Source organism: Stutzerimonas sp., from assembly GCF_982611455.1.
Map to the genome: position 1 here is coordinate 1 of NZ_CEXBBO010000025.1, position 56,548 is coordinate 56,548.

Consider the following 56,548-nt stretch of genomic DNA (forward strand, 5'->3'; position numbering starts at 1 on the left):
CTGGGTCAAATTTCAATCGGCAAGGTGGGTCAATTTTCCATCAGCGCCAACAATCGCTAGTATCAGTTTTCGTTGAGTCGGTGCTCATCTCGATTCTCCTTATGGGGGTAGTAGCCTTTCTGGGAGAGGTCGAATCAATCAAGAAGTTCATAATCACATACGTATCTATGTACGCAGATAGTTGCTTGAGCTGCTGCCGAATCAGGCCGAAGCCCGAATTATATTGAAGCTATTAAGCTAAACGAGTGGTGCTTGCGGCCTGTTGTAACGACACGATGAGCGGACAGCTGATACTGTTATTTTGCTGATGGCAGCGGCTCGTAAATTCACACAGGATAATTTTCATTCGTTCTAGGTCCTCCAGACGAGAGCGTATATCGGATATTTTACGCTCTGCGATTTCCGCCGCCTCAGCGCAATGTGTCCCGTCTTCGAGCTTAAGCAGCTGTGCTACTTCAACTAGTGAAAAGCCAAGACGCTGTGAGAACTTAATGAACTTGACGCGCGCTATATCCGAATCTCCATAGCGGCGAATGCTTCCGTAGGGCTTTTCCGGTTCGGGTAGCAAGCCCTTACGCTGATAGTACCGAATGGTCTCTACGTTTACGCCGGCTGCCTTGGCGAAGACGCCGATGGTGAGGTGGTCGAGTGTTTTTTTCATAACGCTTGACTCCGTAGCTGGATACGGAACCAAGATTATGTCATTCACACATTGATCGAAAGGAGGGTTCCATGTCGGAACCGCGAAGTGGTCGTGCTGCACTTGTCACGGGAGGGCTTGCCGCAGTCGTCGCCTCGGCTTGCTGCCTGGGGCCTCTGATTCTAGTAACCCTGGGAATCAGCGGTGCCTGGATCAGCAACCTGGCAGTTTTGGAGCCTTATCGGCCGATCTTCATCGGCGCGGCACTGATAGCGATGTTCTTTGCGTACCGGGGGATCTTCCGTCCGGCACAAGCCTGCAAGCCGGGTGATGTCTGTGCGGTGGGGCGGGTCAAAACCTCGTACAAAGTGCTCTTCTGGGTCGTGGCCACGCTGGTTCTGGTTGCGCTTGGGTTCCCTTATGTCCTGCCACTGTTTTATTGAAACCGGAAGGAAAATGTCATGAAAAAAATCTTAACAGCAATCGTCCTGGCCGCTGGGTTCAGCTCATCCGTTTGGGCCGCTTCGCAAACCGTCACGCTTTTGGTACCCGGCATGACGTGTTCGTCTTGCCCCATCACGGTCAAACACGCGCTGAACAAGGTCGAGGGGGTCAGCGAGGCGCAGGTTAGCTTTGCAACCAAACAGGCTACCGTGACTTTCGACGATACGCTGACTGACGTCGAGGCGCTGACCAAGGCGACTACAGACGCCGGTTATCCATCTGAGCTGAAAGAATAGTCTAAGCCGGCAGCACGCTTGACTAGGCTCGCCATGTATCCAGGCGGCGCCAATTCTGCTCGCGGCGTCTCCACTCGCTTATCGGCGCAGTGGAGGCCATCGCAAACGTGCTAGCCGAGCATGTCTACCGGTCAGATGAATCGTCAGTAGTTACCGCGCCGGACCAATGCCGAAAGGCTGTCGGCCCCCAGTGCGAAAAAAGGAAATTACATATGAGCAAAACAGATCAAGTCACCCTTCAGGTGACGGGCATGACCTGCCCAAGCTGCACGCAACACGTCGAGGCAGCGCTACTGAAGGTATCTGGCGTATCGCATGCCGTTATCGAATACTCGGAGGGCCTTGCTCGTGTTACGGGCACCAGGCCGGACCTGTCAGCCTTGACCGCTGCTGTCCAGGCGTTGGGTTATCAGGCCGCCCCTGTGGAGGGCGGCTCGCGCAGCGAGGAATCGGCAGGTACGCCCGGCTGGCAGACTGGCGAAACCGCCACGCGGAGCACTGGCGGTCGGTTGCATATTGCGGTCATCGGTAGTGGCGGAGGCGCGATGGCGGCCGCTCTCAAGGCTGCCGAGAATGGTGCGAACGTCACCCTGATCGAGCGCGGCACCATTGGCGGAACCTGCGTCAACACCGGCTGTGTACCGTCGAAAATCATGATCCGCGCCGCGCACATCGCGCATCTGCGCGGCGAGAGTCCATTTGATGGGGGGCTTTCGGCAGCAGCTCCAACCGTGTTACGCGACCGGCTGTTAAAACAACAGCAAGACCGCGTCGAGGAACTGCGCCACGCCAAGTACGAAAGCATTTTGGACAGTAGCGATGCTGTGAGCGTGATCCGTGGTACGGCGCGTTTCAAGGATGGCCACACCCTGACCGTGGCATTGGCCGAAGGCGGTGAGCGCGAGGTGACCTTCGACCGCTGCCTTGTCGCAACAGGCGCGAGCGCGACCATTCCACCGATCCCCGGTCTCGACGGCACCCCGTATTGGACATCCACAGAGGCATTGGTGAGCGAGACCATTCCGGAACGGCTTGCCGTGATTGGCTCGTCTGTCGTCGCACTGGAACTGGCGCAGGCATTCGCCCGCTTGGGCAGTCAGGTCACCGTTATTGCCCGCCGCACGCTGTTTTCCAGCGAAGACCCGGCCATAGGCGAGGCAGTGACAACCGCTTTCCGGGCCGAAGGCATCGAAGTTTGGACACACACGCAGGCAAGCGCCGTGTCTTATGCCAGCGGCGAGTTCGTACTGACGACTGACAAGGGCGAGTTGCGGGCCGACAACCTGTTCATAGCCACCGGACGCTCACCCAACACCGAGGGCCTGCATCTGGAACGCGCTGGAGTGGAACAGGACCAGCGTGGTGGCATCCTGATCGATCAGGGCATGCGCACCAGTGCACCGAATATCTATGCAGCGGGCGATTGCACCGACCAGCCGCAGTTCGTTTACGTCGCAGCCGCCGCAGGCACGCGTGCGGCAATCAACATGACCGGCGGCGATGCGAAGCTGGATTTGGATGCCATGCCAGCGGTGGTGTTCACCGATCCGCAGGTCGCCACCGTTGGCTACAGCGAAGCAGAAGCTGAGCGCGCCGGATTTGCAACCGATAGCCGTACGCTGTCGCTCGACAACGTGCCGCGCGCGCTCGCCAACTTCGATACGCGCGGTTTCATCAAGCTTGTCGCCGAGGCTGGCTCGGGCCGCCTGCTTGGCGTGCAGGCAGTGGCACCGGAAGCGGGCGAAATAATCCAAACCGCGGTGATCGCCATCCGTGCCCGCATGACGGTACAGGATCTGGCCAACCAGCTTTTTCCCTACCTGACGATGGTCGAGGGCTTGAAGCTGGCTGCGCAGACCTTCACGAAGGACGTCAAACAGCTGTCCTGCTGCGCGGGATGAAATCAAGGAGGTTGTTATGTCTTGTAAAAAACTCGCGGGACGCTTTCCTCGGTCTTCACTGAGAAGCCTGTTGCTCGGTGTTGCAGCATTGAGTTTGTCAAACGCGGTTCTTGCCTATGACTTTTCAAAGCTGGAGACGGCATTTGAAACCTTGTCGCCGGAGACCATTAACAGCTGGGAGCAAAAAGCGCACGCCGATAATGCCCTCGCGCAAAATGTCGTAGGCGTGGCTTACAAGTGTGGCATCGGTGTAAAGCAGGACCATGCAGCGTCGGTCAAATGGTTCCGTATGGCAGCTGAGCAGGGTGAAGCTGATGCTCAGTTCAACCTGGCGCGCCTCTATGGAAGTGAGGTCAACGGGGTTTACAAGAAAGCTCGCGCAGTCCCTGCAAACGATAAAGAAGCGCTCAAGTGGTATCAGCGCTCGGCAGAGCAAGGACATACACAGGCCCAGGTAAAACTGGCGGAGATGTACGCAGATGGAGCGGACAAAGGCCTGCACGTTCAGGGCTTTGTCCTGGCTTATAAATGGCTGAGCCTGGCTGCAGCTGCAGGGGAACCAACGGCGAAAGAACTTATCCAGGTCTATTCGACACGGATGGAGCCCGAGCAGGTGGCTGAGGCCGAGTCGCTGGCGCAAGAATGGTTGAACCAAAAACGCGCTAGTTAAGCGTTGTATTCACGCCGATAGGCAAACAGGAGCGGGCGCATCTTGGTTTTTCCTGTTCTGTAACATCGCCGATACGTCCCGTATCCTGCTTGCCGCCCTAGTAGCCAAGAGGGCCCTTGGTACCAGATATAGCCGGAGCGTTGCCCACACCCAGGCCAACGCCCAGTGGCCGGACAGCAGGCGATCATCGCTCACTGTTACGCATACGATGCTGACTTTAATCACATCGTCAGAGCGCGGCAGGCAGGTCCGTTTCCTATTGATGCGCCCATCTTTGTTCAAAAAAAACTTGATCCCGTAGCCTGGTACGGAGACAGCATCCTCTTTTCTGTCTTCAGCGGCTAGAGACCGCCGCTAGGTAAAAATATCCGAACGCGGGATTTGCATGTACACACAAGGAAAGCGCTGTATTACACCTAGGCACAGTAACCAGAAGTACCTGTCTGGAAGCTTTGAGCGGCTACCTCCCGAGGGGGACTCGCGGCTTCCGATCAAGCTCACGAAGGGGTACGCCGTTTACCAGCATAAAGGAGCCCAAGCGGTAAACCTTGTGCAGAAGCTCCAGCCGGCGCGAGATTTCCGCTTACTGTTGGCCCACGACGAAAGCGTTAGCTCTTCGTGACGGAATACACTTGTAAACAGTCTAGAAAAAGATACGACGTTTTATGATCAACCATCAAATTCCTTAGACGAAGCGTATCAGCGTGTTCTCTTTCTAAAGCAGATGATTGAGAACAATGATGGCTACAGGTTTTTCTATGTAAAAGGAAACCCAATAAAACGAGAGCAAGACCTTCAGCTCCTATTCAAGCTTACATGGTTTGCCAGTAAATATGATGTAAATGCAGAAGTTAATAATGGTCGAGGGCCCGTTGATTTCAAAATATCAAACGGGAGTAAAGATAAATCTCTCGTTGAGTTTAAGCTGGCTTCAAACAAAAAACTAAAACAAAATCTAAAACATCAAGTTGAGATTTATGAGGCTGCAAACTACACCCATCAGTCAATTAAAGTCATTCTCTTTTTCAGCGATTCCGAGCTTGAATCCGTCAGCAAGGTTATGAGGGAGTTAAAACTAAAAGAGGACAAAGGCTTTGTATTAATTGATGCACGCCCGAACAAAGTATCAGCTTCAAATGTAAGAGACTTGTTTGAAGATGACTAATCCAACGCGCTTTGAATTCCACTACGGCGATCATCTTATCCCGTTCGAACGAGTAACGAGAAGATCAGTCTCAAATAGAATACTAATCAAAGTTCATCCAGATTGCAGGGTAATCGTGTCGAGTCCCGAAGATGCCAACAACGATGCGGTTCTTTCTGCTGTTAAGAAGCGTGGGCGTTGGATATACGAGCAGCTTCGGGATTTCCGTAAACAGCTTGAATTCACCACCCCTCGGCAATACATCAGTGGTGAGAGCCATTACTACCTGGGAAAACAGTACCTGCTGAAAGTGATTGAAGCGCCTGAGCAGGTTCAAGGTGTGAAACTACTACGTGGAAAGTTGGAGGTTTCAGTAAGAACAAAGTCCGATGACAAGATTAAAGAGCTACTAACAGATTGGTACAAAGCGCGGGCTAAGGAAACATTCGCCAAGCGCCTCGATGCCATGCTGGAGCAAGCCCTTTGGGTAGAAGAACGACCACCGCTGCGCATACTGACCATGCAAACTCAATGGGGCAGCTGCTCACCCAATGGCCGAATCACCCTGAACCCTCACCTTGTTAAAGCACCTCGTGAATGCATTGATTATGTTATTTTGCATGAGCTTTGCCACATAGCTGAACATAACCACAGCGATCGGTTCTATCGTTTGATGAATCAGGTAATGCCAGGCTGGGAAAAGACCAAGGAGCGGCTTGATGGGTTAGCCCAATTAATCATTGAGGCCTGATTCAAATGAATTATTCTGGATGCAAACCATATCTTATATTTTCAATTTCCCATTCCTTTTCTGACTCCGGGGTCCTTACAAAAACCTCATCACCTACGCTTTTTCCGAGACATGCTTTAACGATAGGTGCGTTAACTGAGACATAATCTTTCTTATTATAAATTTCATCTGGCCCTACGATTCTAAAGCGTAGTGTTTTATCGTCTACATCTATTAGCGTAACCCAAGCACCAAAATAAACCTTCCCTTCTTGGACAGGACTATACTCAACTACACGCAGCTTATCCAATCGGTTTCTTAAGAATCTAACTCGACGGTCTATCTCCCGTAACTTTTTCTTGTTGTATTGGTAGTCAGCATTCTCAGAACGGTCACCAAGACTAGCAGCCCATTGAACCATTTTAGTAACTTCCGGGCGCTCTTTTCGCCACAGATGGTCTAGCTCCCCTTTCAATTCTGCAAAGCCTTCAGGTGTTATGACGTTTGTATCCATAATGTCCTATAATTGAGCGAGTGCTTTTTTGATAGCATCAGCCGTAGCTGCACGCAGAACAACAGCACCATTACTATCTACTATTTCACCATACTCCGATATTGCAAAACCCCATTTTTCAAGAAACTCATCAGACACAATATACTCCAGAGCTCGTCTTTCAATACCAGATAACTTTTCGTCGTCATCTAGTCTTTCATTCTGATAATCGCGAACCTCAATGCGAGTGCCTGGCGGAACAAAATCTCTAAGTTTTTTATTTGCTGCAGTCAACTCAGAAGCCTGGATGCGAGCAAGTAATTTATGCTTTGGATTCTGAATTTCTTCAATCCAGCCATCTTCTGACTGAGATATTGTGCCACCTTTTTTATCACGGTGATACTCTTCGAATGCTCGCAGCAGCGCTCTGTAGCTTTCCCCTGTCTTATTACGAAGACTCTGAGCTTTGGGTACCCCTCGTTTATAGCCTAAACGAGCAATGGTAGACACAGAGAAATCATAAACACCTCTTTTCTCCTGCTCCAAACATATTTCATAAATAGCATCCAATGTTTTAATGGCTTTAGGTGATACAGTTTCTTTAAGTTTATCGAGCAGTATTTTAGGTTTCATGGCTTCTTCCTTATTGCAGCGCAGGCACCGAGCAGCTGCTGATCAGCTCAATTTCAGAAGGCTCGATCTTTTCAGGCCCTACTAAATCACTTAATTTCACTTGACCGTCAATCAGTTTATTAATTTTTTGCCATGACTTAAGCCTTGCCTTGAACAAGGCCACGAGCTGATTACCAACAGCGAGTTGCTCATCTTTTGAAAGCATAAATAATCTTGGAGCAAGATTATTGAAACTAGCCATACGATCTAATAGCTGAGATCTAGGAATTATAGCTCTTGATGGATTGCAACTCTCATATATAGTTGAGTTTTCACAGATTTCATGCAATTGCTGGAAGTGAGAAGCATCCTCGATTTCAATTGTCACTTCTGATCCTGGCATTTTTATAAGTGCCACACGTGATTCATCCGTTCCATTCTGGCCATTAGCAATTGATTGTGACAACTGAACCAGCTTATATGCTGATTGAAGGTCACATAAAAGCATATCCATTTTCTTTGCAGAGCCTTCATATTCTGACTCCAGCTTTCTTATTTTAAACTCAAGTGATTTTCTATGGCTCGAATCAAATGACTCTTTTTTAAGGCTGGCCAAATATTCCTGCCGATCGATTTCATTTAATTTTTCGTTGATAACGCTGATTTTATTTTGTAAACTTTGACAGACATCAGACTGATCATTCGCTTCCAGGAGAATTTCGTTAGTAATTGAAAGAAGTCCACCCATGAATACGGGTCCCGTAATAAAATGACGACACCGCAGACAATTCTGGAACCCCAAGTAGCCAGATGGTACAGGGCTACGGACTTTTGTGGCTCCAACTTCCTCTCCTCCATCATCACAGCGAGAAGCTGCAAAAGGGCATATCCCATAGTCCCTGAACACATAATTCCCCGCAGGAACATCATTTGTAAGTGACTGCAGCAAATCCTGATTTGAGCCGACAAGCTGATTCTTTACAGATTCGATGTTGTTCTGCTCAATGGCTGCTTGGGTTGCCTCCGCCTGTGATTTCAAAGCCTTCTTTTCAGCCTCCTCAAATCGCTGCCGAATGTCGCGCTGAGTAACTTTGCAGTAGTAAATCGACATGACGATGGATGAATGGCCAACTACCTTCATCACGACTTCTACCGGCATCCCCATTTCCATTATGTAGGCGGTGATCAAGCTAACCCGCATGGAGTGAGGGGTATATTTCGATTTATAGTTTGAAAGACGGTAAGCGCTGCCGGTTAGCTCCGCCAATTTAAGACTTGAAGGCTGAATATGGTTAAGCGTTGCAGCCAGCCGCATGGTTAGCGCACCACCTGGATTTTTGGGCTCTACATCACCGAAAGCCCTGAAGAGAAAGCAGTTAACCCCTTTTGCCTTGAGTTGCAATTCGTTGAGATTAGTACGAACACAGCGGGTCCAGGGCGTCGCCTCCGTAATGGGATTGTATTTTTGTTGCCACTTGCGAAGCCTTATCAGCCAATAAGCCAAGTCTTCAGGTATCCACGGGATCGAGTACCCTGCACCGTTGTTACTGGTTTTGTTCGTAGTGACATACATGCCCATGTTGCCATCTGGCAGCTTCTTGATGAATGACTGAGACTTTGTGACTCCTGCCAGCGGTCCAACGTTCCTGGACCAGGTTACAGCGCCATTCTGATCCAGATCGGCGATTTCTCTGTCCCCCTCTCCCGAATCGTTGTAAGCGATCTGACGACCTCTCAGGGGCACTTTCGTTAATGCGTAGGTGTGAATCCAGTCTGTTGGACACCACAGGAAATATTGCCGTCCGTGCTTCCTGACAACACAATCAGGATCATTATGATCAATCAAATGGTGCGGGACTTTTACCCAGTCAGTATCGAACTTTTGCAGATGTACCAAGTCCCAAAAAGTTTTGGCCCCTTCAGGTATAATCCATTCTTGCGCCCTCCGAACAAAATAGTACTGTAAACAGGGCTTGGTGGATTCACTTCTGGTAGGCGCGGTAACGCTTTTATCATCAGACAATAACTGAAACGGGTTTCGAGCATTCATTACACGAACGACTTCACCGGTCTCTTCATCCTCATCAGTCAGATCATTGCTAATAATAAAATCTAAAAATTCATTAACCGCAATGATGATGTTTCTACGGTAATTGTCTGTGGGCAGTCGTTTTAGCTCTTCACGAAACGGGCGAATATTAACTTTTTCTTTTGTTAGCAGCTCTTGCGGCGAATGACTTTTATCATGTTTCTCAACATACATTCTTACGAACCGGCATAGATGGCTCACTTTGGAGCCTCCGCCAAGCGCTTGCTTCATAAACTCCTGAATCTTTTCTCCCCATAATTTGAATGGTTCAGATATATATTCTGGTTTGTACGGCTTTTCCTTTGCACAGAAGCCATACCAGTTTTCCCATTCCTCTTTGTAGGCCTCTTCTGGAGATCGTGGATAACTAGAGTCCTTGAGAGATTTCACCCAAGAAAGATATTCTTTTTTTGATTTGATTTTCTGCGCCTGCACCTCCTTCTTTAGCTCTCTATAAGGCTTTAGCTCGGGAATATCAAAGAACTCAGTGTAACTGTTCCATTCAGCACTAAAAACTCTTTCCGGATGAGCGGGGAGTCCAGGAATTTCTTTATATCTTTTCTTATAATCGCTTGAATTTTTTATACCATATGCTTTGCATATGGCTTTAATATCAGCCAAACTAGATGCTGTGAGCGGAGCCGAATCAAAGCCAAACTTGTTTTTGTTACTCATTCTCTGACTCTCTCATTTCGGCTCTTATGTCATCACTCGTTGGTTTTATGTAGATCAAACAGGAATTTGGACTTTTATGGTGCATCGCTTTCTGTAGCTCAACCTGACTTAATCCCAGCTTTCGGCCTCTATAACCATAGGCATGTCGATGACCATGCTCAGTAGTCCCTAACTCTTTCTTGTACTCCAAGCCAATCCGCTCAACGGCACGCTTATGGCGTCGTTGAAAATTTTTCAAGGTTTCAGGCTCTCCCCGATCATTTGTAAACGCAAAGGGATGGAATTGCTTCGGTTCAATTCGTTGAAACTTTAAGTATTTAGCCCAGATTGAAAGAAACTCTTTAGCCTTATATGTCGGGTTAAATATAACTTCTAAATAGCCGTCTTTACTTGTCAGAAGAGGATTCTTCCACCCTGCATAAAGTCGCTCAGTTAAGCGATAATTACCTCTTGACTTATAAGCAGTTTCATTGATCAAGTATTCATATCTATTTTTATATTTTGGATCGGGAGACCGACCATATACCGGATGATAAACTCTGACCAACGCTTCGTCTGTGTGATTTGGATGTATCGTAATATCCGAAACGAATATATGAAAAACCTCGCTCTTCCTTAAGCCGCCGTAATTCAATAACATTGTTATTGCTTGGGATCGATAATCAGGCTTTTCTCTAACAGTGAAGCCATCATTTATCAGGCACTCAATTTTATCTTCCGGAAATCGTTCAGCTTTATCATTGCTGATCATCAGCTGGGCCGGTGTGTAAATAAGCCTTTTTCTTGCAGCCGCCTGCTTAGCTTCAGAATATGAAGACAAGTGATTCAAGAAAACGTTGGCTTGCTTATGGTAATAAGCACACCAGTTCATACGCTCTTCCCAAGTGTTTGCCTCTCTAAAGGGGTTTATACGACTGTGCTCATATCCCTCTTGTCGTGCCAAAAAATCCGTATAGTGGGTGATATGGAAAAGTATACTATTTGCATCTGTGAGATCTCTTGGCTTCCAGAATAGCCCCAAGGGATCATCACTAACTTCGTAGTCGATCGTTCCGGTTACCAAAGCCTCGGTAAAACTCTTCAGGAGGGCTGTGGTCTTCTTGAAACTGGTAGCCGCCTCTACAAAGTCAATCAACAGGCGCACCGCAAAAACGGACTTTTCTCTCCACGAAGCACTCTTTTCCGAATACCAAGCAAGATACCTCAGATGGGAAACCAACAGGCCTTTCTGAGTGTAAACGGCTGGCAGATGATGCTTAATCCCGCTCGCAGTGTCCGTATAGCTGACTGCCAGCTTCAAGGTACTCTTCATAAAAGTTACACATAGTATAGGGTTACTTCTAACCCTACTCGCTCATTGGAACGGGGTAAAGAGCATTATGATCCCTTTAAATAGTATGTTTCGGAGTGGGGTTCTAATACACCTACGGCAAGAAAATGCTGAGGGAAATCGATAGCCGCGTACGCTTCCTCACCAAGCGGCTGGAAAAGCTCAAGGTCGTCAGCGACAAGCCAAGCGACCCGGGCAAAGTTTATTTTGGCGCCTGGGTGACGGTTGAAGACGAGGATGGCGAACAGGCGCGTTATCGCATCGTTGGTCCCGACGAGCTGGAGCTGCGTCAGGGACTGATTAGCATCGACTCGCCTTTGGCCAGAGCATTGGTGGGAAAGTCGTTGGATGCTGAAGTCGAGGTACAGACGCCTACCGGCCCGAAGTTCTGGTACGTCGTCGCCATTGATTACCCGTGACCAGACGGTTCCAATATGACTATTTAGTCGCTAAATACGGCGAACATGCCGCTAAGATTGGCAAATAGAAACCGATCCTCGATAAACATCACTTTCCTACTCAACACAACGTTCCGTCTGGTAACAGGCAAAGCGGCTCACCGCCAGCAGCCTTTTGCTATCACTCATCTGCGTGTGCCGTGCCAGAGCGGATAGTTGCCGTTGGCCAAATTATTGGCACGATTGCTGCGCTTGCAGCGGCTGCAGTACGCGCAACGCGCGGTGAATGGCGATGGATTGCCCAATGCCCGATTCACCAACTGATTGAGTGCATACATGAATAATAAGAAAACTTTGATTGCTCTCTGCCTCGGTACCGCCATGGCGCTTTCAGGCCAGGTACACGCCGGCCTGTTCAGCTCCAGCGGCTATACCCAGACGCGTTACCCGATCGTTCTCACTCACGGCATGCTCGGCTTCGACAGCATGCTCGGTATCGACTACTGGTACGGCATCCCGCATGCGCTTCGGCGTGACGGCGCCCAAGTCTACGTGACCGAAGTCAGCCAGCTGAACACCTCAGAACTCCGCGGGGAAGAGCTGCTTGACCAAGTCGAGGAGATCGTCGCGATCAGCGGAAAACCCAAAGTCAACCTGATCGGCCACAGTCACGGCGGACCGACCGTGCGCTACGTCGCTGCCGTGCGGCCCGATCTGATTGCGTCCGTCACCAGTGTCGGCGCTCCTCACAAGGGCTCGGACGTTGCCGACCTGATTCGCAAGATACCCGAGGGATCAGGCGGCGAAGCCATCGTTGCCGGGCTGGTCAACGGCATGGGCGCGCTGATCCATTTCCTCTCCGGCAGTTCCAGCACCGAACCACAGAACGCGCTTGGAACACTCGAATCGCTCAACAGCGAGGGCGCCGCGCGCTTCAACGCCAAATACCCACAGGGGATTCCGACCAGCGAATGCGGCGAGGGCGCTTACAAAGTCAACGGCGTGCGCTACTACTCCTGGGGAGGCACCAGTCCATTGACCAACCCGTTGGACATCAGTGATGCGATGCTCGGCGCCGGCTCACTTGCCTTCGACGAGGCGAATGATGGCTTGGTCGGGCGCTGCAGCTCGCACTTGGGCATGGTCATTCGCGATAACTATCGGATGAATCACCTGGACGAGGTCAACCAGGTGCTTGGGCTGACCAGCCTGTTCGAGACCGACCCGCTGACCGTCTACCGCCAGCACGCTAACCGCCTGAAGAACGCAGGTCTCTGAGCCTCGCCGGGGCCCCCCGGCCCCGGTACCCCCACACAAGGCATGTCGATGAAAAAACTCGCACTGCTGTTCTTGCTGGTCGTCACCATCGGTGTCTCGGCACCCTGGCATGAGCCGACCGAACCAACGCCGGCTCAGGCAAAGGCGGTCGCTGACCCAGCTATAGCCCGCTCAACAGCCCCGCAAAAAACGATGGTTCGTTCGCTCGGTCCGCAGCAGCGGCCGACCGCAACGGTAAATCGTCTGCCTGGCTCGTTTGCCGGAACGCAGATTGACGGTCGGCTCCAGACTGACCTGTCCGGCAATCTGATCATCGATGGTAATGTCCGGCGCGTCTTCGACTACTTTCTGGCAGCCATTGGCGAAGAGTCGGTTGAGGCCAGCGTCACCCGTCTGGGCCGTTACATCGAAGAGCAACTTCCCCAACCCGCGGAAGGCCAGGCATTGCAGGTACTAAGTCAGTACCTGGATTACAAGCGACAGTTGCTGGCGCTCGAGAAGTCCCATGCTCAGCGCGCTGATATTGATGCCATGCGTGAACGGCTGCGCGCGGTTCACCAATTACGCGCCGGAATCTTCAGCGAACAGGTGCATCAAGCGTTCTTTGCCCTGGACGAGGCGGCCGATAGCTTCACCCTTGAAAGGCTGGCGATTCGCCGCGACCCGACTCTCGATGCCACAGCCAAGGGCGCTGCCATCGACAAATTACAAGGCAGCCTGCCAGCCGAATTGCTGGATACCCTGGCGCCGCAGCTGCAAACCGAATTGCACGAGCAGACCCAGACGCTACAGGCCAATGGCGCAACGCCGAGCGAAATTCGCCAGTTGCGCCAACAGCTGGCCGGCAACGTCGCAACCGCTCGCCTAGAAAACCTCGACCGTAAACGCAGGGATTGGCAGCGGCGAATAGAGAACTATCGAGAAGAAAAGGTGCGCATTCAGAACAGCCGGGGCCTTGGCGAAATCGACAAACGCGCGGCGATTGCGCGTATGGCAGCCGAACGCTTCGACGAGAACGAGCGCTTGCGTCTTGAGGCAGCCGAACAGCTGTTCGCCGCGAAGAACGACTAGCGAGCTCAGTTGGAAGCGCTTTGCGGCCCACCTTCGAGCAAGTAACGCTCCCGCGTGTAGGCCAGGTAGTACTTATTCACCGCATTGACGTAGCTGACCACGCCCATACCCATGGTTTCCATGGCGATGCGCTCGACCTGAAAGAACCATTGATCAGGGTTCAGACCGCGGCGCCTGGCCTCGGCACGCATACTTTGCACCCGCTGCGGCCCCATGTTGTAGGCAGCCAGTATGAACGCCATGCGCTCGCGCTCATTGAGCCTGGGACTGGCGAAGAATTTGCGCCGAATGCTGGCCAAATATTTCGCACTGGCAAGCACATTATTGTCCAACTTGCCGATATCACTGACGCCCATGCTGCGAGCCGTGGCTGGGGTCATCTGCATCAGCCCGGTGGCCCCGGAAGCGCCACGGGCAGCCGGGTTCAGTGTCGACTCCTTGAACGCCAGTGCCGCCAGATTGAGCCAGTCGATATCCTGCTGCTGGGCATGCCGCTGTAGCGTCGGACGCACCTTTTCCAGGCGCTGTCGCCCGACCCGATCAAGGGGATATTGCACTCGATAAAGACGCCGATAGACCCGAACGAACGCCGCGTCCTGGTTATCCGGCGCGTTGTAAGTCTTCAGGAAGCGATCGGCGCTCGCACGCAACATGCTCGCCTCTTTTCGAACGAACCAATGCATGTCCGCGCGTTTGCCCAGCGCCAGCTGCGGCTCGATGCGCAATTTAGGCAGGACTTTCAACCAGCGCTCTGCAATCGTCTGCTCGACAGCGGTGGCCGAATAGATACCGGCCTGCACCATTTCCAGCACATCCTCCACGGCGAGTGTCGGGTCGACCCACTCGATGGCGATCGGCGCGCGTCCGGCTTGCATCAGCTCACGGTTGATCTGTTCGAGAGCAGGCCCGGCAGCACTGCCTGCCGACAACGCCAGGCCGCGCCCCGATAGTTGCTCGAAGCGCTTGTAGCGGGGACTGTCCTGGCGAGTGACCAGAACCATCGGAACATCAGCGACCACAGCCCGGCTGCGGCTCACCCGGCGCATCGGTCCCAAATCCAGCAACTCGCCAGGCGCGACCAGATCACCCTCGCCCCGCTGCAACGCCGCAAGCAGTTGGTCCTTGGCCTTCGGAATCATCTCTAACGTGATCGGTCGCCCCTTGGAACCGCGATTAAGGAACTGCTCGAACGCACGCAGGCGGACATATTCCACACCAATGGCTTGGCCCTTGACCTCGCCGGAGCTGTTGCGACTCTGATTCACCAGCACGCGCAACACCCCACTGCGGCGGATCTCTGCAAGATCGCGTACCGTATCCGCCGACTGCCAGGCCTGGGGGCCCATTACGCGCGCGACGGCCGGCCACGGCGCGAACGCCAGGAGGCACAAAAGCAGGGGAAATAATCGGATCATCGGCGGCTTATCGGCTCGAAACGGACACGTCAGCGCGGCCACCCTGCCGCAAGGCGGCGAAGGTTCTCATAGCACGAGTGCCGCCGCCATCCAAAGCTGTCACGCAACCTTAGATAGGTTATTTAACTAACTGATTTTCATAGTTATATTTTTATTTTATAAGCGAGGCAGTTCATGCAACTTGTCGACATCGGTGTCAATCTGACCCACCCGACCCTTGCCCGCGATCCGCGCGCCGTCCTTGATCGCGCCTACGCAGCGGGCGTCACTCAGTTGGTACTGACGGGCACCAGTCTCGCCGAGAGCGAAGCGGCATTGACATTCTGCCGCGACCTGGATGAAAGCCGGAAACGGCTATTTTGCACCGCCGGCATTCACCCTCACGACGCGAGCCAGTGGACATCGGAAACCGCTACGCAGCTGAAAGACTTGCTCACCGAATCGGAAGTACGGGCGGTTGGCGAGTGCGGCCTGGACTTCAACCGAGACCTGTCTCCCCGCGCGCAGCAGGAACGTGTACTGGAAGAGCATCTGCAGTTGGCCGTGGAAACCGGCCTGCCGCTATTTCTACACGAACGCGATGCCGATCAGCGCCTAATCGAGATCCTCCGGCCGTTCCGCGATCAACTCAGCGCCGCGGTCGTTCATTGCTTTACCGGGGAAAAACGCGCGCTTTACGCCTATCTGGATCTCGACCTGCACATCGGCATTACCGGCTGGATCTGCGATGAGCGCCGCGGCACTCATCTGCACCCGTTGGTACGCGAGATTCCGGTAACGCGACTAATGCTCGAAAGCGATGCACCCTACTTATTGCCACGCACGCTGCGCCCCAAACCCAAGGGCGGCCAGAACGAACCCGCTTTCCTTCCCGAAGTCTTGCGCGAAGTGGCTCATCATCGCGGCGTGAGCGAAGAAGAGCTGGCCGCCAGCACCACCGCCTGTGCCCAGCAATTCTTTCAGATCACGCCTTTGGGCCGGTATTGAACAGCCTGCAAGCCAGCATTCGCGGCGTTTAAGCGCCTGACTGGCAAAACGGCGCTGTTCGTCCTGCCGCTGCATATAATCGCAGCGCCTAGATGCATTCAGATAAAAGCAGCAATTCAACAAGCGAGGCCAGCATCACTTTCGCCAGCATTGCGTCAGAGCTCGGCAAGGTGCAGGCAGAGCCGAATCGCTCCGCCCGGTCAGCCGAACACCGTTACCGTCTGACGGCTCAACGCCACCAACTCGCCCTTGGCCGTCCACAGCGCCGCTGCGCAATGGCCGTAGCCATCCTGCGCATGCTCGATCACCGCACGGTACTGACACCACTCATGGGTATCGAGCTGCGGAGTCGGCTGGATGAATTCGATGGTCCAGGTCAGCGAGCTGCCGGGCGCGAACCCTCTCAAATGCGACAGCACCGCGGGTGGCCATGCATCCACCAGCGCTAGCAGATGCGAGACGGTGACCGGCTCTCGCTCGACCTCACCGCGCTGTCGCACCCAGCCGCCCATTTCTCGAGATGTATTACCGGTAAACGGCAGTCCACCGATACCCCAGCGCATCGCCAGATAGCGAGTGAACTCCGGCGCCACGCCCGGTACGAAAGGCAACTCTTGGCATTCTTCCACCGGCGGCATCGCCGGGGCTGGCTCTGCTGCCACTTGGACGGCGGAAGCGCGAGCCGCGCCGAAGCTGCCCTGCACGATGGTCACCACTTGGCCGTTCTGGACAGCACGCCCAAGCACCTGGCTGACCGCCTTGCCCTCACGCAGTACCTCGGCCTCGAAGCTGACCGGCGTATCGACCAGTAATGGACCGACAAATGTGATGGCCAATGAGCGCACCGGACGCCCTTCGGGCACTTGCGCTTGCATCGCCTCGTACACCAGGGCCGCAACGACCCCGCCGAAACCGGCCCGGCCCTGGCCCCAACTAGCAGGTACGACGACGTTCTGTGGATTGTCACGCGCGGCTTGTATCAGTTCGGAAAGGGTCATGCCCACCTCGGATCGTTGTTATCGGAGCTATCTTATAGCCGGCTCGCTGACGGGGTGCATATCTAGGCTTCGGTGATAAGGCGCTATCGCGCGCAACTATGGGTCGCTGCGCTCACCTCTGCCCTGGCGCCTGCGAATATCAGGTCGCCACGGCAGCTGGCGTCTCAGTCTGGCGAGCGAAGCCCGCATTGCCGCCAGGTCCGCCGGCTGGCCAGCATAGCGCGCCATCTCGTAGAGCCGAGCGAAATCGCGAATCGGTTCGGCAACGGCCGGAGCCAGGCCGGCCGCCCGCTCGGCAAAATCGCGCGCGCCCTCGCCCGCTAGCCGCGCGACGCCCTGGCGTGCCAGCAGCCCTTCGAATCGCTGAAACAGACGCAGCTGGGGATCGCGTTCGCGCCGCCAGGGTTTCAGCAACATCAGCGCCAGGAACGACATCAGCAGCGCACCGGAAGCAACCATCAGCAATCCGAGCTTGCGCTCGTCGATCTTGCCGAACAGTCCTTGCAGGATTTCCAGCTGGCGCTCGCCCTGGTAGCCGAGCACCCAGCGTTGCCAGCCGTAGCTGAGATTGTCCCAGCCGAATCGCAGCTGGTTCAGCCAGCCGATGTCCCGGTAGCGCCGCAACGTCAGTGGCGAGTCATCGAGAAGCCCCTGCTCGTCTGCAAGCGCTTCTTCGAGTCCCAGCTCGATGCGTTCCGGTGCGACCTGGAACGTCGGGTCCACCGCGATCCAGCCACGATCGGCGATCCAGTACTCGACCCAGGCATGGGCGTCACGCTGACGAACCGACAGATAGTTACCCGAGGGATTGATTTCTCCGCCCTGGTAACCAGCTACCACGCGCGCGGGTATGCCAGCAGCACGCAGCACAAAGGTCATCGCCCCAGCGTAGTGAATACAGAAGCCGTTCAGCGTATCGAACAAAAATCCATCGACGATATCGGTGCCCACCGACGGCGGCCGCAGCGTATAGCCGTATGGCTGTTGATTGAAATGCCGCAGGAGCGCCTGCACGGTCGCCTCTGGAGTCCGGTGTTTGCGGCGCAGATCCGCAGCCCAGGCCCGACTGCGCGGATTGCCCGCAGCAGGAAGCTGCAAGGCACGCTCAAGCGTGGCGGGCGCAGCCTCAGGCTCGCGCAGCGATTCGGTCCATGAGGTCGCCCGGTAAAGCAATGGCTGGTCGATCGGACGTTGTCGTTGCAGATGGAAATCGGCCATCAGCCGCACGTTGCTCGCATCCACCTGCGCGACATCCAGCGCGTATAACCAGGGCCGACCACTGGGCTGCATCACGATGCTGTAGCGCACCGGCACGCCTCGCGGACTCCAATCAGGGGCTTGCGGCGATTGTGAAGCGAATGATTGCGACCAGCGCCGGCCATCGAAGCGCTCGAACGTGACGGCCCGCCAATACAGCTGGTCCCGCTCAGGAATCGGACCCTCGAAACTGACTCTGAATGCCAGCTCGGCGGATCGACTCAGTTCGGCGATATCGCCCGGTGACATGCTGTCGGCCAGTCCGGTAACGCCACGGTCCTTTGGCTGCGGCAAGGACCAGAGCGGACCCAACCGCGGGAACAGCACGAACAGCACCAGCATCAGCGGCACGGCCTGAAGCAATAGCGAGCCCGCCAGACGTACTGTCGGCCAGGGATGCGTGGCCACAGTGCTCTGCTGCAAGCCAATCATGGCGGCCAACAGAGCCGTGATCGGCAACAGGCTGTACAGTCCGGCCAACAGACTGTCATAGAACAGGTAACTGGTCACCACGGCAAAGAAGCCGAGGAAGATCAGTACCAGCGCATCACGGCGACTGCGCATCTCCACCAGTTTGAGAATGAACGCGGCAATCAGCAGCACCACTCCGGCGTCGAGCCCGATCACGCTGCCGCGCGAAAAGTACACACCAAACCCCGCGCCGATCATCATCAGGGCTTTCGCCCAGCTCTTCGGATAGCGGGCACGCATGCGAAAAATCTGCACTCGCCAAGCGGCGCAAGCCAGCCAGAGGCCGATAATCCACAACGGCAGATGGCCCAGATGAGGAAGGATCACCAGCACTTGCGCCACCAGCAGCCAGACCAGCCCGTTACGCGGAATTGCCTGCATAGCGCTCATTGATCGCGCCCCCGCTCCAGACCGAACAAGGCCAGTTCGCGCAGGCAGCGGTTACGATGATCAGCGCCGCCGTCCGGGCCGATGGTTGTCGCCGCGATGCGCAAGGCGAAGGGTTGCTGGCGCGCAGATAATTCGACGACCCAATGGCAAAGTAGCGACAGCCGCGCCTCGATATCCCCGTCGAGTGCATCGAGATCAAGTAGCGGTTCTTGGCCGGCCAACGCGGTGAAATCCTTCACCAGCAAGCCCTGGCCGCGTGAAAACGCCTTCCAATTAAGACGTCGCCGCGAGTCGCCCGGTTGCCAAGGTCTCAAGCCTTGATAATCATCGATGCCACTCCCAACTGTGCGAGTCCCCTCACTCTCTTCTTCGATCAACCCGCCGGCTTGCGGTAAATCGCCTGCTAACGGCCGCGGGTAGACCAGTGCAGCTAGCTGCAGGTCGACCCAGCTCCACGCCACCAGAATGCCCAACGGAAAGCGACTCTCGACGCGCAACCGCCCCGGCCTCAGCCAGCCGCGGCGTTCACTCGGCAGGCTCAGTTCGACTTCACAGGTTCCGCCGGTCGGCACATCCACCAATTGCAAGCCGCTCCTGGGCCAGCCCAGCGCGACGGCCTGATAGAGGCGGCCACCGCTTTCCAGCCTGACACGCAGACGCGCCTGTTCACCTAGAAAGACGGACTCCGCGCTGCCTGCCTGCAGAACCAAGCCTGCCAGATTGCGCCAGGTATGCAGTATCGCGACCACGAATACCGAGCCAAGCAGGAACGTCAGGGCATAGGCGAGACTGTTCTGGTAATTGATTGCGGCAAGCAGCATCAGCAGCAATGCCAACAGAAACGATATGCCCACCGCGGTCGGCATGATAAATATGCGCCGCTGATCGAGCCGCACACTCGGACCAGGCGGAATGCGCTTTAACAGCCAGCGATCACGTAGCCGTGGTAGCAGTCGCATGCTCGTCCTCTCGGCAGTTCCCGCAATAGGGCATCAGAGCGCTGGCACTTCGCGCAACAGCCACTGCACCAGCGCGCCGCCGCCATGGCCAGTGGCGTCAGCCTGCTCGCGGAGGCGATGTCCGACCACCGATGGCAGCACCGCCTGGACGTCTTCCGGAATTACATAATCGCGACCGTCGAGAAAGGCCCAAGCCCGTGCCGCCGCCAACAACGCCAGGCTGCCGCGAGGCGAAAGCCCCCATGCGAACTGAGGCTGTGTGCGGGTAGCCTCGACCAGCCGCAGCACGTAGTCGACCAACGCGTCACTCACCCGCACCTGCGCCACCGTATCCTGAATCGCCACCAGCCCGGCATGATCGAGCATGGGTTCCAGGCGCGTCAGTAGATCGCGGCGAGAGTCGCCGAGTAGCAACGCTTTCTCCGCAGCTTTCGCCGGATAGCCCAGGGACAGGCGCATCAGGAAACGATCCAGCTGCGACTCGGGGAGCGCGAATGTCCCGCCGGAGCTGACAGGGTTCTGCGTGGCGACGACGAAGAATGGCTCAGGCAAGGGCCGGGTTGCGCCCTCGATGGTGACCTGCCCTTCTTCCATGGCTTCGAGCAGTGCGCTCTGGCTTTTCGGCGTGGCCCGGTTGATTTCGTCTGCGAGGATCAGCTCGGCGAAAATCGGTCCTGGATGGAAGACGAACTGCCCGCTGTCCCTGTCGAACACTGAGGTACCGAGGATATCGCCCGGCAAGAGGTCCGAAGTGAACTGGATTCGCTGGAATTCCAAGCCCATCACCTTGGCGAGCGCATGGCTGAGCGTGGTCTTGCCCATACCCGGCAGATCCTCGACCAGCAGATGCCCCCTCGCCAGCAGGCAGGCCATGGCCAATCGAACCTGTGATTGCTTGCCGAGCAGGACCTCGTTCACCGCCCTTAGACAGACATCCAATCGCGCACGCATGCGACTCTCCTTTGTTTGTTCCGTCGATCCTACTGACCGGCCAAGCTCAGGCAAAGCGATGGAAACCTGCAGTGACGAAGTTGTGAACCGGCGCTTGATCCGTGCTGCGGCCTGGATGTTGCGTGTCGCCAACCGCCCGGGCGCGGGCTGTGGGTGCGTCGGTAAGCTGCGGGGCAATCAAGCGGGGCTGCGCGGCTAGGGCCGCTGCATATCGAAACGCTCGCGGGTATAGCTGTAAGTCGCGCCCCCGAGTCTCCCGACCAGATCGAGCCGGGCGGAATCGATACGTCCGCGCTCGTCGAGCACACGGTCATCGATATGCGCCAGCAGCACTTCGGCGAAGATGAGCTGGCAGTTGGGCGACTCAGCCGGATACGGCTGGATCTGCGCGACGCGACATTCGAAGGCGACCGGCGCGCCAGCCACCCGCTGCACCTTCACGAGACGGGCCGGTTCGCTGGCGATACCACAGTGCTCGAACTCGCTGAGGCCATGGGGCAAAGCGGCGGCAGACGCGTTCATCGCCTCGGCCTGCTCAGCGCTGACGAGCTGAACGACCAGCTCACCGGTATCGTGCGCATTGCGAGCGGTGTCCTTGGGCAGCCCATCCTTGAGGCCAACGTTGATTAGCAATGTCGGCGGCTCGCTGCTGATCACCTGGAAGAAACTGAATGGCGCGAGATTACTGATGCCCGAAGCCGAGCATGTCGAAACCCAGGCAATCGGTCGCGGTGTAACGGTGGACGCCAGCCAGCGATAGGCCTCGACCGGCGCCAGAGTGGAGAAGTCGAGCAGCATTAGGGGTTTCCTGCTGAATCGGCCAAAACCGACAGATGAGACGTGGCAACCAGAGCGGCTGCCACGTTAGCGCCGTACTGTCAGCGCCCCGCGCGCGACTCGCGGAGGTAGAAGCGAGCTTTCTTGGCCTTTTCCACGCAGCCCTGATAGCCCTCGAATTGCTGCTGGGTTTTCGCACCGGTAAGCAGGGCTATCGCCTTGGAATAGCTCACGGTACCGGCGAATCCTTCCGCTTCAGCCAGACTCTGCTCTTCCCAAGCAGCGTTCAGCTGGGATGCGCAGCTGTCGCGATAAGCGGTTTTTGCGGCGCAACCGGTCAGGGCAAACGCCAACAGAGATAAACAGATCAAATTTTTCATCGATACATCCTCATTCCGAGCCCAACTCAGTTGTGATTGCCTGCAATGCGCTCGCGGAGGAACTCGACTACAGCATCCTGCTCGCCAGCGAATTCGATTCGGGACGCCTTGCTCTCCCGTTGGTAGGCATACATCGGATCGTAGTATTGCCTCAGCAGCACCTCGATCCAGCCGCGGTGCAGATCGACCGTTCCCGTGGTGGCCTGCTCAGCGAGCGCCTGATCCATGATCGCAGCCAGTTGCTTGTAGCACTCGCCTCCGAGCCGCTTGCTGATATTGACCAGACTTTGCTGCAAACGCTCGCTGAAAGCGGCAAATCCACCCTCGCCCAGCTCAGCGATGAACTCGGCACAGAGGTCGATCACGTAATCCTTCAGAATTCGATCGACACGCCCTTCAAAGCTGTCCTCCAGCCACACCAGCGGATACTGCTGCATGCCCTGGAACAGCGGCAGCGGTATCGAACAACGGCCCACCAGCCGCGCCTCGTCTTCCAGGACGAACTGCCTGGCACCCGCCTCATGCATTTTCAGGAGGCGAATAGCCAGCGCGTTTTCAAAGTCAATCTGCACCGGTTGCGGGGTGGCACGCTTGCCGAAGCTAGAACCACGGTGATTGGCAATGCCTTCCAGATCGACGCTTTCGTCCAGACGCGCCAGCACTTCGGTTTTGCCCGTGCCAGTCATTCCGCCGACCAGCACGAAGTTGTAATTCGCCGCCGCCTGCTCGATGGTTTCCAGCAGGAAATGACGCATCGCCTTGTAGCCGCCCGTGACACGCGGGTAGTCGATGCCCGCCTCGGTCTTGAGCCATTGCTGAACCAGCTGTGAACGCAGGCCACCGCGGAAACAGTAAATATAGCCGTGCGGATTGCTCCGCGCGAAATCGGCCCAAGCCTGGATACGTTCAGCCTTGATCTGACCGCTGACCAGTCGATGACCAAGTTCGATCGCAGCCTGCTGGCCGTGCTGTTTGTAGCAAGTGCCGACCTTTTGCCGTTCAAGGTCGTCCATCAATGGCAGGTTGACCACGCCGGGAAACGCGCCCTTGGCAAATTCCACCGGTGCCCGCGCATCCATCATCGGCACATCATTGAGGAACAGCTCGCGGAAGTTATCGGTATCGCCACGCATCAACGAACCTCGACAGCAAAGACACCGGCTTCGACCAGTTCGCCAATCGGCTCGAGTGCCAGGCCGAGTTCGGCGGCGACCGTGAGAAATTCAGCCTCGCCTTCGGGTGCCACGGCGACCAGCAGCCCGCCACTGGTCTGCGGGTCACAGAGCAATTGTTTATGGGCCTCGTCCAGCGTCGCGATGCGCTCACCGTAGCTGTCGAAGTTACGCCCGGTCCCGCCCGGTACGCAGCCTTGCTCCAGGTAATATTCGACGCCGTCCAGACGCGGCACACGGGCATAGTCGATACGCGCGGTCACGCCGCTGCCATCGGCCATCTCGACCAGATGCCCGAGCAGGCCAAAACCGGTGACATCGGTCATGGCGCGGACGCCCGCGAGTTTGCCGAAGCGGCTGCCGGGGGTATTCAGGGTGCACATCCAGTCACGCGTAAGACCAACGTCCTCGGCGCGCAGCTTGGCCTTCTTCTCGGCTGTGGTGAAAATGCCGATGCCCAGCGGCTTGGTCAGGTAGAGCTTGCAGCCGACTGTTGCGGTGTCGTTTCGCTTCATCTGGCTTTTGTTCACCAGGCCGGTCACTGCCAGGCCAAAAATCGGCTCGGGCGCGTCGATCGAATGGCCGCCCGCCAACGGAATGCCCGCCGCGTCGCATACGGCGCGACCACCGGCGATGACCTCGCGTGCCACCTCAGGCGGTAATACGTTCACTGGCCAGCCGAGAATGGCGATGGCCATCAGCGGATCGCCACCCATCGCGTAGATATCGCTGATCGCATTGGTTGCGGCGATCCGACCGAAATCGAACGGATCGTCGACGATGGGCATGAAGAAGTCGGTGGTCGATACCACGCCGCGCTCTTCATCGATGCCGTAAACGGCGGCGTCGTCACGCGATGCGTTACCGACCCACAGACGCGGATCGAGGTTCTGCGCGCCACTCCCGGCGAGGATTACATCCAGGACCTTGGGTGAAATTTTGCAGCCGCAACCGGCACCATGACTGTATTGAGTGAGGCGGATGGGTTCGCTCATCTGGGAAATTCTCGTGACGCTGGCAAAAAAGCGGGCGCCGATTGTAGCAAAGGCTGAAGCCGGCATCGCTCCGCCGCCGCGTTGATGAGTTTTCGCTGCCACTTTTCGTTGCCATACGGTTCTGACTTGGCATTTAACTTGAAGCTTGCGGCTTGAAGCTCGAAGCTATCGCTCCTGCCATAGGGAGAATCGCATGGGCAACAAGGTCGCACTGGTATTGGGTTCGGGTGGCGCGCGGGGTTACGCGCACATTGGTGTCATTGAGGAACTCACCGCCCGAGGTTACGAAATCAATTGCATCGCGGGCTGCTCGATGGGCGCGGTGGTCGGCGGGATCTACGCGGCAGGCAAGCTGGATGAATATCGCGATTGGATCGAAAGCCTCGACTATTTCGACATGCTGCGCCTGGTGGACCCGAGCTTCAGCCTCGGCGCCATTCGTGGCGAAAAGATCTTCGGGCGCATCCGTGAAATGCTTGGCTCGATCAATATCGAAGATCTGCCGATCCCCTTTACCGCAGTCGCCACAGACCTGACCAATCAGCAGGAAATATGGTTTCAGGAAGGCAATCTGGAACTGGCGATGCGGGCCTCGGCCGCCATTCCGAGCCTGTTCACCCCCGTCATGCAAGGCAACCGTATGCTGGTCGACGGCGGGATATTGAATCCCCTGCCGATTGTGCCGGTCGTTTCCAGCCACAGCGACATCATCATCGCGGTCAACCTCAACGCGAATAACCATCGGCAATACCCCTTGCCGGAGATCATTCGCCCGGGCCGGTTCGATGCGATGGTCAGCTCGATCAGCTCGCATATCCCGTTCTGGCGGCGCGACAGCCTGGATGAACACATCGCCGTGCTTCAAACCGGTGAGGCGACCCCGGACGACCAGCCAGTGGCCGCCCCGTCAGGGCAAAGCGCACCGAAATCGGCAGAGGGCTCGATGGTGGTGGATGTTGGCGGTCCGGCTTCACTATTGGAGCTGATCAACCAGAGCTTCGAGGTGATGCAATCTTCGCTGACGCAATACAAGATCGCCGGTTATCCGCCAAACGTGCTGATCAACATCCCCAAGCGCGCCTGCCGCTTCTATGAGTTCTACAAAGCGCCTGAGTTGATCAAGCTGGGGCAGATCATCGCGAGCGATGCGCTCGACAAGTACGAGGAAGAACAGCTCTAGGGTCTGCTCCCCCCCGTTTCGTCACGGCCGGTTGCCATGACCATTATCGAAAGTGTCAGTCGAATCGACCGCCCGGCAACTTCTCTGGTGTGGCGGCGCCTGGCACTTCTTTGATCAGCCAGTCGCCCAGCAAGCTATAGGCGACCGCCAGCAGCGTCGGCCCTAAAAACAGACCCATGAAACCGAACGCCAATACGCCGCCGAACACACCCAACAACACCACGACCAGCGGCAGGTTGCCGCCGCGACTGATCAAATAGGGTTTCAGCACGTTGTCCACGCCGCTGATGATGAACATGCCCCAAATGCCGAGAAACACTGCCATGCCGTATTGGCCTTGCCAGACGAGCCAGGCAACTGACGGCCCCCAGATCAGCGGTGGGACCATCAAAAAGCTGAACGCAAAGGTCAGCAGACCGAGAATCAGCGCACCCGGCACCCCAGCAATGCTGAAGCCGACATAGGCCAAAATCGCCTGGGCGGCGGCCGTACCGATCACGCCATTGACGACACGCTGAACGGTACCCGCAACCAGCTCCAGGTAATGGTCCGCGCGATCACCAATCAGCCGGTGCAGCAGACTGTGGACGAAGGCTGCGAGTTTCGGCCCGTCACGATAGAAGAAGAACACCAGCACCAGGCTTAGTGCCAGCTCTAGCATTCCGCCACCAATACGGGCACTGCGCACCAGCAACCAGTTTCCGACCTGCCCAATATACGGGCGAACAGTGGCGAAGAACGCCGTGCCCTGCTCATCAACGGTGTTCCAGAAAGCCAGCAATCTGTCGCCAACCAACGGCAGCTCGCCCAGCCAATCAGGTGGCTCTGGCAAACCCTGTACCTGTAGGTTGTGCGCTAGGGTGTTGACCTCGCGAATCTGGTCGGCAATGTTGAACCCCAGCCATACCAACGGCACGGCCACCAGCACCATCCAGCCAAACGTCAGCAGCGTCGCGGCGAGTGCCGAGTTACCGTTCAACCAGCGCGTAAGCCAGCGCATGATCGGCCAGCTGGCGAACGCCAGAACCGCCGCCCAGAACAACGCAGAGGCAAACGGAGCCAGTACCCACACGCAGGCACCGAGCAGCACCAGGAGCAGAATCTGCACCAGCAGACGATCATTGTTAAGCATCAAGATACCTATCGAAAAACACGGTACGCCTTGAGCAAAGCGCACCAGGCAGGAGTTCTATTGCAGTCTGAAACGCGCCCTCAGCGCAATAACCTGATACGTAGGCCGTCCTCATCGGAAATCTTCGGGTCCAGACGCCGCGCCTTGACCCGCTCAAGGGTCAGCGCTTCATACCAGGCCGCAGCGCCTTTGCCTTCCAGCATTACCCGCATGGTGCTGTCGAGCCGCAGCACGTTCGCCAACAACGCGCCCCACTCGGCCGTTGGCTCTTCCGGCAATCGCGGCAGCCAAAGTTCGCCGGTGCGCTTCAACTGACGCAACAGGGTAGCCGGATTCGGCAAGATGACGCCGAGTGGTTCGTCCGGCTTGAACTGCTCCACCTGCAGGTAGGGCCGGCCATTGCCACGCGTGATGCCATAGAGCGCCATGAGGCGGTCGGATTCACCGGGCAAGCGCGCCAGCAGATAAGCCTGCCGCGCATCGGGGCCGTAAAGCATGGATCGTTGGAACACCGCGTTAGCCCAGAGGCTGCTCGACCCGCAATCGCGCCCTTCGCACCAGTACAGCAATTCGGCCCCATCCTCCAGCAGTTGACTGCGCGCCCATTCGAATGCTTCGACACCGGTATGCACATCCGGTAACTGGTAGGTGACGGCCGTCAGCTGACCGGGCGCGCTGACTTGGGCACTCATCCTCAGGCGACCGCTGATGCGACGGATCGAGTCCAGCGGATAAGTCCGCTCCAGCACCTGCTGTTCTTTGAAAGCGACTATTTGCGCCTGCGGATATCGCGCAAGCGAATCGAAATCTCTGCTGCCAGGCAAATCAGCTGCAATCGCTGCGCCGGCGAGCATGGCCAACCCGGTTATCCATACGCCTCGCATACGGAACCTCACCGGGCGAGCATCGACTGGGCAGTCTGTACCTGCGCGCCGGTGTCGACCCAGCGCTGAAAAAAGCAGAGCGCCTGCATCCGATAAGGCAGGCCGAGTTTCTCGAGCGCAACGGAGATTTTGTGACCGTTGGGCGTTGCGGCGGTGTACAGATCGATCATTGCGATGTTCCCTGCTGAGGCAATAACCCAGCCTCACCAGTTGGCGAAAGCAAGTCAAGCGAGGGTTTGCGACAGATTCTTGCGTAACCGCTCAGCGCCCTGGCTTCAAGCCGCGAAGAAAGGATTGAAAACAGCCGCCACCGCTTCGGCCCCCCGCTGATCATCCAGATGCAAATGATGCCCGCCCGGCAGCTTGTGCAGCGTGAACGGCAAGGCCTCGGACAGTTCCAGCATTGCGGGCTGGGTCATCAGGCCCCGCTCCGCCAGTATCAGGCTCGCGGGACAAGCCACCCGCTGTACGAACGACAGCGCGTGCGCGCGGCTCAAGCGCATCGGCGATGGCAGCATCAGCCGCGCATCGGTGCGCCAGGTATAACCGCCGGGAACCGGCATCAGACCACGCTGGGCAAGCAATTCGGCCGCCTCATGGCTGACCGCACCGACCCCCTTCATGCGTGCCGCGACCGCTTGCTCGAACTTGGCATAGACCGGCTTGCGCTTGTCATTAACGGCGAGTAATGCCTGTAACGACTCACCGAGCTTTTGCGGTGCGGTTTCGGCCTCGCCGGTATAAGGAATCACCCCATCGATCAGCGCCAGACGCTCGATCCGCTCGGGCATGGCGCCGGCCAGTAGCACCGAAACGATCGCGCCCATCGAATGACCCAACAGTGAGAATCGCTGCCAGCCGAACTGCTCGGCCGTCTGCAGCACGTCATGGGCGTAGTCCCAGATATTGTAGGCAGCGCCGACGGGGCGATGATCGGAGTGGCCGTGCCCCGGCAGATCCAACGCGACAATACGGACGCCATCGAGCATCGGCGCCAAGCGTGAGAAGGTGGCGGCGTTGTCCAGCCAACCGTGCAGGGCGATTACCGGCAGGCCATCCTCGGGACCGTAAAGATGCGCCGCAACTTCGATATGCGGCAGGCTCAGGCGGACCTCTTCGAACGCGACGGTCATGCGGCACCTCTTCGATCCAGCTCGCTCCAGCGGCTGAACAATTGTCTGAGCAGCATCGCGGTATCCCCCGGATGCTCGAGCGGAAACATGTGCCCGCCGGGCAAGGTATGCGCTTCGCCGTGCGCAACCAGTCGCAGCAGATAAGCATGATGGGGCAGCACCACTCGACTTTGGCGCCCACGCACCACGGCAAGCGGAATCTTCAACGCATGCGGCCAGCCGGGCGTGACGTGCGGCACGCTGCGGTAGATGCGAATTTCGGTTTCCGGATCGAAGCGTAGACGCAGCCCCTGGGCGGTCGGCTCAAGACCATGTTCGACGTAGGCATCCAGGCAATCGGGATCGAATGCGCGGAACAGTGTCCGACTGGCGAAATATTGCCGCGCCTCGTCCGCGCAAACGAACTCCTCGCGACGTCCGAGGGTGCGACCGGCTGGCGTCAAACGATCGATAAAGCCGAAGCGCTTGGCAGCCCAGATAAGCGTTTGGTCGAACCAGGTCGGCATCGGCGAATCGAGCATGACCACGCCGCGATAAAGGTCGGGTCGCTGCAAGGCCGCATGATAATGCAGCATCCCGCCCAGCGAATGTCCGACACCCCAGACCGGTTCTTTTACCGCCACAAGCTGTTCGAGCAGCTCCTGCACCAAGTTTTGCCAGTTGTCATCCACCGGGAACCGAGGATCGTGACCGTGCTGCTCGAGGTGAGTGACGCTGTAGTCCGGCGTCAGCAGGTCGAAGAGCTTGCGATAGGTCCCGGAGGGAAAGCCGTTGGCATGGGCGAAAAAAATGCGTTGCGTCATGGGTTCGATGCGACCGGAGAAAGGCAACCATTGTCTGGCCCTTGGTCCCCTGCGGCAATCGTGTGGGGCGGCAGAATGAACGGCAGTCACGCCAAACAAGACGTCTGCCGCGCCTCTCAGCGTCGCGGGCTGTTCTCGCCCACCGGCACGACCGCTACGGTCAGCCGGGAAATGCAGCTGAGTTTGCCGTCGTCGCCACTCAGGCGGATATCCCAGACGTGGCTGGAGCGCCCCAGATGCACCGGCCGGCAGACCGCGGTGACACGACCGCTGCGTAGGGCACGAATATGATTGGCGTTCACTTCCAGGCCGACACAATAAAATCGGCTCGTATCGATGCACTGATAGCTGGCCGTGGAGCCGACGGTTTCGGCGAGCACCACCGAAGCGCCGCCATGCAGCAAGCCATAGGGCTGGTGTGTACGCGAATCGACCACCATGCTGGCGGTAAGGGAATCGTCGTCGACGGCTTCGAAACGAATATCGAGCAGTTCGACGATGGTATTTCCGCGGTTTGCGTTGAGTTGTTCGAGTTCCGGTTGACGGTGCCAAATGCTCAAGTGTCGCTCTCCGTTTTTGTTTTTTAATCGGTACAGCACGCAGCGCGCAATGTCAGCGCGGATGCCGCAGCCCTGCAAGATGCATCAGGCCTGCAGCCAGATATTCACCGTCCAGCTCGGCCAGGCTGGCGGTCGCCATCGGCAGCGGCGTGTCGCGATGGCCATGGACCAGCCAACCACCCAGCGCTCCGACGAAGGGCTGATGAGTTACGAGTAGCAAGCTCTGCTCGTTGCGGCGGTTGAGATAAAGCATCGCATCGTTTGGATCGGATTCCGGCGTCAGCCAGGGAACAGTCTCGATGGCCACGGTGAAGTCAAGTGCCTGTCGGACGATCTCAGCGGTCTGCTGCGCCCGCTGATAAGGGCTGACAAGAATGATCTGCAACGGCTGACCGAGCAGGTGTACCGCGCTGTTTTGCACCTCGAGCCTCCCGGCCGCCGTCAGATTGCGCTCGGCATCGGTACGGGCCCTGAGCTCAGCCTCGCCGTGGCGCAGCAGCCACAACTTCATACCTGCGGCTCCTGCTTCGGCGGTGCAGGCGTGACCGGCGGAGGTGTTTCGATATCCGCCGGGCGCGGCTTAGGCCAGTCGGACATCGGCCAGGGTTTACGATCGGTGTTGAAAGTGCCGAAACGGCCGATCTGCGCTACGTACTGGCTGAGGCTGTCGCCCAGACCCTGTAGGCTCTCGTTGGCCTTGCCATTCACCGCGCGCAAGACCAACTGCGCAACCACAACCACCAGCAGCACCAACTCGGCCAACTGCCAGACAAAAAAGAAAACCAGCATCCAGATGGCGCGCAGAACCAGCGATTCGCGATCCGCGCCGCTTTGTGATGTGCTCATTGATATCTCCGGTGTCGTTCTCAGAAGCCGTCGGTGGAAATGAAATCCACGTCGGTCTTCGGCTCGCCGCGCATCAGTAGCGCGATTACCTGTTCCAGCGTACGCCCCTCGAACAAGATGGCATGTAGCCCAGCGACCAGTGGCATATAGACCTGCAGCTCCTCCGCCCTGGTCTTCAATACCTTGATGGTGTTGACTCCTTCAGCCACCTCTCCCAGGCGAGACACGGCTTCATCGAGACTCAGCCCTTCGCCCAGCGCGTAGCCGACCTGGAAGTTGCGACTCTTCGAAGACGTGCAGGTAACAATCAGATCGCCAACGCCAGCCAGCCCCAGGAATGTCATTGGGTTGGCACCCAGCTTGACGGCAAAGCGGGTCATCTCTGCAAGCGCGCGGGTGATCAACATGCTGCGGGTGTTCTCGCCCATACCCAGAGCCGCGGCCATGCCGGCCATGATCGCATAGACGTTTTTCAACGCACCGCCGAGTTCGACCCCAAAACGGTCGGAGCTGGCATAAACACGAAAGGTTCGTCCGTGCAGCACCTGCTGTACGGACCGGCAAAGCGCTTCATCATGACTGGCGATCACCGTCGCGGTCAGCGCATGTTCAGCGACTTCACGTGCGAGATTGGGACCCGAAATCACGCCAATTCGGGCCTGTGGTGCTATCTCTTCGAGGATCTGGCTCATCAGCATGAAGCCCTGCGCCTCGATGCCCTTGGTCGTGCTGACAAGCATCTTGCCCGACAGCTGCGCGGCAAAAGGCGATAGCGCTTGGCGAAGCGCACTGGATGGCAACGCCACGAAGATCAGCTCACAATCGTTCAGTGTCCGCTCGAGATTCGTTACCGCATCTACCTGAGGACGTACCGTTACGCCTTTCAGATAACGTGGATTCTGACGCTGGGTACGAATGCTCTCAGCCTGGCCAGGATCACGCATCCAGAGCCGGACGCTATGGCCGTTTTCGGCCAGCAGATTTGCAATAGCGGTGCCGAAGCTGCCGCCACCAAGCACCGCTATGGGTTGCTGTTCAGTCATGGGGTATCCGTTTTGAGCCACCCGGTGGCAATGTTCGGCATTATACGTAGCGATTCAGGCACAGCCAGCGCAAAGCCAGCCGTCAATGGAATCATCAGGTTACAGTTTCAACAGAACCTCAAGTCTGCGTTACCTCCTTTCGTCTGCCCTTCTGCCTCACGGCACGATCGCGGACATTCCCCTATGGTCTATAAGGGACAGGAGCTTCACAAGGTCGTTGTCAAAGGTTAGGAGTGTTAAAGTATCGGCCCGTTTCTACCATGGTCTTCTCGTGGGTTGGTTGAAACGAGGTATCCATGTCCTTGCACCTGTGACTTTAGGCGCAAGGTGGCAGTCTATGACTAGTCTTTACGATCGGACTCTCGGGTCGGATGAAAGCAGCAAGCCCTCCACAACGGGGCCATTGAGGAATACGCATGACCAAACAACAGGCCTTTACTCGGGAAGATCTGCTCCGTTGCAGCCGCGGCGAGCTTTTCGGGCCCGGTAATGCGCAACTGCCTGCGCCGAACATGCTGATGGTCGATCGCATCGTTCATATCAGCGAAGTAGGCGGCAAGTACAGCAAGGGCGAGTTGGTCGCCGAGCTGGATATCAATCCTGATCTCTGGTTCTTTGCCTGCCATTTCGAAGGCGACCCGGTCATGCCTGGCTGCCTGGGCCTTGATGCCATGTGGCAGCTGGTCGGCTTCTATCTCGGCTGGCAAGGCAACCCGGGCCGTGGTCGTGCGCTGGGTTCTGGCGAAGTGAAGTTCTTCGGCCAGGTTCTGCCGACCGCCAAGAAGGTCACCTATAACATTCATATCAAGCGCACCATCAATCGCTCTCTGATTCTCGGCATCGCCGATGGAACCGTCAGCGTAGATGGCCGCGAGATCTACAGTGCCGAAGGTTTACGTGTTGGCCTGTTTACCTCTACCGATAGCTTTTGAAGGACTTCCGCATGCGTCGCGTCGTGATCACCGGCCTAGGTATCGTTTCCTGCCTCGGCAATGACAAAGACACCGTCTCCGCCAACCTGCGCGCCAGTCGCCCTGGCATTCGCTTCAACCAGGCCTATGCGGACATGGGTCTGCGCAGCCAGGTTTCGGGGTCAGTCAATCTGAACCTCGAGGAGCTGATCGACCGCAAGGTCTTGCGTTTCATGGGCGATGCTGCGGCTTATGCCTATCTGGCCATGCAACAAGCACTGGAAGATTCGGGCCTCAGCGCCGATGACATCTCCAATCCGCGTATCGGCCTGATCGCCGGTTCCGGTGGCGCCTCGACCATCAATCAGATGGAAGCCATCGATATCCTGCGCGACAAGGGCGTCAAGCGTATCGGCCCATACCGCGTACCGCGCACCATGAGCAGCACGGTTTCCGCCTGTCTGGCCACGCCGTTCCGCATCAAGGGCATCAACTATTCCATTGCATCGGCCTGTGCCACCAGCGCGCATTGCATCGGCCACGCCATGGAACAGATCCAGATGGGCAAGCAGGACGTCGTCTTCGCTGGCGGCGGCGAAGAGGAGCATTGGAGCCAGAGCTGCCTGTTCGATGCCATGGGCGCCCTCTCCAGTCAGTACAACGCGACGCCGGAAAAGGCCTCTCGCGCCTACGACGCCAAGCGTGACGGTTTCGTTATCGCCGGCGGTGGCGGCATGGTGGTTGTCGAAGAACTCGAGCACGCCCTCAAGCGCGGCGCCAAGATCTATGCGGAAATCGTCGGCTACGGGGCCACTTCCGACGGCTATGACATGGTCGCACCGAGCGGTGAAGGCGCCCTGCGCTGCATGCAGCAGGCGATGGCGACTGTCGAAGGCGACATCGACTACCTCAACACCCACGGCACCTCCACCCCGGTGGGTGACGTTGCTGAAAGCAAGGCCGTACGCAACATGTTCGGCGACAAGATCCCGGCCATCAGCTCGACCAAGAGCCTGTCCGGTCACTCGCTGGGCGCCGCCGGCGTTCACGAAGCGATCTATTGCATGCTGATGATGCAGGGCAACTTCATCGCCGGCTCAGCCAACATCGATGAACTGGACCCGGAAGTCGCCGACCTGCCGATCGTCCGCGAAACCCGCGAGAGCGCAAAGATCGATACGATCATGAGCAACAGTTTCGGTTTCGGTGGTACCAACGCCACGCTGGTACTCAAGCGCTGGAAAGGCTGATCGAATAGCAAAAGAGTAAAAACAACGGCGCCTCAGGGCGCCGTTGTTCGTTGTGCAGAATCGAAAGACAGTCAAACCAGCGAGACGTGCTCGGCACGAGCCCCGTTCGGCGGATTGCAACCCCCGAACGCTTACTGAAGCTGGCCAGGGCCGCACGGCATCGATCAGCTCAATGGCTGGTCGCTCACCTCGATGCTGTCGCCATGGGCGATGCATGAAGCCGCGGTGAATAGCGCGTCGGTAGAAGAATTCAGAGCGGTTTCGGCCGAATCTTGCACCACGCCGATGATGAACCCTACAGCCACTACCTGCATGGCCAGGTCATTGGAAATGCCAAACAGACTGCAGGCCAGCGGAATCAATAATAGCGATCCACCTGCCACCCCGGATGCACCGCAGGCGCAGATGGCGGCGAGCAGGCTGAGCAGGATCGCAGTGGGGATGTCCACCATGATGCCCAACGTATTCGCCGCCGCCAGGGTCAGCACCGTAATGGTAATGGCTGCCCCGCCCATATTGATGGTCGCGCCCAGCGGAATCGACACCGAGTAAGTGTCCTTATGCAATCCGAGGCGCTCACACAGCTGCATGTTGACCGGTATGTTCGCCGCAGAGCTACGGGTAAAGAATGCGGTGATACCGCTTTCGCGCAGGCAGGTAAAGACCAGCGGATAAGGGTTCTTGCGGATCTGCCAGAACACGATCAACGGGTTCACCACCAGCGCCATGAACAGCATGCTGCCGACCAGCACCAACAGCAATTGAAGATAGCCGGCCAGTGCAGCGAAACCGGACTTGGCAAGCGTTCCGGCCACTAGACCGAATATGCCCAGCGGCGCGAAGCGAATCACCACCTTGACGATCAGCGTTACCCCGTCGGATACATCGGCGATTAGATCACGCGTACTCTCACGAGCATGGCGGAACGCGAATCCAAGGCCGATGGCCCATGCCAGAATGCCGATGAAGTTCCCCTCGATAAGCGCATGCACGGGGTTGTCCACCACGTTGAACAACAGCGTTTGCAGGACGGCACCAACCCCCGACGGAGGCACGACGTCGTTCGCCTGACTGATCAACGTGAGGCTCGTAGGAAACAGCGCGCTGGCGATCACCGCTACCGCAGCGGCGCTTATGGTGCCAAGCGCATAGAGGAGCAGAATCGGACGGATATGCGTCGGTTGCCCGCGCTTATGGTTGGCAAGCGATGCGGTCACCAGCACGAATACCAGCACCGGCGCGACTGCCTTTAGGCCGGACACGAACAGATCGCCCAACAAGCTGACCGAATTTGCCGCCTGAGGAAACAGCCATGCCAACAAGCAACCGGCGGCGAGTCCTATGACAATCTGCGCCACCAAGCTGACGCGGTTATAGGCTCTGAAAACGAGGCTTGAGGGGTTGGACATGACTAGAGTCTCGGCGTGGGAGGCTGGACCGGACGCAACGCTGTGCCGCTTCGTGAGCGGCACAGTGATAGCCCGACTAAAACGCCGGATGGTACGCATCTCGGTCCGACATGCCCAGCTTTGAGGCGCAAGCAGGCACTGCCACGGTCCGTTTATATAAGCAAAGACAGCGACACCCCGATGGAGCGGGATGCCATTGATTATGATCAGATACGGAAGCGCGCAACCAGCTCGTTCAAGTTGACAGCCAGCCCCGCCAGTTCCTGACTCGCCGCGCTGGTCTGATTGGCACCTGCCGAAGATTGCAGCGACAGGTCGCGAATGTTGATCAGGTTGCGGTCTACCTCACGGGCGACCTGGGCTTGCTCTTCCGATGCGCTGGCGATGACCAGATTGCGCTCGCTGATCTGACTGATCGCACGAGCGATATCATCGAGCGCCTCACCAGCGGTACGCGCCATTTCCAGCGTGCTGCGTGCCCGTTCATTGCTGTTCTGCATGGCCTGCACGGCCTTATCGGTGCCCTGATGCACGTCACCGATCATCTGCTCGATTTCCTGCGTGGACTGCTGAGTACGGTGAGCCAGAGCTCGAACCTCATCCGCGACGACTGCAAATCCGCGACCGGCATCGCCGGCACGTGCCGCCTCGATGGCAGCGTTGAGCGCCAACAGATTGGTCTGTTCAGCGATCGAGCGAATCACATCCAGCACCTTGCTGATGTCCCGCACCTGGCCAGCCAGCTGCTCTACCTGGGTTGAAGTAGTTGTCACATCCGCTGCGAGCAGACCGATCGAATCGACCGTCTTGATCACTTGCTGACGACCATGTTGCGCTGTTGTGTCCGACTCACGTGATGCCTCCGAAGTCGCCACCGCATTACGGGCGACCTCGTCCACTGCTGCGGTCATTTCGTTCACTGCCGTGGCGGCCTGCTCGATCTCGTGGCTTTGCTGATGCAGGCCACGGGTCGAGTCCTCAGTCACGGTATTGAGCTCTTCAGCCGCCGAAGCGAGCTGATTGGACGAATCGGAAATACCCTGAATGGTGTTGCGCAGATTTGCCTGCATAGCCTTGAGCGCAGTCAGCAAACGCGCCGGCTCGTCGGTACCTTCGATGATGAAGCTCTGGGTCAGGTCACCGGATGCCACGGTTTCAGCGACATTGACGGCCTGATTCAAAGGCCGAACGATGCTTTTGGTAAACAGTGTTGCCAGCGCCACGGTGGCCAGGGCAGCGAGAATAATGGTGATGATCACCCAGTTGAACGCAGTCTCGTACGCTTCAAGCGCGCGATCCGCGGCGTGGCCCGCTTCGTCGCCATTGATACGCTGCAGATCGTCGAGCGCGCTGGTCATGGCATCCGCATGCCCATTGATGCTGCCGCGCATGACTTCCATGGCCTGATCCCGCGCGCCTTGACTAGCAAACTCTACTACCTTGCGCTGCTCGGTCATGTATGAATTCTGAGCCGCCCTGAATCGCTCATAAGCGGCTTTCTCATCTGCCGTAGTCAGCTTCTCTTCATAGTCAGCGATCATTCCACTGACGTCATCCACCAGCTTGGCGAGCGTTTGGCGAGTCGCGCTACGCGACTCATCACTATCCTGCATGACCGTACGCATCGTAAGTGCGCGAATACGTTGCATACCTGCGTTCATGTTGTTCAAGGCGATGATGCTCGGCAGCCAGTTCTGGTCCACCTCGCTGGACTGCTTGCGCATCTCTTTCATCTGATTCAATGACGACAGCCCGAGGAACAGCACGAGCAAGCCGATCAGACCGAAACCTATGGCAGAGCGAAAAGGGATATTCAAACGTCGAATCGACATGGGACTTCCTACTCAAAAGATGCGCTGCAATCATCGCAAGCGATTTCACCTCTGATATCGGAGCCTGAGCGATTAGCTTGAATAGTTGACGTCAAAAACATGCGCTTATACATGTTTTACGACAAGCGGCAACATCGCCAGCAGACGGTTGATCAAACAACCCATCCGGCTCGCATCGCTTCGCCACTTTTCCCAATGGGCTCAGCGCACCTCGGCCTGCCGTTTGCGGGGCAGGATATCGAGGAAATTGTCGCGTGCGACCTTCCGTGCAACCGACTCGGGCAATGCGTCGAGAAACGGATCGAAAGCGCTCATGCCTTCACCCAAACTATCGAACCGCCCTACCACGTCAGAACCGAGCATGAAGCGCGTCGGATGGCGCGCAATCAGCGTTACCCAGTCACTATCAGGTTCACCGGATTCCTTCAGCAGATAAGGCCTGAGCATCGTCCAGGAGAGGTCGATGTAGAGGTTGGGATAGTCATCGAGAAGACGCGTAACCGTCGGGAGAAGAAAATCGAGCTTTTCCTGATGACGATGCAGCTCCATGCTCGTTCCCGCATGCGCCCAGATGAAACGAGTATGCGGATGGTTACGCAGTGGCTCTTCCAGTTCCGCTAGATACAGCGGGTTGCGCTCACGCTTGGAGGTGATGTTGGAATGCAGCATCACCGGCAAATCGAATTCGGCCGCCAAATGATAAACACGTGCCAGCGCTTCATTGTTTGCACGTGGCGTGTCGCCCTGAGTTAACGCAGTTACGTCGTCATGCCGGGTGAATATCTCCCCTAGCCCTTGCCAAAGGCCCGGATCGAGATCGAGCATTCGCCGAATGTGCGCATCAGCATTCTTGTCGTTGGGATTGAAGCCGGACAGAAACGGATGGAATCGGCGTCGCTGACCTTCATCCAATTCTTTCAGCGCCGCAGCAACTACCACATCGGTCGCGCTGTACCAATAGACGGGGGCATCGTCGCCAGCGTAGTAGCGAGGCCGCTTGGGTTCGTTCTCGTGCCATTTTTTTGCAACTGGGATACCGCTGATCATCACATGATCGATATCGCCGGCATCCATGGCCTTGAGCAACTTGCCCATGCCATCACTTTCCTGGAAGAAATCAACGAAATGCAGATGCGCGTCGCTGTAGTGGTAATCACGCGCCTGAACCGGAGCAATCGATGCAACCAGGCAGAACGCGGCAAAACAGTTTCGTAAATTGAACAACCGATGTCCTCCTGACAACCAAGCGGATAGACCGCCCGGTCACGAGGCAGTTCAGAAACGGATCACCGCTCCGGCCGTATCGCTCGCGTATACCAGAAGAGTCGAGAGGAGCAGCCCTGATCCGCTGGGGCTGGACATACTGAAGCCCGGACACACATCGGCCCCGACTGACCGGTGTGCTGGCTTGAATGCAAAGGCCCGTCAATGACGGGCCTTTGAGGTTCCGATGAGTTAGGCGGAAAGTTCCACCAGTAACCTGTTCAAACGCTGCACATAGGCGGCCGGATCCTTGAGGCTATCACCAGCGGCCAGCGCGGCCTGGTCAAAAAGAATGTGCGATAGATCAGCGAAGCGATCCTCGTCCGGCTCGGCGTCCAGTTTCTCGATCAGCGGATGCTGCGGGTTGATCTCGAAGATTGGCTTGGACTCAGGCACTTTCTGCCCGCTCGCCTCGAGAATCTGGCGCATCTGCAAGCCAAGATCCTGTTCACCGATCGCCAAAATTGCTGGCGAGTCGGTTAAGCGATGCGATACGCGCACTTCGGCCACTGCTTCGCCCAGCGCACCTTTGAGACGCTCGACCAGGCCCTCCTTCGTCTTGGCGATTTCTTCCTGAGCCTTCTTGTCCTCTTCGGAATCCAGTTGGCCGAGATCGAGATCACCGCGCGCGACGTCCACGAACTGCTTGCCATCGAATTCGGTGAGATAGCTCATCAGCCACTCATCGATGCGATCGGTCAGCAGCAACACCTCAATGCCCTTCTTGCGGAAGACTTCCAAATGCGGGCTGTTCTTGACCTGCGCATAGGACTCGCCAGTGAGATAGTAAATCTTGTCCTGACCTTCCTTTACGCGCCCAAGGTACTCAGCCAGCGAAACGTTCTGCTCGCCAGAGGCATCGCTGGTGGAGGCGAAGCGCAGCAGACCGGCGATCTTTTCCTTGTTGGCGAAGTCTTCCGCCGGGCCTTCCTTGAGTACCTGCCCGAACTGCTTCCAGAAGTTCTTGTAATCTTCCGGCTTGTCCTTGGTCAGCTTGTCCAACATGTCCAATACACGCTTGGTCAGCGCCGACTTCATCGAGTCGATGACCGGATCCTTCTGCAGGATTTCGCGGGAAACGTTCAGCGACAAGTCGTTGGAGTCGACCACACCCTTGATGAAGCGTAGGTAGAGCGGCAGGAATTCATCAGCCTGATCCATGATGAATACGCGCTGCACGTACAGCTTGAGCCCCTTGGGTGCTTCGCGCTGGTACAAATCGAACGGCGCGCGGCCAGGCACGAACAGCAGCGAGGTGTATTCGAGCTTGCCCTCGACCTTGTTGTGGCTCCAGGCCAGCGGGTTTTCGAAATCGTGGCCAACGTGCTTGTAGAACTCCTGGTATTCCTCGTCCTTTACCTCTGTGCGCGGACGGGTCCAGAGAGCGCTGGCGCGGTTGACCGTTTCCCACTCGAGCTCTGCCGGCTTGTCCTTCTCTTCACCGTGGACCTCCTTGGGTAACTCGATCGGCAAGGCGATGTGATCGGAGTATTTCTTGATGATGTTGCGCAGGCGCCAGCCATCGGCGAATTCTTCTTCACCGGACTTCAGGTGTAGCACGATGCGCGTGCCGCGTTCTGGTTTCTCGATGGTGGCAACTTCGAAATCGCCCTCGCCTTTCGATGACCAATACACGCCTTCTTCGGCCGGCGTACCCGCACGGCGGCTAAACACCTCGACCTGATCGGCAACGATAAATGCCGAATAGAAACCCACACCGAACTGGCCGATCAGGTGCGAGTCCTTCTTCTGATCACCCGTCAGGTGCTTCATGAAGTCAGCCGTGCCAGATTTGGCGATGGTGCCGAGATGGGTAATGACATCCTCACGATTCATGCCGATGCCGTTGTCCTCGAGGGTAACGGTCTTGGCCTCTTTGTCGAAGCTGACACGAATCTTTAGATCAGCGCCGCCTTCGAGCAGATCCGGCTTGGCCAGCGCTTCGAAGCGCAGTTTGTCGGCAGCGTCGGAGGCGTTGGAAATCAGCTCTCGAAGAAAGATTTCCTTGTTCGAGTACAGGGAATGGATCATCAGGTGAAGCAGTTGCTTCACCTCGGTCTGGAAGCCCAGGGTTTCTTTGTTTTGAGTCTCCACACTCATCGTCTTGCAAACTCCACATCGTCAATGGCACGGGCCGCGGCTGCGGCGATGACAAGCAGATGGGGGCTTCGAGCAGGAATTCAAGTGCACGCACGCAGGCTGAGCGACGTTGAATTACCCGATCAGCACGCAGCTGAATCAGGTTTGGTCTGCCGACGTTACGGCTCTAGCAATTCGAGCAGGACGATATTCTCCGGAGCGAGATTGTAGGTTGCTTCTCCGGGTCCTTTCAGTATCCGTCTGATCGCCACGTTGCCCTCTCGGTCAACGCCGATGAAGCGCCCTTCCGCTATTCCACCACGCTCCGTATGCGCGCGCATTTGCAGCTGCTCGTAGCGCGCCGGATTGCGCAATAGCCGTTCGAGGGAGAACCGCTGTCGACGGTCGATACGTGGCGATGGACTGTTGTCGGAGAGAGATTGTGGCTGGACGGCCACGACCCTGGACGGGGTTTCGGAGTCGGCAGGCAGTGGCGGATATTCATCATTCCTCACCATCCAGCCTTGCTCGCCTTTCTGAATATCCAGTTCAAAGCTTCCGAGTTCACCATTCACTTCAGCTTGCACGACGATTACCAGCGCTGCCGCAGGAAAAGTCATTGGCGCCAGCGATTCGACCGTTACGGCTCGCGTCTTGAAACGTCGCTGCAGATAGTCCCTGGCAAGATAAATGAGCGTGTCAGCTGAATCGTGGCGAAGGTCCACCTGACCCGCGCGATAACGCAATTCGTCCGTGAATAGCTCGACGTAGCCGCTGATACTTGTGTGATAACGAGCCGGCAAAACCAAATGGAAGTCGCCGGCCAGCTTGTTCGGCGGCACCGGCTCCAGATCCAGATGCAGCGTATAACCGTTCTGGATTCTGCGTGCTTCGGGAAGCTCCTGCTCCGGACGCATCCAGCTGATCTCTATTTCGGGTTCGGGATCGACATCCTGCGGCAGCACATCGAACCGCAGTGCACCCGCCTGAGTTGTACCGAGGCTGATGCTCACCTCCTGCCTGGCAAACAGATCGTCGCCTTCACGCAGCGTCAGCACGCCGTCGATAAACCTGCCGATCCTCGGGTTGAATGGGCGACCATCGAGCTGGCCGTGCAGACCGATAGCCAGATGACGGTTCTGCGTTTGCTCGTCTGGCTCAAGCCACTTCAGGCTGGCAATCGCTTCGATGCGCTCCGGTTCATGATTTGCGAGCAGCGTAAAGCCCACGATAAGGGGAATGAACCCTAACCCCGAAAGGCCGATGGCCTTTCGGGCGACGTTCCAATGACGAACGACATAGAGCAACGTAATCGGCGGAAGAAGGCTTCCAACCCCCCACAACAAGCTGGTACCGAAAGCCAGAACAACCAACCAGACGATACCTGCAACTACCAGCAGCAGCCCGCCCAGTATCAACAACGCATCCATTCAACATCCTTGAGACATCTACAGTGGCGACCGCCAGACGTATCAGGGCTCGTTGACATTGAAGTGGCAACGTGCAGTGGCGATGGGCTAGGCCTGATTAGTTTGCCAGGCTGTAACGGCAACGACGGCTACACGGCGCCCCTGGCGCCAGACCTGACAAGCGGCAAAGGTGTCACGATAGTGACCCGTCCGAAGATAATCTATCGAGAAGTCGATGATTTTAGGCAAATGTGGCGCGCCCATGAACATCAGCAGATGGAGCATCGCCGCATGCTCCATGAAGCCGGCAATCACCCCGTCATGGATGGCCGGGAGCGTTGGATTACACCGGTGTCGAAAAACGCCCTGAGCACGAAGGCCGTGAGGTCATCTGGCAGACCGCCGCCTGCCGCTGCACAGACAAGAAGCTGGGTAAACGCAGCCGCTCTACAAAGCCAAACGCAAGATCGTGGCGGCTAAAAAATGCAGACATGAGCGGGTGATCTGATTGTCTTTGAATCGATTCGCCGCTTTCAAAATCGGCAGGGCTGAAGTTAGCTAGAAAAATACATGGCTACCAGAGCATCCCTAACATTCTTCAACGCGCTTGGATGTTTATGCCGAGGTCGATTTGTTTAGCGGGGACGCGTTGTTAAGAGCCACCCACGCCAAAGTTGCGGAGCCCAGCAATACAACTGCACCGAAAGCAAATGGGCTCCACCACCCCAAGGCATCGAACATCGCGCCACCAAGGCCGGCTCCGACCGTAATGGCCAACTGGATAGTTGCCACCATGAGCCCACCACCGGCTTCGGCGTCTTCAGGCAGTGTTCTGCTCAGCCAAAGCCCCCAGGCGACTGGTGCAGGCGTCGCGACAAGCCCCCAGGCGGCGAGCAGGATCGCAACAGCCGGCGCCGAACTGCCCAGCGCAATAAGCAGCGCTGCAAGACCGGCCATCAAGAATGGAATCGCAATCAGATAAGCGTACAGCCGGCGGTGCAGCAGCGTACCGATGAGGTAGGTGCCCACCCCACCACTCAGGCCAAGCAACAGCAGCATCAGGGACAAGGTGGTAACGCTCACCCCTGTGATGTTCTCCAGAAACGGACGAAGGTAAGTGAAGACGGCGAACTGCCCCATGAACAGCAACATGATCGCCAGCAGGCCAATCACAACCTGAGGGTTGCCTAGCAATCGGAACGGATTGCCGGACTGGCTGCTCGGTTGGCTGCGCATGGGCGGAATGCTCAGCCATTGCCATGCGAAGGCCAACACAGCCAGCGGAATGATCAGGGAGAAAGATTCCCTCCAACCGATGTATTGCCCTAGGAAGCTTCCCAAAGGCGCTGCAACGGTGGCTGCCAACGCATTACCGCCATTGATGAGTGCCAATCCCTTCGCGACGGAATCTTTCGGGACCAGACGCATGACCGTTGCGGTCGACATCGACCAAAAGCCACCAATCGCCACCCCTAAAAGGGCGCGCCCAACCATGAAAACAGTCCCGTTGGTGGCTGAGGTGACAATCACTCCAGATGCCATCAACAGCAAACTGTAGCCGAGCAAGACTTTCTTCCGGTCGAACCGACCAGTCAAAGGCGCATTGAACAGGCTGGCCAGCACCGCAAAAAAACCAGAAATCGATATGGCCTGGCCTGCTTGGCCCTGGCTGATCGCCAGGTCCTGTGCAATCGGCGTGAGCAAACTGACAGGCATGAATTCCGATGCGATCAGCACGACAACACACAGCGCCATCGAGAAAACCGCCCCCCATGCAGAGGGGTGAGTGACGACCGTTTGGCGGTCTACGTTGATAACGACTGTGTTCATAACGCCCTGCTGTTAAGTCTTTGGGGACGTGTTGCGTGAGTCATCCCACCAGGCCAGTCCCCCGAATACGGAACACAGCGTATGGCAAAGCGATTAGGATGATTAGTCACCACAATTTACATGCAGCCATGAGAGAAATTCAGCAATGAGCACGCCGAAGATAAACGACCTGCAATCTTTTCTGGCGGTGGCTCGCTGCCAGAGCTTCACCAAGGCTGCGGTTCAGCTTGGTGTAACGCCTTCGGCCCTCAGTCACGCCATCAGGGCGCTCGAGGAGCGGCTTGGTGTGCGGCTGCTGGCCCGAACGACGCGCAATGTAGCGCCTACGGAGGCCGGTGGGCGATTGATGCGCTCGATCGGGCCGCTTCTTGATCAGATCGATGCCGAAGTCCAAACACTGGGAGAGTTGCGTGACAAGCCCGCCGGAACGATCCGGGTAACCTGCTCCGATGATGCCGCGGAAAGCATCCTGAGGCCGATGCTGCCCGATTTTTTAGCGCAGTACCCGGATATCCAGGTAGAAATCAGCATTGACTATGGGTTCACCAATATCGTGAGCGAACGTTTCGATGCCGGCATCCGCCTTGGCGAATCCATCAGCAAGGATATGATCGCTGTTCGCCTCGGTCCCGACTGGCGCCTCGCCGTGGTGGGAACGCCGGACTATTTCGAGCGGCATGCCCCTCCGCGGACCCCACAGGAGTTGACCCACCACGCCTGTATCAACATCCGGCATTCGCTGCATGGGGCGTGCTACGCATGGGAGTTCGAAAAGGCCGGTCGCAAACTTAATATTCGCGTCAGCGGGCAATTCACTTCGAACAGCATGATCCATGTGATGAACGCGGCGCTGGATGGCATCGGACTGGCCTATGTCCCAGATTTCCTCGCCAAGCCCCACCTCGCCAATAGTCGATTGAAGGAAGTGTTGGCCGACTGGAGCCCTTATTTCGAAGGCTTTCATCTGTATTACCCCAATCGGCGACAGGCATCCCCGGCCTTCACTGCGTTCGTAGAGGCGGTAAGGTTTCGTGAGCAGGTTCGATAGCAGATCGAAAAGTACAGTGATCAACCTACGAAACTGCCCCCTTTTTCTACGACAACTCCGAGCTTCTCGTTGAAGAAGTGCCGACTTCTGTAGGGCCCCATCCATAGCGCCATGGGGTTGGAGCCTTCGACGACGACATGGAAGGTACGGCGGCCTGGCCTGGTGCGCATGCCGCAGGACTGGAGCTGGTGTCAGCCCTCAGGAAGCACATCAGCGAACGCACAGACATCTCTGTGCGTTCGCCACTCGCCAGGTCTATTGTTTGTCCAAACCGTTCATTCAGGTTGATAGCTTTTGCCATTGTTGCTGAAGCCACGCGGAGCCAATATCCAGGCAACCAATAACAAGAAACCCAGGAGCCAGCCATGCGCGACTATGCCACTGCGGCCAGTGAGTTCGACTACGACCAGACGGTATCGGCGATCCTTGCAGGCGACCTGTCTGCCATGAATGCCTGCATCGAGTGCTGTGATCGCCATGCAGACTCGGCCAAGGTCGCACTTATCTGGGAAGGACGGGACGGCCAGCGTGCCACCTGGACATTCGCTCAACTCAAGGAAGCCGCAGCACGCTTCGCCAATTTCCTGGAAAGCTACGGCATACAGCCGGGCGATACCGTCGCCGGTTTGCTGCCGCGTACGCCCGAGCTGTTGATTGCCATCCTTGGCACCTGGCGCATGGGCGCCATTTACCAGCCGCTCTTCACCGCCTTCGGTCCCAAAGCGGTCGAGCACCGTATCAAGGAATCCGGGGCGAAGATGGTCGTCACCGACGAGGTCAACAGCGCGAAGCTGGACGCCATCGAGGCGGCGCCGCGGCGGCTTGTCGTGGGCGCTGGTGCCGAGGACTTCTGGAGCCAGTTGAATCGCCAGTCGACCGAGTTCGAGCCGGTGTTGCTCGATGCCGAGGCGCCCTTCCTCGCCATGTTCACGTCCGGCACCACCGGGCCGGCGAAACAGATGCATGTGCCGCTCAAAGCCATCGTGGCTTTCGTCACCTACATACGAGACGCGGTGGACCTTCAGCCCGAAGACAACTTCTGGAACATCGCTGATCCGGGCTGGGCTTATGGCCTGTATTACGCCGTCACGGGTCCGCTCGCGATGGGACACAGCACGCTGTTCTACGAAGGCGGTTTTACCGTGGAGAGCACCTGTCGCGTGGTCCGCGAGTACGGCATCACCAACATGGCCGGGTCACCGACTGCATTCCGCTTGCTGCTGGCAGCCCGCGACGAAGTAGAAGCCCAGATCAAAGGCCGCCTGCGTGCCGTGAGCAGCGCAGGCGAGCCGCTCACGCCCGAGGTCATCCGCTGGTTCAGCAGCGGCCTCGGCTGCACCATCCACGATCACTATGGCCAGACCGAGCTCGGCATGGTGCTGTGCAACCACCACGCATTGAGTCACCCGGTAAGCCTCGGAACGGCAGGCTATGCCATGCCCGGACACCGCGTCGTGGTGCTGGACGAACAGCAGCGCGAGCTGTCGCCGGGCACGCCCGGCATATTGGCACTGGACCGGCGTCGGTCGCCGCTGCTCTGGTTCTCAGGCTATGTCGGCAAGACCACCAAGGCGTTCGTCGGCGACTACTACCTGAGCGGCGACACCGTTGAGTTGAATGCCGACGGCAGCATCAGCTTCGTGGGCCGCTCCGATGATGTGATCACGACGTCCGGCTATCGCGTCGGTCCCTTCGATGTCGAAAGTGCTTTGGTCGAGCATCCGGCGGTGATCGAAGCGGCGGTCATCGGCAAACCCGATCTTGAGCGTACCGAGCTGGTGAAGGCATTCGTCGTGCTGCATGCCGGCCACAAGGGCGGCACGGCGCTGGCTGAACAGCTGCAGCAACATGTGCGTCAGCGGCTGTCCGCCCACGCTTACCCGCGCGAGATCGAGTTCGTCGATGAACTTCCCAAAACCCCGAGCGGCAAGATCCAGCGATTCCTTCTGCGTGATCGGGAAAAGACTGCACAGCAGCCACCGCCAGCGGTGGCTAACTGCTGAAGCAGACACCTTGACGCGGCAGCGTCCGGCTATTGCCAACGGATGGTATCGGACTGTGGCGGGACGGAACTACGCGGCCCATAGCGGCCGCGTTTTTTTGGCGAAAGGATGGCTGGTAGTTCCCCCTTTCGCCTGCGACTTTCCCAAGCGCCTCGCGATAGTCACCGAACGAGATATCGTCGAAGACCGAACCCAGCACGGCATCTGCCAGACCTAGGCGAAACTCGCCGCCCTGCCAACTGGAGCGGTTGCGCAAATACCACGACGACAAGGCCGAATGGATCTTCTCGGCCTGGATCGACACTTGGCTCTCTGACAACTACGCAGACTTTAGCTGACAAGCCAGAACAGGCGGATTGCAGAAAGCGGTGTTTCGATAGAGGCCCGTTTGCATTTGCCGATCTTTGCGGCTGGCTATCGAATTAACTAGCAATCTCATCATCAGGCGCTTCCAGCGCCTCCCAGCCTCGGTCGGTGTAACTTGTCCGCTCGTCTGCTTACTCTGCTCGATGGCGCCTAGCCATGCCGAGAGTGCAGCAACGACGGCGGCTTGGCGTCGGGCGTCCGTATCGATCGGCCTTGTCATTGCCTCGACTGCCGCATCACGGCGCCTCTTCTGCTGTCGCCGTGTTCCGTCAGGATGCAGTGACGGTCGAAGACAAAACAGGCGCGCAAATAATTGGCTCAACGGGTGTCGATGGAATATATTCGGATATCCGCATGTGCGAATTCGCTTTAAATCGAACACCAGTCGACTCCTGGTGCCGGGGCGACAACAGATCCAACGCGTCCCATCACATGCATGAACGCGTTCCGATCAAAAACAAAGATAGAAACGCAATGACCAATCATCTCGCCCCTGCAACCGTGTTCAAGTGTCTGGCTGACGAAACCCGCGTTCGGCTGATGCTGATCATTACCTGCGAAGCCGAACTGTGCGTGTGCGACCTCACCGGCGCATTGGCTGAAAGCCAGCCGAAGGTGTCCAGACATCTTGCTCAACTGCGCAGCTGCGGCCTGTTGGAAGATCGTCGTCAGGGCCAGTGGGTCTACTACCGTCTTCACCCGAACCTGCCCGATTGGGTGGTCGAGATTCTGCAGACGACGCTTGTATCCAATCGTCAGTGGCTCAGCCAGGACTTGGAGCGGCTCGACAAGATGGGCACCCGCGCCGATCGGGCCGCTGCGTGTCTAGGAGGTGCGCCCTGATCGGTTATTGGTCCTGCTCTTACCTTTTTTCCACCTATCCGCGCTGAAGCCGCCTTACAGGATGCATTGAAGAATGATTTCGCTGATCTACCACAACCCTGCCTGCGGTACCTCCCGCAATACGCTCGCGATGATGATCGCCTCAGGTGAAGTACCGCAGGTGATCGAATATCTGAAGTGCCCGCCTACGCGCGAAAAGCTGGAGGGATTGGTCGCCGCCATGAACATCGCACCACGCGATCTGCTACGCCGCAAGGGCACGCCCTTCGACGAGCTGGGCCTGGACGATCCGGCGCTGAGTGATGAGCAAATCATCGATGCGATGATGGCCCACCCGATCCTGATCAACCGGCCTATCGTCGTGACCGAACTGGGTACTCGCCTGTGTCGACCATCAGAGCAGGTGCTGACGCTACTGCCCAACCCGGTGAGCGTCTTCACGAAGGAAGATGGCGAAGTGGTGAGGCTGGCCGACCAGGCGCGCTGATCCTGCTGGAGACTGGTTCGAAACTCATACCGCCCGCCTCGACCGATTGCTTTCCAACCTACCAACACCACGGCTGAGCGGTGCCCGTGCCGACCGCGTGGACTCTATTCGGGAAATGGATATCTGATGCTCGCGTTCGTCATCTTTATCGCCACGCTGATTTTCGTAATCTGGCAACCCAGAGGCCTTGGCATCGGTTGGAGTGCGCTGGCCGGAGCCCTAGTGGCGCTGGCCACCGGCGTGGTCGGCCTGGCCGATGTCGCGGTCGTCTGGGACATCGTCTGGGACGCCACCTTTACCTTCGTCGCGCTGATCATTATTTCCCTGATCCTGGACGAAGCCGGTTTCTTCGCCTGGGCGGCGCTGCACATCGCCCGCTGGGGTGGTGGACGTGGGCGTCTGCTGTTCCCGCTGATTATCGTGTTGGGCGCCATGATCGCCGCACTGTTCGCCAACGATGGGGCGGCCCTGCTGCTGACGCCAATCGTGCTGGCCATCCTGCTTCGGCTCGACTTCAGCCCTGCGGCGGCGCTGGCGTTCATCATCGCCACCGGCTTCGTCGCCGATACCACGAGCCTTCCGCTGGTAACTTCCAACCTGGTCAATATCGTGACCGCCAATTATTTCGGCATCTCGTTCTCGCGTTATGCGTTGGTGATGGTACCGGTCAACCTCGTGTCGCTGCTGGCGACGCTGCTGGTCGTTGGGCTCTACTTTCGCAGGGAGATTCCGCGCAGTTATCCGGTCGACCGACTGGAAGATCCCGCCTCGGCCATTCGTGACCATCAAGTGTTCCGAGCCGCCTTCCCACTGCTCGGCCTGTTGCTGATGTCGTTGTTCGTGACGGCGCGCTGGGGCATCCCCATCGCCTTCGTCATGGGTGCTGCGGCGCTGATATTGATGGCCATCGCAGGGCGCTGGCTATCGCTCGGCAAGGGTCACGTCGTGTCCATGCGAGCCGTGCTGACCAACGCGCCATGGCAGATCGTGCTCTTCTCGGTCGGGATGTACCTGGTTGTATACGGGCTGGGCAACGCATGGCTGACGGACTGGTCCGCCGGCGTACTGGCCTGGTTAAGCCTGCAAGGCGATTTTATCGCGACCTTGGGTACCGGCTTCGCGGTCGCGATTCTGGCATCGATCATGAACAACCTGCCCGCCACGCTCATAGGCGCGCTGGCGATCGATCAGGTTCAGGTGGCGCCGCTTACTCAAGAACTCATGATCTACGCCAACGTCATCGGTAACGACCTGGGCCCGAAGTTCACGCCCATCGGCAGCCTGGCGACCCTGCTCTGGTTGCATGTACTGGCAGGCAAAGGCCACCGCATCACTTGGGGTGAGTACGTCAAGGTGGGATTGATCATCACGCCCCCGGTGCTATTGCTGACGCTGGCGGCGCTTGCGCTCTGGTTGCCGCTGGTTTCGGGCAACTGACTAGTGACTAGCCGCCTGGCGATTGTGTAATGCGCCCGAGCTAGTCCCGGTTGATGGAGACGCCGGCGCCAACGCGCAGAGACTTGATGTTCGTGTAGCGCTTTAGGCGCAGCGCTGGCGCCTCGACCAGCCGCCACGACAGAACCGCAAAACACAGCGTGATTGCCATGCTCGAAAGCGCGAGCATTGCCAGGTTTATATCGGCGCCAAACCAGTAAATGAGCAATTGCTGCACTGGGAAGCCAAAGATGTACATGCCGTAGGAGAAATCACCATGTTTGCCGAAACGTGCAACCTTCGGCAAACGCGCGTAGGCGATGTAAATCACTAGATACGGCAGCGTGAACATGTGGACGACGAACCAGGCGGAGCTACCTAGTGCCAGCACAGACGTTGCCAGCAACAACAGCGCAATGCGACCGTCCCAACGAATCTGGTTCTGGTAGAGATACAGCGCAGCGCCGCCCTAGAAGAAGAGCGTTCCAAAAAATGTCCTTTGGCCACTACTCACGTTTTGCATGGTTGATCCTTCACGACGGTTTACCCGCCCCGCCCGCACCGACGTCAGCTGGCGGATGTCGCCGCCACAAAACAAGCGATCGCCGACCATGAGACGTGTACTCGAGCTGTGAGCTGACGGTGGTCCGACTGTTTGCTCAAGCAAGAATTACAGACCGAGCTGGAAGCGTGCCGATAGCGCAAGCTTCAGCCACCAATGGTCGCGAGAGAAAGCCTGCCAGCGGAACGAACAGGGACCGGATGCGGTGATTGCTCACTGTCGCATTGGTGGTTTCGGCGAAAAGGCAGACGGGAACGAAACAGCTGAATCAGTCACAGGCGCGCGAGTCGCACGCCTGTGTAAACCGTAAAGAAGCTGCCCGATCACCTATAACGGCAGCAGTCAGTGGGTCACTCGGCAGTGCTAAGCACACCGCGCTGGATCTGATCGCGTTCGATGGATTCGAACAGCGCCTTGAAGTTGCCTTCGCCGAAGCCGCTGTCTCCCTTGCGCTGGATGAATTCGAAGAACACCGGGCCCAGCAGCGTGCCGGAGAATATCTGCAACAACAGACGCTGCTCGCCATTTTCGGACGCACCGTCGAGCAAAATGCCGCGCGACTTCAGCGCCTCGACCGGTTCGCCATGATTCGGCAGCCGCCCTTCGAGCATTTCATAGTAGGTTTCCGGCGGTGCAGTCATGAATACCGTGCCGCTGGCCTTCAACTTGTCCCAGGTCTGGATCAAATCATCGGTGAGGAAGGCCACATGCTGGATGCCCTCGCCGTTGAACTGCATCAGAAACTCTTCGATCTGCCCGGCGCCTTTCGACGACTCTTCGTTGAGCGGGATGCGGATCATGCCGTCCGGCGCAGTCATGGCCTTGGAGGTCAGCCCGGTGTATTCGCCCTTGATGTCGAAGTAGCGGATCTCGCGGAAGTTGAACAGCTTCTCGTAGAAGTCCGCCCAGTAGGCCATGCGGCCGCGATATACGTTGTGGGTCAGGTGATCGATGATCTTCAGCCCAGCACCGACCGGATGCCGATCGACACCTTCGAGGAAGACAAAATCGATGTCGTAGATCGAGCTGCCTTCGCCGAAGCGGTCGATGAGGTACAGCGGCGCTCCACCGATGCCCTTGATCGCCGGCAGGTGCAGCTCCATCGGCCCGGTGGGCAATTCGATAGCCTGGGCACCCAGCTCCAGTGCACGTGAATAGGCCTTTTGCGCATCCTTCACGCGGAACGCCATGCCGCACACAGACGGGCCGTGCTCGGCGGCGAAATAAGCGGGAACGCCCTTGGACTCGCGGTTGACGATAGCGTTGATCTCGCCCTGACGATACAGCGCTACATCCTTCGAACGATGGTTGGCGACATGGGAGAAGCCCATGCTTTCCAACACCGGCTCGATGACGTTCGGGGTGGGCGAGGCGAATTCGATGAATTCGAAGCCCATGAGGCCCATGGGGTTTTCAAACAGGTCGGCCATGATTGGCTCCTTGACTAGCTGTGCATTGGATAGGGATGACGAGAGGAAACGTCAGCCCGGCGGCGCACAGGAAATTCCTCGAACGCTGCGACCAAGGTGATCGCCCAGGGTCAGTCGGAAGCCAAGAATCTTCATGTCACTGGTGTGTCCGGCTGAACATCAGGGTGCGCCCGTTGAAAGGCCGGCAGACGGTGTTCGCCGCCATTACCAATCAGGTTGGCCAGTACGAAGCCGCAATCCAGCCCTTTCAGCGCGCGTGTGGAATGCACCCGGTCGCATGAGTTGGAGAGGTAATAGGTATGCAAATCCATCTTCGTGCCACGCTGCTTGCTAGGTCGCGCTTCGTCTTCGGAGCGCGCCATAATGACTTTGCGTAATCAAATTACGATTAGCGGAATTTGCGTTAGCGATGTCTTACTGTCAAGCCTTCAGTCCGATCAACCTGACACGGTAGACGGTGGCGGCGCGTATCTGTTCCTTCCCAACCCACGCTCGCTCGAGCCCCACTCATCCGCCGTTCAGAACGAATCGCTGAGCGCCGTTGCCGAACCTTATAGACGGAGAGGTGATCCATGAACGGTAGCGAACCGCACCCAAGCGAAGACCAGATGCCACCCGAATACGACGAATACGGCGATGTCCCAGGCTCGGCGGATACGTCCGATGTCGATGAACGCGAAGACCGAGACGAAAGCCCGTTGGGTTGACGCGACGGTGTGATTGTCGAGACCAATCGCGCCGCTCGATCGATCCAGATCTATCTCATATTCAACTGAGGAAACCAGCATGACTCGATTGTTCGACAAGACCGCACCACAGAACGTACATGGTTGGGAACGCACCGCTTCGGTCGCCGGTGGCCTGATGCTGCTGGGCAAGGGGTTGCGCCGTGGCGGCGTGAGTGGACTTTTGCAGCTGGCCATGGGCGGCATGGCATTGGCGCGCGGTATCAGCGGGCGCTGCGAGGCGAAGCGCATGCTGACCGAGCAAGACCACCCACACCAACAGCAAAATCTTGCGGATAAGCAGCGGTATAGCCACATGCCCCTCGACTCGGAAGTTCACAGTCCCGACTTCGCCGAGCCCGAAGTAACGCTTCCCGATACCACGCCGATGGGCCACGAGACGCACCCGGGCGAACGTCGCGGTATCAGCTGAGCCCAGCTACCGATGGGTATCCGGCCGGTTGCTGAAGACACCGCGATCGGAGTTCCGGTACCCAGCCTGGATTCCTAACGTCCTTCAGACAGAAGATTGGTCCCCTATATTCCGACTTGTTTTTTCCGAAAACCAAGGACATCCGGCCAACCACCAGCCTCGCTTGAGCCTCCCGCCGAACGGTGATTGTCGATATTTTGACGAAGTGCTATTCATATGTCGTGATTACGTCACATCTCGCAACATTCCAAGGAAGACACCAAATGGATACTACAAGGCTTGATACCGAAGACGCGGGGCAATGGGGGGTCGTTTACTCGTACGGCAGCGTGCTGGCGGTGTTTGAAAACGAGCAGGACGCTCAAGACGAAGCCACCAGTTTTGGTGGTGCGGTCGTTCGGGTTGCCCGAGACGTCTGGACTGCGTTCTGTGAAGCAGGTACAGCGGTTGAAAGTCGCTGAAGAAGCTCGAGCCTTATAACGTCGCCGCGTCCTCGCAGACTGTCCAGCCGGATCAAGTCGAAGCTTAGAGCGGCTCACGCCATAAGCGTAAACGTCTTCCCGTTATCTTCCGCTACGTATTCCGCTGCCGAAATGGCAACCACAGCAGGCTGCGTCAAGCGCGGCGGCGCGGATTCGTAGTGATATGGCACGAGACCTGTTCCGGTGTGCTGAAACTCGATGAAGCTATAGCCGTCAGCCCAGACTTCTGCCTCATCTTCGATCATTAGCTGCGCACCCGCTGAACGACTTCATTCATCACAGTGGGCGCTTCGGTCTTTCCCATCAACTTTTGGCGCTGTTGAAGGATGATGTCCAGCACACGGCTGGGTTGAATTTCTATGTCGTCGAAAGTGATCAACTGCCCTGGTTCGACGGGTCTTTTGAGCACTGTATTGCGAAGCAGGCCGATGGGCACGTAGTCGAGCTCATCAACAAGCCGCACCGCTTCGCCACGAACGTCGAACCCGCCGATACCGCGGCTGATCATCTCGCCCGCCTTCATCTCGCGCTTGGCTATCGTCGCAACACCCAGCGTCGGCTCGACGGAGTTGTTCAATAGCACGCCGCCGCCCGCCAAAACTCGACGCACGGTCTTGCCAACTTCGAGCGAGCAGAGATGAAACGGACGCGTCAATACGTAATACGGACCGGCGCCCAGTTTGAAGTACTCGATTGCAGACGCCTGGTCTTCATCGTGGCGGCAGACCAGGAAAACGCCGCCAGCGGAATATCCGCTCGGAATCACATAGTCGACGATGGGCTGACCAATGCCTTCGGCGATCAGGCCGAGGATATTGCCGCTGCGGTTAAGGTCGGTGGACGCCAACCCTTCCAGCCCTCGCCGAGTGATGGTCGCACCAAAACCGTTACCCACCACCGCCTGTTCGATCTGCACCTTGGTGCCATCGGTAAACGAGGTGGTCTGCTCAATGCTGATCCCCTGGCGCTTGGACCAGTACGTCATGTCTTCGTGGCTGGGGTTATGGTTGAGATAGCCCTTCATGTTGCCGTAGACGAGCGGCTTGAAGCCCATCTGCAACGCGTCTTCGTGCAATGCCGCCAGCGACCCCGGCTGGTCGCCTTCGGCTTCAGTGAGTAGACCCTTGCCAGCCAGGTGGGAGCCGGTGGTGATCTGCAATTCGGCATTGATGGTGACGACGGGCAAGCCGGCTTCGAATGCCCGCTCGATCACTTCTGTCCCGAAGAACACATCACCCGTGCACTCGACGATGATGTCCGAATGCGCGATGAGGTCGTCAATGGAATTGGTCAGCACCTCCCGCAGCGGAAAATCGCCGAGCGTGTCAATGCTCCTACGAGTGAGGACGCGGCTGATCTGCAGATCCTGGTAATGCTGCATTATCAGGCGAACGAAACAGTGCGAGATCATCCCTGTGCCTGAAACACCCACTCTTTTCACGGCTGTGTCGGTCATCATGAAAATCCCTTTATTTTTAGTCTGCAGTTCGGACCGTAACATCTGGAAAAAGTTTGCCTGGTGAAACGGCTAATGCTGGCTTGCCGCTTGCGTTATCGGGAGACGCGCAGCGAATCGCTCGTCCCTCTCATTCTGCGGATAGGTCCTGAACGGCACACGGCTCGGCGCAGGCCCGAACGATGCAGTTGGCAGGTCGCTCATCTGCCGTATCACATGACGCAACTCTTCCCGCCATGGCTTGGGGCTGACTCCGAAGGTCGCCTCGATTCGGCTGCAATCGAGCGCTGACCAGGCTGGACGGGCCGCCGCCCTTGGCAGGTTCGCGCTGGGCACCGGCAAGACTCGAGGTGCTTTAGCGATGAGCCCGGCAAGCTCGGATTCACGGAAAATTTCTACCGCAAACTCTGCCCACGAGCAGGGCGACGAACCGCTGTAGTGGTAAAGCCCCCAATCAAGATCGCCGTCGCGGCAATAGCGCAGCGAAAGCTCGATCAGCACTCGAGCGACACTGCGTGCGCGAGTCGGGCAGCCCACCTGATCACTGACCACCGAAATCTCATCGGTCTTGCTGCCTAGATTGAGCATGGTCTTGACGAAATTGTTGCCGCGTTCGCCATAGATCCAGCTGGTCCGCAGAATCAGGTATCGATCCAGGGTTTCGCTGATAGCGATCTCCCCTGCCCGCCGAGTGACACCGTAGACGCAAATCGGCACAGCCGGATCGGTTTCCCGATAAGGCTCGCTGCTGTCGCCGGAGAAAACGTATTCGCTGGACAGGTGAAACAGTGGAATCCCGTATTGCTTCGCGGCCTGGGCCAAATTTGCAGCACCGTCGCGATTCACCGCTTCGGCCTGTGCGACCTCGGCTTCGGCGTGATCGAGATTGGTATACGCCGCCGCGTTGATGATGAGGGCCGGCCGGTGGCGTTCAATCGCCTGGCTGATCTGCGACGGGGAGGTGATATCGAGCTCTCGATGCGTCAGCCCAATGGCATCCAGACCAAAGCTGGCCGCCTGGTTGACCAGGCAGTAGCCCACCTGACCGCCGGCGCCGCAAACCAGGACGCGCATGTTCGGCCTGGATAAGCGCGGCTGTAGCGGCTCATCCGCTGCTGGTAATACTGCAGCCGGATCTACTGTTGCGCTCGCTTTCGCGTCGATGGCGAGCGGTGAAATATCATCCACCCGC

At 57.4% G+C, this 56,548-nt stretch carries 55 protein-coding genes and 4 pseudogenes (1 of these 59 cut by a window edge); 22 read left to right on the forward strand and 37 right to left on the reverse strand.

The features are described from left to right. Positions 1–232 precede the first annotated feature (232 nt). On the reverse strand, positions 233–661 hold the full coding sequence (gene merR, locus AC2LD7_RS15080) for a mercury resistance transcriptional regulator MerR (RefSeq protein WP_168424420.1): 429 nt from the start codon (positions 659–661) through the stop codon (positions 233–235). 71 nt (positions 662–732) lie between these two features. On the opposite strand from merR, the gene merT reads away from it, so the two are divergent. The 6 genes from merT (at position 733) to AC2LD7_RS15110 (ending at position 5,846) form a co-directional block, all read left to right on the forward strand. Continuing rightward, a complete protein-coding gene (gene merT / locus AC2LD7_RS15085) occupies positions 733–1,083 on the forward strand; it encodes a mercuric ion transporter MerT (RefSeq protein WP_168424421.1) in 351 nt (116 codons plus the stop codon). 18 nt (positions 1,084–1,101) lie between these two features. Next, complete coding sequence (gene merP, locus AC2LD7_RS15090) at positions 1,102–1,380, forward strand: mercury resistance system periplasmic binding protein MerP (protein ID WP_125024960.1); 279 nt, start codon at positions 1,102–1,104, stop codon at positions 1,378–1,380. A 212-nt stretch (positions 1,381–1,592) separates the two neighbouring features. After that, entirely contained in the window at positions 1,593–3,281 is a 1,689-nt protein-coding gene (gene merA, locus AC2LD7_RS15095) for a mercury(II) reductase (protein WP_168424422.1), read from the forward strand. 16 nt (positions 3,282–3,297) lie between these two features. Then, positions 3,298–3,951, forward strand: a complete 654-nt coding sequence (locus AC2LD7_RS15100) for a tetratricopeptide repeat protein (RefSeq protein ID WP_168424423.1) — start codon at positions 3,298–3,300, stop codon at positions 3,949–3,951. Positions 3,952–4,675: 724 nt separating this feature from the next. Beyond that, positions 4,676–5,116 carry a hypothetical protein gene (locus tag AC2LD7_RS15105; RefSeq protein ID WP_484598549.1) on the forward strand — a complete coding sequence of 147 codons (441 nt, stop codon included), beginning with the start codon at positions 4,676–4,678 and terminating at the stop codon, positions 5,114–5,116. Then, positions 5,109–5,846 (forward strand): M48 family metallopeptidase, encoded by a 738-nt coding sequence (locus AC2LD7_RS15110; protein WP_484598609.1) that lies wholly within the window; start codon positions 5,109–5,111, stop codon positions 5,844–5,846. The genes AC2LD7_RS15105 and AC2LD7_RS15110 overlap by 8 nt, the downstream gene beginning before the upstream one ends. Before the next feature lie 10 nt (positions 5,847–5,856). Here the strand turns inward: AC2LD7_RS15110 and greB are convergent, their stop codons facing one another. The 4 genes from greB to gmtY are packed head-to-tail and all read right to left on the reverse strand — an operon-like array spanning position 5,857 to position 11,006. Continuing rightward, positions 5,857–6,339, reverse strand: a complete 483-nt coding sequence (gene greB, locus AC2LD7_RS15115) for a transcription elongation factor GreB (RefSeq protein WP_484598550.1) — start codon at positions 6,337–6,339, stop codon at positions 5,857–5,859. A 6-nt stretch (positions 6,340–6,345) separates the two neighbouring features. Continuing rightward, entirely contained in the window at positions 6,346–6,951 is a 606-nt protein-coding gene (gmtX, locus tag AC2LD7_RS15120; protein WP_484598551.1) for a gamma-mobile-trio protein GmtX, read from the reverse strand. A 10-nt stretch (positions 6,952–6,961) separates the two neighbouring features. Continuing rightward, the gene (gene gmtZ / locus AC2LD7_RS15125; RefSeq protein WP_484598552.1) at positions 6,962–9,694 is read right to left on the reverse strand and encodes a gamma-mobile-trio integrase GmtZ; all 2,733 of its coding nucleotides are present in this window, start codon (positions 9,692–9,694) and stop codon (positions 6,962–6,964) included. Beyond that, entirely contained in the window at positions 9,687–11,006 is a 1,320-nt protein-coding gene (gmtY, locus tag AC2LD7_RS15130) for a gamma-mobile-trio recombinase GmtY (RefSeq protein ID WP_484598553.1), read from the reverse strand. Before gmtY ends, gmtZ begins: the two co-directional genes overlap by 8 nt. Positions 11,007–11,113: 107 nt before the next feature. Here gmtY and AC2LD7_RS15135 point away from each other — a divergent pair. From AC2LD7_RS15135 to AC2LD7_RS15145, 3 genes and pseudogenes are all read left to right on the forward strand, one after another. Continuing rightward, positions 11,114–11,443, forward strand: a pseudogene (locus AC2LD7_RS15135) (GreA/GreB family elongation factor); the annotation flags it as partial. Between the two features lie 315 nt (positions 11,444–11,758). Further along, a complete protein-coding gene (locus AC2LD7_RS15140) occupies positions 11,759–12,700 on the forward strand; it encodes an alpha/beta fold hydrolase (RefSeq protein ID WP_484598554.1) in 942 nt (313 codons plus the stop codon). 48 nt (positions 12,701–12,748) lie between these two features. Beyond that, complete coding sequence (locus AC2LD7_RS15145) at positions 12,749–13,771, forward strand: lipase secretion chaperone (protein WP_484598555.1); 1,023 nt, start codon at positions 12,749–12,751, stop codon at positions 13,769–13,771. A gap of 5 nt (positions 13,772–13,776) precedes the next feature. Here AC2LD7_RS15145 and AC2LD7_RS15150 read toward each other — a convergent pair whose 3' ends face one another. Continuing rightward, complete coding sequence (locus AC2LD7_RS15150) at positions 13,777–15,186, reverse strand: MltF family protein (RefSeq protein ID WP_484598556.1); 1,410 nt, start codon at positions 15,184–15,186, stop codon at positions 13,777–13,779. 174 nt (positions 15,187–15,360) lie between these two features. Here AC2LD7_RS15150 and AC2LD7_RS15155 point away from each other — a divergent pair, with 174 nt between their 5' ends. Continuing rightward, complete coding sequence (locus AC2LD7_RS15155; protein WP_484598557.1) at positions 15,361–16,173, forward strand: TatD family hydrolase; 813 nt, start codon at positions 15,361–15,363, stop codon at positions 16,171–16,173. 200 nt (positions 16,174–16,373) lie between these two features. On the opposite strand, the gene AC2LD7_RS15160 is transcribed toward AC2LD7_RS15155, so the two are convergent. From AC2LD7_RS15160 to selD, 8 genes are all read right to left on the reverse strand, one after another. Further along, positions 16,374–17,171: an acyl-CoA thioesterase gene (locus AC2LD7_RS15160; protein ID WP_484598558.1), complete on the reverse strand. Its 798-nt coding sequence runs from the start codon at positions 17,169–17,171 to the stop codon at positions 16,374–16,376. A gap of 96 nt (positions 17,172–17,267) precedes the next feature. Next, the gene (locus AC2LD7_RS15165) at positions 17,268–19,289 is read right to left on the reverse strand and encodes a transglutaminase TgpA family protein (protein WP_484598559.1); all 2,022 of its coding nucleotides are present in this window, start codon (positions 19,287–19,289) and stop codon (positions 17,268–17,270) included. Next, complete coding sequence (locus tag AC2LD7_RS15170) at positions 19,286–20,248, reverse strand: DUF58 domain-containing protein (RefSeq protein ID WP_484598560.1); 963 nt, start codon at positions 20,246–20,248, stop codon at positions 19,286–19,288. Before AC2LD7_RS15170 ends, AC2LD7_RS15165 begins: the two co-directional genes overlap by 4 nt. 33 nt (positions 20,249–20,281) lie before the next feature. Continuing rightward, positions 20,282–21,199 (reverse strand): AAA family ATPase, encoded by a 918-nt coding sequence (locus AC2LD7_RS15175; RefSeq protein WP_484598561.1) that lies wholly within the window; start codon positions 21,197–21,199, stop codon positions 20,282–20,284. Between the two features lie 195 nt (positions 21,200–21,394). Beyond that, on the reverse strand, positions 21,395–21,997 hold the full coding sequence (locus tag AC2LD7_RS15180; protein WP_484598562.1) for a flavin reductase family protein: 603 nt from the start codon (positions 21,995–21,997) through the stop codon (positions 21,395–21,397). Positions 21,998–22,077: 80 nt separating this feature from the next. Then, positions 22,078–22,356, reverse strand: a complete 279-nt coding sequence (locus AC2LD7_RS15185) for a hypothetical protein (RefSeq protein WP_484598563.1) — start codon at positions 22,354–22,356, stop codon at positions 22,078–22,080. Between the two features lie 26 nt (positions 22,357–22,382). After that, positions 22,383–23,489 (reverse strand): tRNA 2-selenouridine(34) synthase MnmH, encoded by a 1,107-nt coding sequence (mnmH, locus tag AC2LD7_RS15190; RefSeq protein WP_484598564.1) that lies wholly within the window; start codon positions 23,487–23,489, stop codon positions 22,383–22,385. Beyond that, positions 23,489–24,523, reverse strand: coding sequence for a selenide, water dikinase SelD (selD, locus tag AC2LD7_RS15195; RefSeq protein WP_484598565.1), 1,035 nt, complete (start codon positions 24,521–24,523; stop codon positions 23,489–23,491). Before selD ends, mnmH begins: the two co-directional genes overlap by 1 nt. A gap of 193 nt (positions 24,524–24,716) precedes the next feature. Between selD and AC2LD7_RS15200 the strand changes: the two genes are divergently transcribed. Further along, positions 24,717–25,703 carry a patatin-like phospholipase family protein gene (locus tag AC2LD7_RS15200; protein WP_484598566.1) on the forward strand — a complete coding sequence of 329 codons (987 nt, stop codon included), beginning with the start codon at positions 24,717–24,719 and terminating at the stop codon, positions 25,701–25,703. A 55-nt stretch (positions 25,704–25,758) separates the two neighbouring features. On the opposite strand, the gene AC2LD7_RS15205 is transcribed toward AC2LD7_RS15200, so the two are convergent. The 9 genes and pseudogenes from AC2LD7_RS15205 to AC2LD7_RS15245 form a co-directional block, all read right to left on the reverse strand. After that, positions 25,759–26,835 (reverse strand): AI-2E family transporter, encoded by a 1,077-nt coding sequence (locus AC2LD7_RS15205; RefSeq protein WP_484598567.1) that lies wholly within the window; start codon positions 26,833–26,835, stop codon positions 25,759–25,761. Between the two features lie 80 nt (positions 26,836–26,915). Next, positions 26,916–27,719, reverse strand: coding sequence for a DUF4892 domain-containing protein (locus tag AC2LD7_RS15210; RefSeq protein ID WP_484598568.1), 804 nt, complete (start codon positions 27,717–27,719; stop codon positions 26,916–26,918). A 71-nt stretch (positions 27,720–27,790) separates the two neighbouring features. Further along, positions 27,791–27,889: pseudogene (locus AC2LD7_RS15215) on the reverse strand (glutathione S-transferase); the annotation flags it as partial. 105 nt (positions 27,890–27,994) lie between these two features. After that, a complete protein-coding gene (locus AC2LD7_RS15220; RefSeq protein ID WP_484598569.1) occupies positions 27,995–28,852 on the reverse strand; it encodes an alpha/beta hydrolase in 858 nt (285 codons plus the stop codon). After that, complete coding sequence (locus AC2LD7_RS15225) at positions 28,849–29,655, reverse strand: alpha/beta fold hydrolase (protein WP_484598570.1); 807 nt, start codon at positions 29,653–29,655, stop codon at positions 28,849–28,851. Before AC2LD7_RS15225 ends, AC2LD7_RS15220 begins: the two co-directional genes overlap by 4 nt. A 116-nt stretch (positions 29,656–29,771) precedes the next feature. Next, positions 29,772–30,215, reverse strand: a complete 444-nt coding sequence (locus AC2LD7_RS15230; protein WP_484598571.1) for a hotdog fold thioesterase — start codon at positions 30,213–30,215, stop codon at positions 29,772–29,774. 52 nt (positions 30,216–30,267) lie between these two features. After that, a complete protein-coding gene (gene sixA, locus AC2LD7_RS15235; RefSeq protein ID WP_484598572.1) occupies positions 30,268–30,726 on the reverse strand; it encodes a phosphohistidine phosphatase SixA in 459 nt (152 codons plus the stop codon). Continuing rightward, positions 30,723–31,061, reverse strand: a complete 339-nt coding sequence (locus AC2LD7_RS15240) for a DUF4389 domain-containing protein (RefSeq protein ID WP_484598573.1) — start codon at positions 31,059–31,061, stop codon at positions 30,723–30,725. Before AC2LD7_RS15240 ends, sixA begins: the two co-directional genes overlap by 4 nt. Before the next feature lie 20 nt (positions 31,062–31,081). Beyond that, positions 31,082–32,104, reverse strand: coding sequence for an NAD(P)H-dependent glycerol-3-phosphate dehydrogenase (locus AC2LD7_RS15245; protein WP_484598574.1), 1,023 nt, complete (start codon positions 32,102–32,104; stop codon positions 31,082–31,084). Between the two features lie 416 nt (positions 32,105–32,520). On the opposite strand from AC2LD7_RS15245, the gene fabA reads away from it, so the two are divergent. Together fabA and fabB are read left to right on the forward strand one after the other, a co-directional pair. After that, entirely contained in the window at positions 32,521–33,036 is a 516-nt protein-coding gene (gene fabA, locus AC2LD7_RS15250; RefSeq protein ID WP_484598575.1) for a 3-hydroxyacyl-[acyl-carrier-protein] dehydratase FabA, read from the forward strand. 11 nt (positions 33,037–33,047) lie between these two features. Further along, entirely contained in the window at positions 33,048–34,265 is a 1,218-nt protein-coding gene (gene fabB / locus AC2LD7_RS15255) for a beta-ketoacyl-ACP synthase I (RefSeq protein WP_484598576.1), read from the forward strand. A gap of 164 nt (positions 34,266–34,429) precedes the next feature. Here the strand turns inward: fabB and sstT are convergent, their stop codons facing one another. From sstT to AC2LD7_RS15285, 6 genes and pseudogenes are all read right to left on the reverse strand, one after another. Then, the gene (gene sstT / locus AC2LD7_RS15260; RefSeq protein WP_484598577.1) at positions 34,430–35,674 is read right to left on the reverse strand and encodes a serine/threonine transporter SstT; all 1,245 of its coding nucleotides are present in this window, start codon (positions 35,672–35,674) and stop codon (positions 34,430–34,432) included. A 206-nt stretch (positions 35,675–35,880) separates the two neighbouring features. Further along, on the reverse strand, positions 35,881–37,506 hold the full coding sequence (locus tag AC2LD7_RS15265) for a methyl-accepting chemotaxis protein (RefSeq protein WP_484598578.1): 1,626 nt from the start codon (positions 37,504–37,506) through the stop codon (positions 35,881–35,883). Positions 37,507–37,707: 201 nt separating this feature from the next. Further along, positions 37,708–38,730: an amidohydrolase family protein gene (locus AC2LD7_RS15270; protein ID WP_484598579.1), complete on the reverse strand. Its 1,023-nt coding sequence runs from the start codon at positions 38,728–38,730 to the stop codon at positions 37,708–37,710. A gap of 231 nt (positions 38,731–38,961) precedes the next feature. Then, positions 38,962–40,869 (reverse strand): molecular chaperone HtpG, encoded by a 1,908-nt coding sequence (gene htpG / locus AC2LD7_RS15275; protein ID WP_484598580.1) that lies wholly within the window; start codon positions 40,867–40,869, stop codon positions 38,962–38,964. A gap of 158 nt (positions 40,870–41,027) precedes the next feature. Further along, positions 41,028–42,278 carry an MFS transporter gene (locus AC2LD7_RS15280; protein ID WP_484598581.1) on the reverse strand — a complete coding sequence of 417 codons (1,251 nt, stop codon included), beginning with the start codon at positions 42,276–42,278 and terminating at the stop codon, positions 41,028–41,030. 87 nt (positions 42,279–42,365) lie between these two features. Continuing rightward, a pseudogene (locus AC2LD7_RS15285) lies at positions 42,366–42,602 on the reverse strand (hotdog domain-containing protein); the annotation flags it as partial. On the opposite strand from AC2LD7_RS15285, the pseudogene AC2LD7_RS15290 reads away from it, so the two are divergent. Continuing rightward, a pseudogene (locus AC2LD7_RS15290) lies at positions 42,602–42,738 on the forward strand (IS5/IS1182 family transposase); the annotation flags it as partial. The pseudogenes AC2LD7_RS15285 and AC2LD7_RS15290 overlap by 1 nt on opposite strands. A gap of 134 nt (positions 42,739–42,872) precedes the next feature. Here AC2LD7_RS15290 and AC2LD7_RS15295 read toward each other — a convergent pair. After that, a complete protein-coding gene (locus AC2LD7_RS15295; RefSeq protein ID WP_484598582.1) occupies positions 42,873–44,087 on the reverse strand; it encodes an MFS transporter in 1,215 nt (404 codons plus the stop codon). A gap of 145 nt (positions 44,088–44,232) precedes the next feature. On the opposite strand from AC2LD7_RS15295, the gene AC2LD7_RS15300 reads away from it, so the two are divergent. Next, entirely contained in the window at positions 44,233–45,135 is a 903-nt protein-coding gene (locus AC2LD7_RS15300) for a LysR family transcriptional regulator (RefSeq protein ID WP_484598583.1), read from the forward strand. 365 nt (positions 45,136–45,500) lie between these two features. Next, positions 45,501–47,138 carry an AMP-binding protein gene (locus tag AC2LD7_RS15305; protein ID WP_484598584.1) on the forward strand — a complete coding sequence of 546 codons (1,638 nt, stop codon included), beginning with the start codon at positions 45,501–45,503 and terminating at the stop codon, positions 47,136–47,138. On the opposite strand, the gene AC2LD7_RS15310 is transcribed toward AC2LD7_RS15305, so the two are convergent. Then, positions 47,128–47,442: a hypothetical protein gene (locus AC2LD7_RS15310; protein WP_484598585.1), complete on the reverse strand. Its 315-nt coding sequence runs from the start codon at positions 47,440–47,442 to the stop codon at positions 47,128–47,130. The two genes, AC2LD7_RS15305 and AC2LD7_RS15310, sit on opposite strands and share 11 nt — an antisense overlap. Positions 47,443–47,978: 536 nt before the next feature. Between AC2LD7_RS15310 and AC2LD7_RS15315 the strand changes: the two genes are divergently transcribed. From AC2LD7_RS15315 to AC2LD7_RS15325, 3 genes are all read left to right on the forward strand, one after another. Beyond that, positions 47,979–48,347: a metalloregulator ArsR/SmtB family transcription factor gene (locus AC2LD7_RS15315; RefSeq protein WP_484598586.1), complete on the forward strand. Its 369-nt coding sequence runs from the start codon at positions 47,979–47,981 to the stop codon at positions 48,345–48,347. A 73-nt stretch (positions 48,348–48,420) separates the two neighbouring features. Next, positions 48,421–48,834 (forward strand): arsenate reductase (glutaredoxin), encoded by a 414-nt coding sequence (arsC, locus tag AC2LD7_RS15320; RefSeq protein ID WP_484598587.1) that lies wholly within the window; start codon positions 48,421–48,423, stop codon positions 48,832–48,834. A gap of 123 nt (positions 48,835–48,957) precedes the next feature. Beyond that, positions 48,958–50,271, forward strand: coding sequence for an arsenic transporter (locus AC2LD7_RS15325; protein ID WP_484598610.1), 1,314 nt, complete (start codon positions 48,958–48,960; stop codon positions 50,269–50,271). Between the two features lie 40 nt (positions 50,272–50,311). Here the strand turns inward: AC2LD7_RS15325 and AC2LD7_RS15330 are convergent, their stop codons facing one another. The 3 genes from AC2LD7_RS15330 to AC2LD7_RS15340 form a co-directional block, all read right to left on the reverse strand. Further along, a complete protein-coding gene (locus tag AC2LD7_RS15330; RefSeq protein WP_484598588.1) occupies positions 50,312–50,659 on the reverse strand; it encodes a hypothetical protein in 348 nt (115 codons plus the stop codon). A gap of 521 nt (positions 50,660–51,180) precedes the next feature. Further along, positions 51,181–52,260, reverse strand: a complete 1,080-nt coding sequence (hppD, locus tag AC2LD7_RS15335) for a 4-hydroxyphenylpyruvate dioxygenase (protein ID WP_484598589.1) — start codon at positions 52,258–52,260, stop codon at positions 51,181–51,183. Positions 52,261–52,391: 131 nt separating this feature from the next. After that, positions 52,392–52,622 carry a thioredoxin domain-containing protein gene (locus AC2LD7_RS15340; RefSeq protein WP_484598590.1) on the reverse strand — a complete coding sequence of 77 codons (231 nt, stop codon included), beginning with the start codon at positions 52,620–52,622 and terminating at the stop codon, positions 52,392–52,394. 210 nt (positions 52,623–52,832) lie between these two features. Between AC2LD7_RS15340 and AC2LD7_RS15345 the strand changes: the two genes are divergently transcribed. The 3 genes from AC2LD7_RS15345 to AC2LD7_RS15355 all read left to right on the forward strand — a co-directional run bounded on the left by AC2LD7_RS15345 (position 52,833) and on the right by AC2LD7_RS15355 (position 53,879). Beyond that, positions 52,833–52,967, forward strand: a complete 135-nt coding sequence (locus AC2LD7_RS15345; RefSeq protein WP_484598591.1) for a hypothetical protein — start codon at positions 52,833–52,835, stop codon at positions 52,965–52,967. A gap of 79 nt (positions 52,968–53,046) precedes the next feature. Continuing rightward, positions 53,047–53,418, forward strand: a complete 372-nt coding sequence (locus AC2LD7_RS15350) for a hypothetical protein (protein WP_484598592.1) — start codon at positions 53,047–53,049, stop codon at positions 53,416–53,418. Between the two features lie 263 nt (positions 53,419–53,681). Continuing rightward, positions 53,682–53,879 (forward strand): hypothetical protein, encoded by a 198-nt coding sequence (locus AC2LD7_RS15355; RefSeq protein ID WP_484598593.1) that lies wholly within the window; start codon positions 53,682–53,684, stop codon positions 53,877–53,879. A gap of 74 nt (positions 53,880–53,953) precedes the next feature. On the opposite strand, the gene AC2LD7_RS15360 is transcribed toward AC2LD7_RS15355, so the two are convergent. The 3 genes from AC2LD7_RS15360 to rfbD all read right to left on the reverse strand — a co-directional run. Next, entirely contained in the window at positions 53,954–54,145 is a 192-nt protein-coding gene (locus tag AC2LD7_RS15360; RefSeq protein ID WP_484598594.1) for a hypothetical protein, read from the reverse strand. Then, the gene (locus AC2LD7_RS15365; RefSeq protein WP_484598611.1) at positions 54,145–55,311 is read right to left on the reverse strand and encodes an NAD(P)-dependent oxidoreductase; all 1,167 of its coding nucleotides are present in this window, start codon (positions 55,309–55,311) and stop codon (positions 54,145–54,147) included. The genes AC2LD7_RS15360 and AC2LD7_RS15365 overlap by 1 nt, the downstream gene beginning before the upstream one ends. Positions 55,312–55,428: 117 nt before the next feature. Beyond that, a protein-coding gene (rfbD, locus tag AC2LD7_RS15370; protein ID WP_484598595.1) for a dTDP-4-dehydrorhamnose reductase crosses the window boundary here: on the reverse strand, positions 55,429–56,548 show its 3' portion. It continues 995 nt past the right edge of the window; 1,120 of the gene's 2,115 nt are visible here — the last part of the coding sequence; its start codon lies off the right edge, out of view; it ends in the stop codon at positions 55,429–55,431.

Bases quoted from the DNA above. Each gene is read 5' to 3' on its own strand.
- merR (WP_168424420.1), bottom strand. From the start codon at position 661: ATGAAAAAAACACTCGACCACCTCACCATCGGCGTCTTCGCCAAGGCA.
- merT (WP_168424421.1), top strand. From the start codon at position 733: ATGTCGGAACCGCGAAGTGGTCGTGCTGCACTTGTCACGGGAGGGCTT.
- merP (WP_125024960.1), top strand. From the start codon at position 1,102: ATGAAAAAAATCTTAACAGCAATCGTCCTGGCCGCTGGGTTCAGCTCA.
- merA (WP_168424422.1), top strand. From the start codon at position 1,593: ATGAGCAAAACAGATCAAGTCACCCTTCAGGTGACGGGCATGACCTGC.
- AC2LD7_RS15100 (WP_168424423.1), top strand. From the start codon at position 3,298: ATGTCTTGTAAAAAACTCGCGGGACGCTTTCCTCGGTCTTCACTGAGA.
- AC2LD7_RS15105 (WP_484598549.1), top strand. From the start codon at position 4,676: ATGATTGAGAACAATGATGGCTACAGGTTTTTCTATGTAAAAGGAAAC.
- AC2LD7_RS15110 (WP_484598609.1), top strand. From the start codon at position 5,109: ATGACTAATCCAACGCGCTTTGAATTCCACTACGGCGATCATCTTATC.
- greB (WP_484598550.1), bottom strand. From the start codon at position 6,339: ATGGATACAAACGTCATAACACCTGAAGGCTTTGCAGAATTGAAAGGG.
- gmtX (WP_484598551.1), bottom strand. From the start codon at position 6,951: ATGAAACCTAAAATACTGCTCGATAAACTTAAAGAAACTGTATCACCT.
- gmtZ (WP_484598552.1), bottom strand. From the start codon at position 9,694: ATGAGTAACAAAAACAAGTTTGGCTTTGATTCGGCTCCGCTCACAGCA.
- gmtY (WP_484598553.1), bottom strand. From the start codon at position 11,006: ATGAAGAGTACCTTGAAGCTGGCAGTCAGCTATACGGACACTGCGAGC.
- AC2LD7_RS15140 (WP_484598554.1), top strand. From the start codon at position 11,759: ATGAATAATAAGAAAACTTTGATTGCTCTCTGCCTCGGTACCGCCATG.
- AC2LD7_RS15145 (WP_484598555.1), top strand. From the start codon at position 12,749: ATGAAAAAACTCGCACTGCTGTTCTTGCTGGTCGTCACCATCGGTGTC.
- AC2LD7_RS15150 (WP_484598556.1), bottom strand. From the start codon at position 15,186: ATGATCCGATTATTTCCCCTGCTTTTGTGCCTCCTGGCGTTCGCGCCG.
- AC2LD7_RS15155 (WP_484598557.1), top strand. From the start codon at position 15,361: ATGCAACTTGTCGACATCGGTGTCAATCTGACCCACCCGACCCTTGCC.
- AC2LD7_RS15160 (WP_484598558.1), bottom strand. From the start codon at position 17,171: ATGACCCTTTCCGAACTGATACAAGCCGCGCGTGACAATCCACAGAAC.
- AC2LD7_RS15165 (WP_484598559.1), bottom strand. From the start codon at position 19,289: ATGAGCGCTATGCAGGCAATTCCGCGTAACGGGCTGGTCTGGCTGCTG.
- AC2LD7_RS15170 (WP_484598560.1), bottom strand. From the start codon at position 20,248: ATGCGACTGCTACCACGGCTACGTGATCGCTGGCTGTTAAAGCGCATT.
- AC2LD7_RS15175 (WP_484598561.1), bottom strand. From the start codon at position 21,199: ATGCGTGCGCGATTGGATGTCTGTCTAAGGGCGGTGAACGAGGTCCTG.
- AC2LD7_RS15180 (WP_484598562.1), bottom strand. From the start codon at position 21,997: ATGCTGCTCGACTTCTCCACTCTGGCGCCGGTCGAGGCCTATCGCTGG.
- AC2LD7_RS15185 (WP_484598563.1), bottom strand. From the start codon at position 22,356: ATGAAAAATTTGATCTGTTTATCTCTGTTGGCGTTTGCCCTGACCGGT.
- mnmH (WP_484598564.1), bottom strand. From the start codon at position 23,489: ATGCGTGGCGATACCGATAACTTCCGCGAGCTGTTCCTCAATGATGTG.
- selD (WP_484598565.1), bottom strand. From the start codon at position 24,523: ATGAGCGAACCCATCCGCCTCACTCAATACAGTCATGGTGCCGGTTGC.
- AC2LD7_RS15200 (WP_484598566.1), top strand. From the start codon at position 24,717: ATGGGCAACAAGGTCGCACTGGTATTGGGTTCGGGTGGCGCGCGGGGT.
- AC2LD7_RS15205 (WP_484598567.1), bottom strand. From the start codon at position 26,835: ATGCTTAACAATGATCGTCTGCTGGTGCAGATTCTGCTCCTGGTGCTG.
- AC2LD7_RS15210 (WP_484598568.1), bottom strand. From the start codon at position 27,719: ATGCGAGGCGTATGGATAACCGGGTTGGCCATGCTCGCCGGCGCAGCG.
- AC2LD7_RS15220 (WP_484598569.1), bottom strand. From the start codon at position 28,852: ATGACCGTCGCGTTCGAAGAGGTCCGCCTGAGCCTGCCGCATATCGAA.
- AC2LD7_RS15225 (WP_484598570.1), bottom strand. From the start codon at position 29,655: ATGACGCAACGCATTTTTTTCGCCCATGCCAACGGCTTTCCCTCCGGG.
- sixA (WP_484598572.1), bottom strand. From the start codon at position 30,726: ATGAAGTTGTGGCTGCTGCGCCACGGCGAGGCTGAGCTCAGGGCCCGT.
- AC2LD7_RS15240 (WP_484598573.1), bottom strand. From the start codon at position 31,061: ATGAGCACATCACAAAGCGGCGCGGATCGCGAATCGCTGGTTCTGCGC.
- AC2LD7_RS15245 (WP_484598574.1), bottom strand. From the start codon at position 32,104: ATGACTGAACAGCAACCCATAGCGGTGCTTGGTGGCGGCAGCTTCGGC.
- fabA (WP_484598575.1), top strand. From the start codon at position 32,521: ATGACCAAACAACAGGCCTTTACTCGGGAAGATCTGCTCCGTTGCAGC.
- fabB (WP_484598576.1), top strand. From the start codon at position 33,048: ATGCGTCGCGTCGTGATCACCGGCCTAGGTATCGTTTCCTGCCTCGGC.
- sstT (WP_484598577.1), bottom strand. From the start codon at position 35,674: ATGTCCAACCCCTCAAGCCTCGTTTTCAGAGCCTATAACCGCGTCAGC.
- AC2LD7_RS15265 (WP_484598578.1), bottom strand. From the start codon at position 37,506: ATGTCGATTCGACGTTTGAATATCCCTTTTCGCTCTGCCATAGGTTTC.
- htpG (WP_484598580.1), bottom strand. From the start codon at position 40,869: ATGAGTGTGGAGACTCAAAACAAAGAAACCCTGGGCTTCCAGACCGAG.
- AC2LD7_RS15280 (WP_484598581.1), bottom strand. From the start codon at position 42,278: ATGGATGCGTTGTTGATACTGGGCGGGCTGCTGCTGGTAGTTGCAGGT.
- AC2LD7_RS15295 (WP_484598582.1), bottom strand. From the start codon at position 44,087: ATGAACACAGTCGTTATCAACGTAGACCGCCAAACGGTCGTCACTCAC.
- AC2LD7_RS15300 (WP_484598583.1), top strand. From the start codon at position 44,233: ATGAGCACGCCGAAGATAAACGACCTGCAATCTTTTCTGGCGGTGGCT.
- AC2LD7_RS15305 (WP_484598584.1), top strand. From the start codon at position 45,501: ATGCGCGACTATGCCACTGCGGCCAGTGAGTTCGACTACGACCAGACG.
- AC2LD7_RS15315 (WP_484598586.1), top strand. From the start codon at position 47,979: ATGACCAATCATCTCGCCCCTGCAACCGTGTTCAAGTGTCTGGCTGAC.
- arsC (WP_484598587.1), top strand. From the start codon at position 48,421: ATGATTTCGCTGATCTACCACAACCCTGCCTGCGGTACCTCCCGCAAT.
- hppD (WP_484598589.1), bottom strand. From the start codon at position 52,260: ATGGCCGACCTGTTTGAAAACCCCATGGGCCTCATGGGCTTCGAATTC.
- AC2LD7_RS15340 (WP_484598590.1), bottom strand. From the start codon at position 52,622: ATGGCGCGCTCCGAAGACGAAGCGCGACCTAGCAAGCAGCGTGGCACG.
- AC2LD7_RS15345 (WP_484598591.1), top strand. From the start codon at position 52,833: ATGAACGGTAGCGAACCGCACCCAAGCGAAGACCAGATGCCACCCGAA.
- AC2LD7_RS15350 (WP_484598592.1), top strand. From the start codon at position 53,047: ATGACTCGATTGTTCGACAAGACCGCACCACAGAACGTACATGGTTGG.
- AC2LD7_RS15355 (WP_484598593.1), top strand. From the start codon at position 53,682: ATGGATACTACAAGGCTTGATACCGAAGACGCGGGGCAATGGGGGGTC.
- AC2LD7_RS15360 (WP_484598594.1), bottom strand. From the start codon at position 54,145: ATGATCGAAGATGAGGCAGAAGTCTGGGCTGACGGCTATAGCTTCATC.
- AC2LD7_RS15365 (WP_484598611.1), bottom strand. From the start codon at position 55,311: ATGATCTCGCACTGTTTCGTTCGCCTGATAATGCAGCATTACCAGGAT.